Annotated in this window: 78 protein-coding genes, 1 tRNA gene and 3 pseudogenes (1 of these 82 cut by a window edge); 8 read left to right on the top strand and 74 right to left on the bottom strand. The window is 41.9% G+C overall.

Annotation, left to right across the window (positions count from 1 at the left end):
• The 31 genes and pseudogenes from RUMTOR_RS06185 to RUMTOR_RS13015 form a co-directional block, all read right to left on the bottom strand.
• Positions 1-51 carry the 5' portion of a hypothetical protein gene (locus tag RUMTOR_RS06185; RefSeq protein ID WP_004846321.1) on the bottom strand. 927 nt of this gene lie to the left of the window's left edge, so only the first 51 of its 978 coding nucleotides appear in the window; its start codon is at positions 49-51; its stop codon lies beyond the left edge, outside the window.
• A gap of 89 nt (positions 52-140) precedes the next feature.
• Complete coding sequence (locus tag RUMTOR_RS06180) at positions 141-746, bottom strand: Gp15 family bacteriophage protein (RefSeq protein ID WP_004846319.1); 606 nt, start codon at positions 744-746, stop codon at positions 141-143.
• Positions 743-919 (bottom strand): DUF6673 family protein, encoded by a 177-nt coding sequence (locus tag RUMTOR_RS13020; RefSeq protein WP_330360034.1) that lies wholly within the window; start codon positions 917-919, stop codon positions 743-745. Before RUMTOR_RS13020 ends, RUMTOR_RS06180 begins: the two co-directional genes overlap by 4 nt.
• Positions 916-1509: a hypothetical protein gene (locus tag RUMTOR_RS06175; RefSeq protein WP_004846317.1), complete on the bottom strand. Its 594-nt coding sequence runs from the start codon at positions 1507-1509 to the stop codon at positions 916-918. The genes RUMTOR_RS13020 and RUMTOR_RS06175 overlap by 4 nt, the downstream gene beginning before the upstream one ends.
• A 33-nt stretch (positions 1510-1542) precedes the next feature.
• Positions 1543-2094, bottom strand: a complete 552-nt coding sequence (locus tag RUMTOR_RS06170) for a phage scaffolding protein (protein WP_004846316.1) — start codon at positions 2092-2094, stop codon at positions 1543-1545.
• 195 nt (positions 2095-2289) lie between these two features.
• A complete protein-coding gene (locus RUMTOR_RS06165; RefSeq protein ID WP_004846315.1) occupies positions 2290-2550 on the bottom strand; it encodes a hypothetical protein in 261 nt (86 codons plus the stop codon).
• A gap of 11 nt (positions 2551-2561) precedes the next feature.
• On the bottom strand, positions 2562-3512 hold the full coding sequence (locus RUMTOR_RS13430) for a phage minor capsid protein (RefSeq protein WP_082241027.1): 951 nt from the start codon (positions 3510-3512) through the stop codon (positions 2562-2564).
• Positions 3493-4818, bottom strand: a complete 1326-nt coding sequence (locus RUMTOR_RS06155; protein ID WP_004846313.1) for a PBSX family phage terminase large subunit — start codon at positions 4816-4818, stop codon at positions 3493-3495. The genes RUMTOR_RS13430 and RUMTOR_RS06155 overlap by 20 nt, the downstream gene beginning before the upstream one ends.
• On the bottom strand, positions 4793-5260 hold the full coding sequence (locus RUMTOR_RS06150; RefSeq protein WP_044998042.1) for a hypothetical protein: 468 nt from the start codon (positions 5258-5260) through the stop codon (positions 4793-4795). Before RUMTOR_RS06150 ends, RUMTOR_RS06155 begins: the two co-directional genes overlap by 26 nt.
• 56 nt (positions 5261-5316) lie before the next feature.
• Positions 5317-5463: a hypothetical protein gene (locus RUMTOR_RS13135; RefSeq protein ID WP_004846311.1), complete on the bottom strand. Its 147-nt coding sequence runs from the start codon at positions 5461-5463 to the stop codon at positions 5317-5319.
• A gap of 96 nt (positions 5464-5559) precedes the next feature.
• A complete protein-coding gene (locus tag RUMTOR_RS06145; RefSeq protein WP_044998040.1) occupies positions 5560-5970 on the bottom strand; it encodes a type II toxin-antitoxin system HicB family antitoxin in 411 nt (136 codons plus the stop codon).
• Positions 5971-6032: 62 nt separating this feature from the next.
• Positions 6033-6206, bottom strand: coding sequence for a type II toxin-antitoxin system HicA family toxin (locus RUMTOR_RS06140; protein WP_004846309.1), 174 nt, complete (start codon positions 6204-6206; stop codon positions 6033-6035).
• 212 nt (positions 6207-6418) lie between these two features.
• Positions 6419-6826, bottom strand: a complete 408-nt coding sequence (locus tag RUMTOR_RS06135; protein ID WP_004846308.1) for a hypothetical protein — start codon at positions 6824-6826, stop codon at positions 6419-6421.
• Positions 6780-6938 carry a hypothetical protein gene (locus RUMTOR_RS13130; RefSeq protein WP_004846307.1) on the bottom strand — a complete coding sequence of 53 codons (159 nt, stop codon included), beginning with the start codon at positions 6936-6938 and terminating at the stop codon, positions 6780-6782. Before RUMTOR_RS13130 ends, RUMTOR_RS06135 begins: the two co-directional genes overlap by 47 nt.
• A complete protein-coding gene (locus tag RUMTOR_RS06130; RefSeq protein WP_004846306.1) occupies positions 6935-7153 on the bottom strand; it encodes a hypothetical protein in 219 nt (72 codons plus the stop codon). The genes RUMTOR_RS13130 and RUMTOR_RS06130 overlap by 4 nt, the downstream gene beginning before the upstream one ends.
• Positions 7154-7177: 24 nt before the next feature.
• Positions 7178-7333: a hypothetical protein gene (locus RUMTOR_RS13125; RefSeq protein WP_167528106.1), complete on the bottom strand. Its 156-nt coding sequence runs from the start codon at positions 7331-7333 to the stop codon at positions 7178-7180.
• A gap of 33 nt (positions 7334-7366) precedes the next feature.
• Positions 7367-8687: pseudogene (locus RUMTOR_RS06125) on the bottom strand (DNA cytosine methyltransferase).
• A gap of 122 nt (positions 8688-8809) precedes the next feature.
• On the bottom strand, positions 8810-9403 hold the full coding sequence (locus tag RUMTOR_RS06120; RefSeq protein WP_004846302.1) for a hypothetical protein: 594 nt from the start codon (positions 9401-9403) through the stop codon (positions 8810-8812).
• Positions 9391-9714: a hypothetical protein gene (locus RUMTOR_RS06115; protein WP_004846301.1), complete on the bottom strand. Its 324-nt coding sequence runs from the start codon at positions 9712-9714 to the stop codon at positions 9391-9393. Before RUMTOR_RS06115 ends, RUMTOR_RS06120 begins: the two co-directional genes overlap by 13 nt.
• Complete coding sequence (locus RUMTOR_RS06110; RefSeq protein ID WP_004846300.1) at positions 9695-9919, bottom strand: hypothetical protein; 225 nt, start codon at positions 9917-9919, stop codon at positions 9695-9697. The genes RUMTOR_RS06115 and RUMTOR_RS06110 overlap by 20 nt, the downstream gene beginning before the upstream one ends.
• Before the next feature lie 141 nt (positions 9920-10060).
• Positions 10061-10285, bottom strand: coding sequence for a hypothetical protein (locus RUMTOR_RS06105; protein WP_044998037.1), 225 nt, complete (start codon positions 10283-10285; stop codon positions 10061-10063).
• A gap of 230 nt (positions 10286-10515) precedes the next feature.
• Complete coding sequence (locus RUMTOR_RS06100; protein WP_004846298.1) at positions 10516-12372, bottom strand: DUF927 domain-containing protein; 1857 nt, start codon at positions 12370-12372, stop codon at positions 10516-10518.
• An 11-nt stretch (positions 12373-12383) separates the two neighbouring features.
• Positions 12384-12869: a CHC2 zinc finger domain-containing protein gene (locus RUMTOR_RS06095; RefSeq protein ID WP_004846297.1), complete on the bottom strand. Its 486-nt coding sequence runs from the start codon at positions 12867-12869 to the stop codon at positions 12384-12386.
• Entirely contained in the window at positions 12866-13366 is a 501-nt protein-coding gene (locus RUMTOR_RS06090; RefSeq protein ID WP_004846296.1) for an ERCC4 domain-containing protein, read from the bottom strand. The genes RUMTOR_RS06095 and RUMTOR_RS06090 overlap by 4 nt, the downstream gene beginning before the upstream one ends.
• Before the next feature lie 10 nt (positions 13367-13376).
• A complete protein-coding gene (locus RUMTOR_RS06085; protein WP_044998055.1) occupies positions 13377-13805 on the bottom strand; it encodes a single-stranded DNA-binding protein in 429 nt (142 codons plus the stop codon).
• A complete protein-coding gene (locus RUMTOR_RS12520) occupies positions 13798-14598 on the bottom strand; it encodes an ERF family protein (protein ID WP_004846294.1) in 801 nt (266 codons plus the stop codon). The genes RUMTOR_RS06085 and RUMTOR_RS12520 overlap by 8 nt, the downstream gene beginning before the upstream one ends.
• Positions 14598-15557, bottom strand: coding sequence for a DUF1351 domain-containing protein (locus tag RUMTOR_RS06075; RefSeq protein WP_004846293.1), 960 nt, complete (start codon positions 15555-15557; stop codon positions 14598-14600). The genes RUMTOR_RS12520 and RUMTOR_RS06075 overlap by 1 nt, the downstream gene beginning before the upstream one ends.
• A 17-nt stretch (positions 15558-15574) precedes the next feature.
• Positions 15575-15934, bottom strand: coding sequence for a DUF3846 domain-containing protein (locus RUMTOR_RS06070; RefSeq protein ID WP_004846292.1), 360 nt, complete (start codon positions 15932-15934; stop codon positions 15575-15577).
• An 88-nt stretch (positions 15935-16022) separates the two neighbouring features.
• Positions 16023-16205, bottom strand: coding sequence for a hypothetical protein (locus RUMTOR_RS06065; protein ID WP_004846291.1), 183 nt, complete (start codon positions 16203-16205; stop codon positions 16023-16025).
• Positions 16206-16219: 14 nt separating this feature from the next.
• The gene (locus RUMTOR_RS06060) at positions 16220-16444 is read right to left on the bottom strand and encodes a hypothetical protein (RefSeq protein WP_004846290.1); all 225 of its coding nucleotides are present in this window, start codon (positions 16442-16444) and stop codon (positions 16220-16222) included.
• A 22-nt stretch (positions 16445-16466) separates the two neighbouring features.
• Positions 16467-16604, bottom strand: coding sequence for a hypothetical protein (locus RUMTOR_RS13015; protein ID WP_004846289.1), 138 nt, complete (start codon positions 16602-16604; stop codon positions 16467-16469).
• 120 nt (positions 16605-16724) lie between these two features.
• Between RUMTOR_RS13015 and RUMTOR_RS12515 the strand changes: the two genes are divergently transcribed.
• A complete protein-coding gene (locus RUMTOR_RS12515; protein ID WP_004846287.1) occupies positions 16725-17096 on the top strand; it encodes a DUF2513 domain-containing protein in 372 nt (123 codons plus the stop codon).
• Here the strand turns inward: RUMTOR_RS12515 and RUMTOR_RS13010 are convergent.
• Together RUMTOR_RS13010 and RUMTOR_RS13900 are read right to left on the bottom strand one after the other, a co-directional pair.
• Positions 17046-17246 carry a hypothetical protein gene (locus tag RUMTOR_RS13010; protein WP_004846286.1) on the bottom strand — a complete coding sequence of 67 codons (201 nt, stop codon included), beginning with the start codon at positions 17244-17246 and terminating at the stop codon, positions 17046-17048. The two genes, RUMTOR_RS12515 and RUMTOR_RS13010, sit on opposite strands and share 51 nt — an antisense overlap.
• Positions 17247-17310: 64 nt before the next feature.
• Positions 17311-17496: a helix-turn-helix domain-containing protein gene (locus RUMTOR_RS13900; protein ID WP_004846285.1), complete on the bottom strand. Its 186-nt coding sequence runs from the start codon at positions 17494-17496 to the stop codon at positions 17311-17313.
• Between the two features lie 213 nt (positions 17497-17709).
• Here RUMTOR_RS13900 and RUMTOR_RS06045 point away from each other — a divergent pair, with 213 nt between their 5' ends.
• The 4 genes from RUMTOR_RS06045 (at position 17710) to RUMTOR_RS06030 (ending at position 21528) form a co-directional block, all read left to right on the top strand.
• Positions 17710-18126 (top strand): helix-turn-helix domain-containing protein, encoded by a 417-nt coding sequence (locus RUMTOR_RS06045; RefSeq protein WP_044998036.1) that lies wholly within the window; start codon positions 17710-17712, stop codon positions 18124-18126.
• Positions 18127-18130: 4 nt separating this feature from the next.
• The gene (locus RUMTOR_RS06040) at positions 18131-18562 is read left to right on the top strand and encodes an ImmA/IrrE family metallo-endopeptidase (protein ID WP_004846283.1); all 432 of its coding nucleotides are present in this window, start codon (positions 18131-18133) and stop codon (positions 18560-18562) included.
• Between the two features lie 32 nt (positions 18563-18594).
• Positions 18595-19533, top strand: a complete 939-nt coding sequence (locus RUMTOR_RS06035; RefSeq protein ID WP_044998034.1) for a hypothetical protein — start codon at positions 18595-18597, stop codon at positions 19531-19533.
• Positions 19534-20046: 513 nt separating this feature from the next.
• Positions 20047-21528 carry a recombinase family protein gene (locus tag RUMTOR_RS06030; RefSeq protein ID WP_004846281.1) on the top strand — a complete coding sequence of 494 codons (1482 nt, stop codon included), beginning with the start codon at positions 20047-20049 and terminating at the stop codon, positions 21526-21528.
• Between the two features lie 39 nt (positions 21529-21567).
• Here the strand turns inward: RUMTOR_RS06030 and RUMTOR_RS06025 are convergent.
• The 10 genes and pseudogenes from RUMTOR_RS06025 to RUMTOR_RS05980 form a co-directional block, all read right to left on the bottom strand.
• Positions 21568-22503, bottom strand: a pseudogene (locus RUMTOR_RS06025) (carboxypeptidase-like regulatory domain-containing protein); the annotation flags it as partial.
• A 100-nt stretch (positions 22504-22603) separates the two neighbouring features.
• Positions 22604-23635 carry an RIP metalloprotease RseP gene (gene rseP, locus RUMTOR_RS06020; RefSeq protein WP_004846279.1) on the bottom strand — a complete coding sequence of 344 codons (1032 nt, stop codon included), beginning with the start codon at positions 23633-23635 and terminating at the stop codon, positions 22604-22606.
• 3 nt (positions 23636-23638) lie between these two features.
• A complete protein-coding gene (dxr, locus tag RUMTOR_RS06015; protein WP_004846278.1) occupies positions 23639-24781 on the bottom strand; it encodes a 1-deoxy-D-xylulose-5-phosphate reductoisomerase in 1143 nt (380 codons plus the stop codon).
• Positions 24782-24862: 81 nt separating this feature from the next.
• Positions 24863-25675 carry a phosphatidate cytidylyltransferase gene (locus RUMTOR_RS06010; RefSeq protein WP_004846277.1) on the bottom strand — a complete coding sequence of 271 codons (813 nt, stop codon included), beginning with the start codon at positions 25673-25675 and terminating at the stop codon, positions 24863-24865.
• Between the two features lie 3 nt (positions 25676-25678).
• Positions 25679-26422, bottom strand: a complete 744-nt coding sequence (locus RUMTOR_RS06005) for an isoprenyl transferase (RefSeq protein WP_256125589.1) — start codon at positions 26420-26422, stop codon at positions 25679-25681.
• Positions 26423-26460: 38 nt separating this feature from the next.
• Positions 26461-27012 (bottom strand): ribosome recycling factor, encoded by a 552-nt coding sequence (frr, locus tag RUMTOR_RS06000; protein WP_004846275.1) that lies wholly within the window; start codon positions 27010-27012, stop codon positions 26461-26463.
• Positions 27013-27044: 32 nt separating this feature from the next.
• On the bottom strand, positions 27045-27740 hold the full coding sequence (gene pyrH, locus RUMTOR_RS05995; RefSeq protein ID WP_004846274.1) for a UMP kinase: 696 nt from the start codon (positions 27738-27740) through the stop codon (positions 27045-27047).
• 52 nt (positions 27741-27792) lie between these two features.
• On the bottom strand, positions 27793-29361 hold the full coding sequence (locus RUMTOR_RS05990) for a ClC family H(+)/Cl(-) exchange transporter (protein WP_004846273.1): 1569 nt from the start codon (positions 29359-29361) through the stop codon (positions 27793-27795).
• 83 nt (positions 29362-29444) lie between these two features.
• Entirely contained in the window at positions 29445-30125 is a 681-nt protein-coding gene (locus tag RUMTOR_RS05985; protein ID WP_004846272.1) for an LrgB family protein, read from the bottom strand.
• Positions 30122-30511 (bottom strand): CidA/LrgA family protein, encoded by a 390-nt coding sequence (locus RUMTOR_RS05980; RefSeq protein WP_004846271.1) that lies wholly within the window; start codon positions 30509-30511, stop codon positions 30122-30124. The genes RUMTOR_RS05985 and RUMTOR_RS05980 overlap by 4 nt, the downstream gene beginning before the upstream one ends.
• Before the next feature lie 315 nt (positions 30512-30826).
• Here RUMTOR_RS05980 and aroF point away from each other — a divergent pair, with 315 nt between their 5' ends.
• Complete coding sequence (gene aroF / locus RUMTOR_RS05975; RefSeq protein ID WP_004846270.1) at positions 30827-31840, top strand: 3-deoxy-7-phosphoheptulonate synthase; 1014 nt, start codon at positions 30827-30829, stop codon at positions 31838-31840.
• 11 nt (positions 31841-31851) lie between these two features.
• Positions 31852-32913 (top strand): 3-dehydroquinate synthase, encoded by a 1062-nt coding sequence (aroB, locus tag RUMTOR_RS05970; RefSeq protein ID WP_004846269.1) that lies wholly within the window; start codon positions 31852-31854, stop codon positions 32911-32913.
• A gap of 190 nt (positions 32914-33103) precedes the next feature.
• Here the strand turns inward: aroB and RUMTOR_RS05965 are convergent, their stop codons facing one another.
• The 3 genes from RUMTOR_RS05965 to RUMTOR_RS05955 all read right to left on the bottom strand — a co-directional run bounded on the left by RUMTOR_RS05965 (position 33104) and on the right by RUMTOR_RS05955 (position 36728).
• Positions 33104-35383, bottom strand: coding sequence for a xanthine dehydrogenase family protein molybdopterin-binding subunit (locus RUMTOR_RS05965; protein WP_044998050.1), 2280 nt, complete (start codon positions 35381-35383; stop codon positions 33104-33106).
• A gap of 62 nt (positions 35384-35445) precedes the next feature.
• Positions 35446-35925, bottom strand: coding sequence for a (2Fe-2S)-binding protein (locus tag RUMTOR_RS05960; protein WP_004846267.1), 480 nt, complete (start codon positions 35923-35925; stop codon positions 35446-35448).
• Entirely contained in the window at positions 35925-36728 is an 804-nt protein-coding gene (locus tag RUMTOR_RS05955; protein WP_044998049.1) for an FAD binding domain-containing protein, read from the bottom strand. Before RUMTOR_RS05955 ends, RUMTOR_RS05960 begins: the two co-directional genes overlap by 1 nt.
• Positions 36729-36897: 169 nt before the next feature.
• On the opposite strand from RUMTOR_RS05955, the pseudogene RUMTOR_RS05950 reads away from it, so the two are divergent.
• Positions 36898-38284 (top strand): annotated as a pseudogene (locus RUMTOR_RS05950) (transposase).
• Between the two features lie 207 nt (positions 38285-38491).
• Here RUMTOR_RS05950 and RUMTOR_RS05945 read toward each other — a convergent pair.
• The 28 genes from RUMTOR_RS05945 to RUMTOR_RS05815 form a co-directional block, all read right to left on the bottom strand.
• On the bottom strand, positions 38492-42556 hold the full coding sequence (locus tag RUMTOR_RS05945; protein WP_004846264.1) for a DUF5906 domain-containing protein: 4065 nt from the start codon (positions 42554-42556) through the stop codon (positions 38492-38494).
• An 8-nt stretch (positions 42557-42564) separates the two neighbouring features.
• Complete coding sequence (locus RUMTOR_RS05940; protein WP_004846263.1) at positions 42565-42798, bottom strand: hypothetical protein; 234 nt, start codon at positions 42796-42798, stop codon at positions 42565-42567.
• Position 42799: 1 nt separating this feature from the next.
• On the bottom strand, positions 42800-43012 hold the full coding sequence (locus tag RUMTOR_RS05935) for a hypothetical protein (protein WP_009320540.1): 213 nt from the start codon (positions 43010-43012) through the stop codon (positions 42800-42802).
• Positions 43013-43022: 10 nt separating this feature from the next.
• Positions 43023-43574 (bottom strand): hypothetical protein, encoded by a 552-nt coding sequence (locus tag RUMTOR_RS05930; RefSeq protein WP_004846261.1) that lies wholly within the window; start codon positions 43572-43574, stop codon positions 43023-43025.
• The gene (locus RUMTOR_RS05925; protein WP_004846260.1) at positions 43571-44170 is read right to left on the bottom strand and encodes a hypothetical protein; all 600 of its coding nucleotides are present in this window, start codon (positions 44168-44170) and stop codon (positions 43571-43573) included. Before RUMTOR_RS05925 ends, RUMTOR_RS05930 begins: the two co-directional genes overlap by 4 nt.
• Entirely contained in the window at positions 44160-44324 is a 165-nt protein-coding gene (locus tag RUMTOR_RS05920) for a hypothetical protein (RefSeq protein ID WP_004846259.1), read from the bottom strand. The genes RUMTOR_RS05925 and RUMTOR_RS05920 overlap by 11 nt, the downstream gene beginning before the upstream one ends.
• 119 nt (positions 44325-44443) lie before the next feature.
• Positions 44444-45016, bottom strand: coding sequence for a cell wall hydrolase (locus RUMTOR_RS05915; protein WP_044998028.1), 573 nt, complete (start codon positions 45014-45016; stop codon positions 44444-44446).
• 66 nt (positions 45017-45082) lie between these two features.
• Positions 45083-46042 carry a DUF6353 family protein gene (locus RUMTOR_RS05910; protein ID WP_004846257.1) on the bottom strand — a complete coding sequence of 320 codons (960 nt, stop codon included), beginning with the start codon at positions 46040-46042 and terminating at the stop codon, positions 45083-45085.
• A 2-nt stretch (positions 46043-46044) separates the two neighbouring features.
• Positions 46045-46296 carry a DUF3310 domain-containing protein gene (locus RUMTOR_RS05905; protein WP_004846256.1) on the bottom strand — a complete coding sequence of 84 codons (252 nt, stop codon included), beginning with the start codon at positions 46294-46296 and terminating at the stop codon, positions 46045-46047.
• Positions 46297-46311: 15 nt separating this feature from the next.
• The gene (locus RUMTOR_RS05900) at positions 46312-46914 is read right to left on the bottom strand and encodes a hypothetical protein (protein WP_004846255.1); all 603 of its coding nucleotides are present in this window, start codon (positions 46912-46914) and stop codon (positions 46312-46314) included.
• Entirely contained in the window at positions 46914-47120 is a 207-nt protein-coding gene (locus RUMTOR_RS05895) for a hypothetical protein (protein WP_004846254.1), read from the bottom strand. The genes RUMTOR_RS05900 and RUMTOR_RS05895 overlap by 1 nt, the downstream gene beginning before the upstream one ends.
• Before the next feature lie 82 nt (positions 47121-47202).
• Positions 47203-47469 (bottom strand): hypothetical protein, encoded by a 267-nt coding sequence (locus RUMTOR_RS05890; protein ID WP_004846253.1) that lies wholly within the window; start codon positions 47467-47469, stop codon positions 47203-47205.
• Positions 47470-47540: 71 nt separating this feature from the next.
• Positions 47541-48311, bottom strand: a complete 771-nt coding sequence (locus RUMTOR_RS05885; protein ID WP_004846252.1) for a DUF6353 family protein — start codon at positions 48309-48311, stop codon at positions 47541-47543.
• The gene (locus RUMTOR_RS05880; RefSeq protein ID WP_004846251.1) at positions 48311-49162 is read right to left on the bottom strand and encodes a DUF6273 domain-containing protein; all 852 of its coding nucleotides are present in this window, start codon (positions 49160-49162) and stop codon (positions 48311-48313) included. The genes RUMTOR_RS05885 and RUMTOR_RS05880 overlap by 1 nt, the downstream gene beginning before the upstream one ends.
• Before the next feature lie 34 nt (positions 49163-49196).
• Positions 49197-49487, bottom strand: a complete 291-nt coding sequence (locus tag RUMTOR_RS05875; RefSeq protein ID WP_004846250.1) for a hypothetical protein — start codon at positions 49485-49487, stop codon at positions 49197-49199.
• A 36-nt stretch (positions 49488-49523) separates the two neighbouring features.
• Complete coding sequence (locus RUMTOR_RS13120; protein WP_004846249.1) at positions 49524-49694, bottom strand: hypothetical protein; 171 nt, start codon at positions 49692-49694, stop codon at positions 49524-49526.
• Positions 49695-49739: 45 nt separating this feature from the next.
• Complete coding sequence (locus tag RUMTOR_RS05870; RefSeq protein WP_004846248.1) at positions 49740-50519, bottom strand: DUF6353 family protein; 780 nt, start codon at positions 50517-50519, stop codon at positions 49740-49742.
• Positions 50520-50541: 22 nt separating this feature from the next.
• On the bottom strand, positions 50542-50871 hold the full coding sequence (locus RUMTOR_RS05865) for a hypothetical protein (protein ID WP_009320520.1): 330 nt from the start codon (positions 50869-50871) through the stop codon (positions 50542-50544).
• A gap of 43 nt (positions 50872-50914) precedes the next feature.
• Positions 50915-50985 (bottom strand) — tRNA-OTHER (locus RUMTOR_RS05860).
• 63 nt (positions 50986-51048) lie between these two features.
• Positions 51049-51267 carry a hypothetical protein gene (locus RUMTOR_RS05855; RefSeq protein ID WP_004846246.1) on the bottom strand — a complete coding sequence of 73 codons (219 nt, stop codon included), beginning with the start codon at positions 51265-51267 and terminating at the stop codon, positions 51049-51051.
• Positions 51268-51328: 61 nt separating this feature from the next.
• The gene (locus tag RUMTOR_RS05850; protein ID WP_004846245.1) at positions 51329-51649 is read right to left on the bottom strand and encodes a hypothetical protein; all 321 of its coding nucleotides are present in this window, start codon (positions 51647-51649) and stop codon (positions 51329-51331) included.
• A 100-nt stretch (positions 51650-51749) separates the two neighbouring features.
• Complete coding sequence (locus RUMTOR_RS05845) at positions 51750-52064, bottom strand: hypothetical protein (RefSeq protein WP_004846243.1); 315 nt, start codon at positions 52062-52064, stop codon at positions 51750-51752.
• 180 nt (positions 52065-52244) lie between these two features.
• Positions 52245-52712: a hypothetical protein gene (locus tag RUMTOR_RS05840; protein WP_004846242.1), complete on the bottom strand. Its 468-nt coding sequence runs from the start codon at positions 52710-52712 to the stop codon at positions 52245-52247.
• Positions 52713-52760: 48 nt separating this feature from the next.
• On the bottom strand, positions 52761-52985 hold the full coding sequence (locus RUMTOR_RS05835; RefSeq protein WP_009320506.1) for a hypothetical protein: 225 nt from the start codon (positions 52983-52985) through the stop codon (positions 52761-52763).
• A 179-nt stretch (positions 52986-53164) separates the two neighbouring features.
• Positions 53165-53392 carry a hypothetical protein gene (locus RUMTOR_RS05830; protein ID WP_004846240.1) on the bottom strand — a complete coding sequence of 76 codons (228 nt, stop codon included), beginning with the start codon at positions 53390-53392 and terminating at the stop codon, positions 53165-53167.
• A gap of 33 nt (positions 53393-53425) precedes the next feature.
• Positions 53426-53632, bottom strand: a complete 207-nt coding sequence (locus RUMTOR_RS05825) for a hypothetical protein (protein ID WP_004846239.1) — start codon at positions 53630-53632, stop codon at positions 53426-53428.
• A 1-nt stretch (position 53633) separates the two neighbouring features.
• Complete coding sequence (locus RUMTOR_RS05820; protein ID WP_330360031.1) at positions 53634-54077, bottom strand: hypothetical protein; 444 nt, start codon at positions 54075-54077, stop codon at positions 53634-53636.
• The gene (locus tag RUMTOR_RS05815; RefSeq protein WP_004845176.1) at positions 54056-54307 is read right to left on the bottom strand and encodes a hypothetical protein; all 252 of its coding nucleotides are present in this window, start codon (positions 54305-54307) and stop codon (positions 54056-54058) included. Before RUMTOR_RS05815 ends, RUMTOR_RS05820 begins: the two co-directional genes overlap by 22 nt.
• Between the last annotated feature and the right edge of the window lie 115 nt (positions 54308-54422).

Raw genomic sequence — 54422 nt, 5'->3', positions numbered from 1 at the left:
CATTCCGCAGCACAAGCATGCCGCCAGAAGCACGCTCAAAAATTTTTTCATTTACTTTTTCCTCCATTTCTCATTCCTTCCACACCACGCTTTGATTATACCAGTGCTCACAATGAAAGACAAGGAATCTCATTTGTTTTCTACAGCAATTTGCTCACATCTCCTCCGTGAATCAGCGCTTCTTCAATCAATCTTTCCTTTTCGCTCATCGGTGGAAGTTTTTGTTCTAATCCATAATATCTCTGCATCGCTCGGTAAAATTCCTGTTCGGTTTTGGATAGATTCTTATTCCCTGTGTCGATCGTCCGGTACTCCATCACCTTTTGCAACCTCGTACCGTTTCCAAGGTTTTCTAGAAGAATCATGAATTTCCACCAGTGCATATCGGATTCCTGTAGATCGATTCCGTATTGCTGCATAAATCCCGCATAAATCAGATCTGCATCTTCTTCAAAATCAAATGGCTGCTTATCATTCAATCCTGCAATCTTACTTGGGAACTTCCGCTTAGACGGTTCTCGACCACAGGAGAAGAACCAAAACATTTGATCCACATGCTCCTCGGAGAAAATTTTCTGTTTTTGATAAAATAAGAGCAGGATTTGCAGAAGTTCCTCTTGAGAAAGTTCTGTTTTCCCGCTCTGTATTTCATAGCATTTCAAAATTGTGCGAAAATCAGAGGACACCGGACAGTCTACCCCATTTACCCACACACTTTTCGGAAACGCTTCCGTCAGCACGCTCATCGTTTTTTCAAGGCTTCTATCTTATCCATTTCTTTATCAAAAGCCTCATTCTGTCGGATCTGTTCCTCTACAAGCAAATTGAACGCCGCAATATATTTCAGCAGGTTATTTCCTGACCCACAAACCTTTTCGCCAGTTCCTTCTCCAAACACATCATCAAAAAACTGCTTTATTGTACCACACAGATATTTGTTTTTTTCCTGCTCTGATCCTTTCGGACTATTTTCTTTGATATGTCCCCTTTAAGCTGTGCGGAAATGTACAAATAACAAGTTTCCGGCTTTGCTTCCGCATTTTTAATAGCGGTTTTGCCTTTTCTAATCGCTGCAATTCCAGCTTTCGCGTCTGCGATCGCTTCCGCAACCTTATTTTCAGATGGTGCATATCCTGCATAAGATGAAAGTCTCCAAGCATCAAGTTCCGGAACGACCTGTGTCCTCAAAAATTCTCCGGAAAGACGCCCGAAGGCAACACCTGCAGATTCAATGTTGTCCATCGCATCTACAGTAAACATACGGCCACGATCATAAGTACACTTCTTAGTCTCGTACTCAAGCGTGACGTCACCTGCAACATATCCTGTCTGCTTATTGTAATTTGCAAGACCGGACATCGTCATTTTCGGAATCAAAATTTCATTTGCGTTCGCACCCTCTTTTACAAGTTCGTTCGGTCCGTCCAAAACGGCTGTAAGAGATGCCAGTTTATAAACTTCATCAAGCATAGTAGCATACGCTTTTCTTAATGCAATCGTATTTGCCATATCTTTTTACCTCTCTCTTTCTAAAAATAAAAATTATTTGTTTGTCGGAAGTCCCATAGCTGCTCTGATTGCTGACAGATTATCTCCGCCAACATCAGCACTGCCTCCGGTTGCTCCGACTGCGTTCATAAATGGTTCGTCAGAACCAAACAAATAAGCATCGGACTCCTTCACGGTTTCCAATGCCTTCTTAATGTCCTCAGACTGGTTTTTTGATGCTTTCAATGCTTCCATATCAAGCATAGCCATGACTGCTTTTTCATTTCTTCCACCGGCTGACTTGATAGCCTCTTTGACGGTATCGGAGAAAATGCGGTCTGCTTCTTTTGCAGCGTATTCTTCATCCTTATCCTTCAACTGCTTGTTCAAATTTTCAATTTCACTCTGCATGGCTGCCGGATCTACATCCTTGAACTTTTCCAAAGATTCTGTTGCAGTTGCAAGCTGGTCTTTGTAATTGTCACGCTCTCCCTCGGCTTTTGTAGTCTTTGCCTGTTCCGCAGCAACGTCCTTTCCATTTTCTGCCATGATTTTGTCAACAACATCCTGTTCCAATCCAAGTCCTTTTAAAAATTCTGCCTTCATATTACACTCTCCTTTCTTCCGTTCTTTTACGTCTGCCGGAAAAAGACAATAAAATAAGACGCGTCACCCTGCGTCTCAACGGGAGATAACTGGATCACCATTCCTTTCCTACATCCTGTTCAAAAAGTTTCATGACAATCCTCCTTTCTTAAAAATGGGTATAAAAATACCACTCACTCCGAAGAATGAATGGTATTAATTACTAGAATGTCTCTGATGAAGAATTTCATCATACAGTCTATACAACTTCTTACCTAAATTATTAACAGTTTCTTGATGATCTAAACCTCTATATACAATTTCATCGTTTACTAAAAGTTGCAGTTCTTTTATATCGGACACTTCTAACTCTTTTGCATCAGAATCTATTTTCCTTTGGCTTAAAATCAAAGATTGTGCATCTTCAACTTCTTCTAAGAGAAGTTTCGACATCTCATTATTTAATTTTATGATCATATCATCGCCTCCTACTGCGGATTACACTGAATTAAAATTCCTGTATTGGGATTTACCGATACAATGCACCTATCTGTAACAAATTTAACACTGTCAGGATCTCTCTTTCTTGTTCTGACTCCCCCGTACAAAAGTGCATACCATATATCCTCAATATCAACTCCACTTCTTGGTCTCTCGGTCTTCGGGTCTTCTTTTGTACCTATGACACGTTCTATAAAATGTTTGCTCTGTCCTGAAATCTTTATCCCATTGGATGTCTTCATGCCAACAAGCTCTTTTTCTATTCTGTCATGCAATTTTTTGTAGTTTTTAAATCCGGATAATGGGGATATCATTCCGTTTGCAACAGAATTTTTATAATCTGTCAACAAATTAAACTCTTTAGGTTCATTATACTTCATCTGCCGGAAATCAGCAAGGCTGCCGACATCATCTCCAAGTATATTTCTGTACCGGTAATACTGCTTTGAATCTCTATCTGCATTTCGAATCATGTCAGCTGTATACCGCGCATTCTGTTTCTTTGAATTTGTGGCTACTCTTCCGCGCATATCGTAATAGATACGCTCTCTTTCTTCTGTCAGCCCCATCTTCTTACAGAACCGGCTATACTCATTCAACTGCCCTTGATACTTGGCTCTTGCAATCATCACATCATCCGGATCAGCGTCACCCTTCTTCAATAGCTCAACCTTTTCACGCTGCGCCCGCATACAGGTCTCCATCTGTCTCTGACGTTGCTTTGCTTCATACAGAGTATATTCTTTGCCGTTAAAGCTCTTCGGCGTGTTTTCCTTGCGATTCTGCTCTTCCAGCCATTCATCCGTCCAGTTCCGAACAGAAATGCCGGGAACAAAAGGATAATACATATGATAACAATTCGCACCGAGTAGCCCGGTCACAGTTCCAAGACCACACACCGTCGTAAGTTCTTCTTTGCTATATACTCTGCCCTTCAATCAGGTATTTCATATCACGCTCGATCGTGTATTCAAACGCATCCAAACTGTCGATATCTGTGCTGCCATCATCCAGGCGATCATCCTTATCTTTCACATCCTTATTCCAAACTGCATCCGAAAATGCCGTATTCAAGCTTTCGCAGTCTTTTGTAATAAAAAACCGCCCTGCTCCCATGAGCTTGACGGTACATCTGATTCTGTCATTTATCGTTGCTTTTTTTGCCTTACGAACCGATATCCAAGGATACTGTTTCTCCACTGCGTTCCGAATAGAATTTCCAAGAACCGTCTCCGCATTATCATAATAAACGGTTTCCACATTGCAATATTCCACATAATCTCCGTGTCGGATAACAACCCCATATTCTTCAATCACTTCTCCAACAAAGTCGCAAAACATCTTGTCCAGCATATTGCTGTCTATATCCTCATTTTCATCCTTTGCCATGATTCTACGGGATTTTAGTGCAATTACATCTCTGTAATTGTCTGTATATCCTCTGGCAACAAAAGAATGACCGGACTGATTTCCACCGAAGTCTAAACCAATCTCTATTGATGTGATATCTTCCTTCCTGAACTGCTTCACTTCTGCATCCGGATTCAGCTCTTCCACAACTTCACATCGGTATGCATCCGGATTATCCGCAAAACGCTTATAGATTGCCCCCTCTGCACGTTTCCACATTCCTAGTATAAGCCGATCATAATAGATTGTACCCTCGTATTCTTTGCAGAGCTGCTGCACAAATTCTTCTGGCAAGAAAGGATTGTCAAAAATGGTGTATCTCTGCAAATAAATATCCAGCTCTATGTTATCCAGAAACTCTTTTAGCCAGTGTGTAGGATGCTCCGGGTTACATGATCCATCAAAACAGGAATATGGTTTATCAAGACGAGATTTCAACATTTGGAACACTTCCTTGTTCCACTTTGCCACCTCGTCTCCGTAGCAGTACTTAATGGATGCCCCTTGAATCTTTGCCACCTGACTAATTTTCTCTGCTCCTAGACAGTAAACATCCTCTCCACAGATCCGCGCTACATTCCGGTTGTTAATCGTTCCGATCAACTTGTCTGTGTAAATCTCTCGCATCGGCTGCAAAACATTTCGTTCGATAGACTCTTTCGATACGCCAAGAATCACATTTAATCCTGGCTTGCCTGCACGCTCTCTGATCCGGAAAGGAATCACAAACGCAGTGTCGACATAAGACTTTCCGGATCGCACAGCTCCGGATTTAATATTCCAACGATGCGTCGCATTCACAATATACTCATTCTGTTTCTTGCTTAACTGCATTATCACGCACCTCTTTTAGTATCTGATCCAGTTTATCAAGAGCCTCTTCCGTTTCATTTTCACCAGTAACCGCCTGCTTGCGTGCTTTCTTAAGCTCTGTATCTGCTTCACGGTTCAACCGGTTCTCGTCAGGTTCAGAAGACTGGCCAGAGTATTTTGCAACAAAGGTGGCTGCCTTCGTATCTCCAGCCAACGCCTCTTTAATCTGCGCCATCAAAAGAGCTGACTCTAAAGTACACTCAACACCAAGTGCCTCTAGAACCGGCTTCCATTCTTCACTATCTATTTCAGCAGTAAGCAGCATATTCAGCGTCTTCCGGAAATCTGCTTTCCGACGCCTCGCTTCTCCGCTTGCTTTACCTCCTTTTGATGTAATAATCCGTAGTTCGTCCGTTGTTCGATGATCAAATCCTTTATCTTTTATGTTTTCATAATTCGCCACGTCACCACCTTCCTCTACTTAAAATTTTGCATTAGAAAAGCACCCTTTCGGATGCCTTATACCTGTCTGTTCTTCGGCTCCACCGCTTCAGACCGGACATTGTGTGTCTGGTTCTGATTCTCCGGTTTTACCTTTTCCGTTATGCTGTTGAACTTATTCAAGTTCTTCTGTCTGTTTTCCTGCTCCTGCTGCTTTTTGTTCATACCATCACCTCGGGGATAGTATGTGCACAGGAAATGGAATTATGTATGAGAAAAGCACCCCGAAGGGTGCTATTCACAATTTATATAACTAGAGAATTAGTTAGCACTTTTTGTTATTCCAAGAACGCTCATAATCGCATCCTGAAGCAATTTTGAATAGTTGATTCCAGCTTTTTCTGCTTCTACATTCATCCAGTATGGAATCGTACAATTTTTCTTTACCGCTTTGTTATCCACCTTTCTTCTGTATTCCACAAAATCAACATCAACTAATGTTACAATATCTTCTTTTGCCGCATTAATTCCTGCAATATTGGGTTCCGGAAGTACTTTTCCTTCATCCATCAAGTCTATTCCCATGAGACCGATTGCATCCCTTGCCATTTCCATTGCGTCTGCAATATCCATTCCCTGTGTCGCAATATCAAAATCCGGGATCTCCACATAGAAAAATCCATCATCTTCTTTCGATATTACAACAGGATATGCCCTTCTTCCTTCTTTCATTGTGATTCCTCCTCCACACATATAAACGCGTTCTCACTTAATAAAACTTCAAGAAAGTGGGACTATTTCAGTCCCAACTTCTTAATAATGTTTCTTGCAAGTCTCTCGTTGATATCTGGATGTCTCGGAATGGGTTCGCTCCTATGACCATCCGTATATATGTCATGGTTTCCACCATTTCTCTTTATATACCACCCGTTATCTTCAAGCAACTTAACTAATTCTCTACGTTTCATTAAGCAAGCTCCTTTCTCTTTATACGTATATTATACGCATAAATATATCCATTGTCAATAGTAAATACGCATTTTATACGCATTTCTTTAAATCAAAAAACGCCCCGCAAATGCAGGACGTCTTTACTTGGTTTATGCAAGAGTAGGGGGAAGAGCCGCAGGCGCTTTGCCTTTTGGCTCTAGTATTATTATACATATGCTTTTTATGCGTGCTATGCGTTTTCTAAATAATCATCAATTCTTCTGCTCACACGGCTCTGATCTAAATGTACCGCTTTCGCAACCGCCTTCTGTTTTCTCCCCTCGACGAAGCACATCCTGAAGATCCGCCTTGTAATGCTATCAGTTATCGCTTCCACCCATTCCTCTATCTCCACACATTCCTGCTCCAGCTGCTCCTTCCGTCGCTGATCCCGGTCCTGAAGGCGATCATGCTTCTCCTTGTCGAATCCTACCACACCCTGTGGCATGGGATATCCCTTGCTGTAATCAAAGATTACGTCATTCCCTATCAACCCCTCATCTCTCCATCGGTTTTTGAGTATGTAATCCAGCTCCAGGATCTCATCCTTTTTACTCCGGTATCCCTGGAGCAGCTCCTTTGTTATCTCCACCCGCATCACCCCTTAATCCACATCGTCTCTGTAAATATTCCCACGCTGTCTCCCGCCGGATCTGCTGCCCCTGCGCCCGGATCAGCGCGGCAGCGCTAGGTTCGTTTGTATTGCTCAATGTATCAGCTCCTTTTTCGGTCTGCCACGTTTCCGCATCCCTTTTAATCCATACGCTTTCACTCCAGCTATAACCGTTGCTACTGATATGTCTAACAAATATGCTATTTCTACGTTCGACTTTCCTTCATTCACGTATTTTTTCAGTTTCTCTACGTCGTAACACTTTCTGTACATTCGTTTCCGTGATTCGTCTTTTCCCGCATCGCTTTCCATTTTTACCTCTCCATTAAAATCAACTTAATTCAACCGATCTAACGGACATTCGCCGCTCTCTCGTTGCACATCACACTCACCGTAGTCGTCTATCGTATTTCTGTACTCACAGTAGTTTTCGCAAACGTCCTCACAAACCTCTTCAATGATCGTTACTATGCTTTTTGTTTCATTTTTCATCTCCACTCTCCTTTCGATCAACTCGTGAATGACTTAAGCAAACCTAATCTGCCCACTCCCTTCTTCCTCTGTTCGGAAGTTCGGCAACCGTTCTCCAACCTTCAGATACGGGCAATTTGCTTCTACCAGTTTCTGTGCCATAATCGGCACAACACTGTTCCCAATCCGTGCCACCTGTTTTGTAATCGGATATGATTTCCACCTGTAATCCCGGTCAATGATGTAATCCTTCGGAAAGCCCTGCATCAGTTTCAGTTCTTCCGGTTTTAGCATCCTGAGGAAGATGTCATTCAGGATATACTTTTCCCCCTCAATATCCAACACTACATTCACCAGTCCGAAATGCCCCGGCGATGTTGTAATGGTGTGTAACGGTTCATCGCATCCCTGTACGATCCCGCTTTTATAGAACTTTGTAATAAATGCGGTTACGAGTCCGTACCGATTGCTGGTATCTATGGTCTTTATTGGCTCCGTCAGAAGTTGCCCACGGGACTCTCCTGCCTTTGTCTCTCCGTGGTATTGGATCAAAAATGCAGTTACAAGTCGGTTATGATCCACAGTTGTTATAGTACTACACGGATTACTCAAGTCGCTCCCACAGCCTGCATAATTTCCGCCATATGCCTTGTCCAAATATGAAACAAACAGTTTTCCCCCATCCTTTACAATATATGGTGCAGGATTTTCAATGATATATTTTCGAATTCCGTTTGCAATTCGCTTCATAGTCGCATCTGCCAGTGGCTTCGGTCTATCAAATATAGACCGTCCCAAATCAGACCAGTCTATGTAATCTCCGCATGCCTTCCAGTGTGGTTCTCTATCCTTGAAATGTGTCGGTGCCGGCCAGACAATCTCCCGACCATCCCTCCGGAATATTGCGTACCAACGTTTCCGTGTTGTAGGCGCTCCATAGTCTGCTGCCACAAGCTCCCGGCAGTCAAATACATATCCGAGAGACTTCATGGCTGTTATGAACTTCTGATAATCCTCTCCGCGGCGCTCCTTGATCGGATGTCCGTCTGCGTCAAGCGGGCCCCACTGTTGAATCTCTTCCACGTTTTCCATCAGGATTATATCCGGTAGGATAGCCTTCGTATGCTTATACACGGCCCACGGAAGGATCCTTAGACCTCTCTCACGGGGTTTCCCCCCCTTTCGCCTTGCTATGGCTCGTACAGTCCGGCGATGCCCACATAAGAGCCACATGCCGGCCTTTCACATATTTTTTCAGATCCACCCTAAAAATATCTTCTGTCAGATGTAATGTATTCGGATGGTTCGTTTTATGCATCAGAATTGCATCCGGATCGTGATTGATTGCAATATCGACCGATCGCCCCAGCGCCATCTCAATTCCTACGCTTGCCCCACCTCCACCGGCAAAGCAGTCTATTATCAAATCTCTCTTCATCTCTCGCAAGAAGCCCGGTATACCATTGCCCCGGCCGGAGGCTGACTCCTTTCTTTTTTTTACTCAGATAAAAACCACCATATCTTTTGATTTTTACCGTATCCTGTCTGTGCTGTGTCTACACCGATATCTCTCTTTGCTTTATTGAGATCCGCTCTCTTGATCCCTGTAGCATCTGCCATCCTCAATACTTCCGCGCCATCGATCCGACCGCCTGCCAATGTCTCTTTCAAAAAACGAACTGCTTTGTCGTAATCGGTCATCTTTAGCACCTGTGCACATTCCTTAACATCTTCCTTTACTTTCTCAAGCTGAAGGGTATTTGCATGAACTTTACTCCAAATTTTCTCGATAAGCTCCCCGTACTCTATAATAGCCTGATGGATTTCTCGCATTTCTTTGTGCAGGTTTTCCAGTATCTTGATTTCTCCCTGTGATCCAGTTGCTTCCTCCTGCTTGATCAGACTCCCCTGTTCCAATCCGAGCAGCAGACACATAAGCCATTCTACCTCCGCTGGCTGATCCGGATTCTTTTCCATCAAGCCGACGAAGTTCTTGTTCTTCGTCATGTCCCTAGATAAATCTGCTTTTGTCTTACCCTGTTTTTCCAACTCTAGGCAGAGACGATTATAATCAATCGTTACTTTCTCCATTCTTTTGCTGTACCTCCATTCTCTCTCATGAGACGGTCTATAAGATTCACCGTAGCTGACACAATCTCTGTGGCGAACTGCGTCTTATCTGATCTCTCATATATATCCTGCGCCCGCTCGTGCACTTTGAAGCACTCAACGGGCGTCCCTGTCGCATCGCAGAACTCCCGAATTAGCTTCCAGGACTCTGCGATCGGAAAATAAATCTTCCTAAGCTGATCAGCATGTTGTCCTTCTGGATCTGCGTCATTCGTGCCAACGCTGGGTTCATGCCTTTCTTCTTTATCACGCCTATTCCTCCCAGTATTCAATCACATATTCCATCTGCTGCGTCTTTCCGGATGCTTTTCCTGGAATCGGCTGTCTGTTCAGTTTTACCGCATACCCAGCCTTTAAAAGCAATGTTGCAACTTTAAGCCGGTCTTCTTCGCTCCACTGAACAGAGCCTTTCCGGATACTCCGGATTACATTTCTTTTAGTTTCTCTTGTCTCGTCCATCATTTTCCCTTTCTGCATTTCATGCCTTTGTGGAAATACATCTCTGTCCGACGTTTTGTACGAACATATTCATAATCTCCGACAATCAGCTCACCGCACAGGTAGCAGATCTTTGCATCGTCTGCCTTTACCTGCTTTGCATCCTCTTTCTTTTTTTCATCACGACCACTCCTTAATCTGCTCTACTGGTCCCGACCATGATGCTTTTTGGTACCAAATAAACTGCATGATCACTGGATCGTCTTGATATTTCTTTTCTAAATCAGAGGCGGCATCATTGATATATCGCACATACCCATCTTCAAGATATTTTTTATACGCTACCCACATGGTGTTATACACATCTGTGATCTTCTCATGCAGGTCTTTCACTTTTTTATCCATAAATACCTCCAAAAGTAACAAGAACATTGTTTTGTAACACGATATTTCAAAAAGTAACAAATGCATTTGTTACCACGCAAACCCGCGTATTTACTAGGTTTATCAGCACTTTTCCGAGCGGTAACATTAGTAACACCTCTTTTCCCTTATAGGGTGCGGAACGATATATATACATATATTTCAGATATATATAGGCGTTTTCGAATGTTACCCCTGTTACTTTGTTACCGTTATTTAAACGGGAGCTCTTCCTGCGATACATCCGTCGGCTCGAATCCGTCCTTGTCTTGGAATTCGTTCAGCTGCAAGAATACGCAGCGAACCGGCTTGCCGTCGATCTTCTTCAGCTTTGTCTGGTTCTTGCCGTCTGTCTGGATAATTCCCTGCTTATCCGCCCAGTTGAGGAATGCCTTGTAGGAATAATCTCCCTGCCGGCACAGCTCCTTCACAGCCTGAGGGTACATGATTGCATATCCTTCGCTAATAATCCCCCATTGCTCCGTCGTTGCCGCGGCATCAAAACGCTGCCGGTTCATGTTAATCTTGTCAAGCAGATAGTGGTAACAACGCTCATGCTCTGACACCTCACTCTTATCCACAAGGACGCTTTCAGCTTCCTGTACACTGATATATTCTCCATCATAAAAGATATGATCCGTTGCTATCCGATCAGCCAGCAACAGGACCGACATGGCTATGCTCTGTTTCTGCATTTTATCAACGCTGAATAGCTCCTTTTGAAGCTTTTGCTGTATCTCCCTGAGTTCTTCCGCGCCCATCTTCTTTATGACCTGCACAAACCGTTTCCCGGCAAATCCATAGTTCTTTTTGAGCAGCTCCGCTGTATATTGTGGGTCCTGATATACCTTTTCACCACATTCAATCTCAAGAATACGGTTAATCGCGCCACCCTGCGACACATAGGACGTCAATGGGCGCTCCCCGTTTGTAAGGATCGTATTCTTCCATCGATTCTCCCGGCGGATTCCAAGTTCTTTATTGGATCGACTCTTGCCCTTCCCAGAACACAAATCATACACGACGCCCTCGAAATTATCTCTGATCCGACTGCTAGTCTTGCTGGTATCATCCAGCATCAAAGGAAGATGGTTCAGTAAGTCCGCGCGAATCTCCAACTGTGTGTCCGTTGTCTTGAAATCGCCTATGTACTGGTTATTGTCCGGATTCGCCCAAATCGAAGCCGCAAGCATCATGGAGACAGATTTTCCCCCTTCCGTCTCGCCCCAAAGATCAACAATAAACGGAAGAGCACCTAAACGGTTGACTAGAATACTTGCAAAGGATGCTGCTAGAGAAAATTTGATCTCCAACCGCCCTGTCCTGCGTAATGCCTTCACATGCTCCAGCCACTCCTGCCAGCTTCCATGCTCTCGGATACTCTCGTATACTTGTCCGAATGCCATATCCCCATCAAAAATAATCTCCGTATCATACGGCAGAAAACCATCTCCGATCCAGCCTAGTTTTGCGCTCGATCTTTGAATTGGGATCTCGTCATCGTTCATATTTTCTACGTCCGACAGATATTTCACCAACAATTTTGCATTTTCGGATGTGACTGCTACACCGAGCTTGGACAACGAGACAATCTTGCTTGCCGAAGATATAATATCTTTTGGGACGGCAATCTCTGTCCAGCGGTGATTACGTTTATACGCCAGCCGGATCTGTTCTTCCCCTGTCTCCAGGTTCCGCATCCTTCCGATCGGCATGATTGGATGGTAACAGACGATCACCTCGTTGGAATAATCCTTATTGAATGTCCGTATACCATTGTCTGCGGCAAGCCAGGATCCGCACTTCATAGAGTCGTACTTCCCAGTAAAATTCGTCCAGTTTTCAATGAGTGTCTGACTCTGCCGCTGTTTCTGCTGAGTTTCCTTCTCAGCTTTTTCGAATGCTTTCACCATTGTGTCAAACTGCCCTTTTACTCCGAGCTCCTTTGCACGATCCTGAAAGGAAAGGAGCATCTGTGCCCGTCTTATAGCATCCTCCTGCTCAAAGATTTCCACAAAGACTTCCTCTGCCAGGATTCCTTTTTTATCGTAACTGTTTAAAGGTTTCATATCGCTCCTTATCACCTCGGTTCATTTAAAACTTCGTGTAAATACAGTTGATACTGCAGCTTGTTATAGCTTTCCGTCCAGAGATCAGAAAGCGGCACTGTAAGTATCAGACAGTCTCGATATATGTCGATCAGCTCGCTATTGACTTTCCGCCGCTCTTCCAGATTCTCTTTCTGCCTTTGCTGCATCTCCCACTCTTTCCGGGCGTGATACCGCGACATTCGTTCTCCGAACGTCTCTTTTTTCTGCTCGTATGTTCCGCCCAGATTGAAAAATGCTTCCCGGAATGTGATATCTTCCATTTGGCTTACAAAGTCAAAAATATCCCCATGAGCCCCGCATCCGAAGCAGTAATAGCTGTCCTGGTAGATCTTCATGGATGCGGTTTTCTCTTTATGGAACGGGCAGCAGATGAAGCCAGCTCTGTTCGGTTGCATCCCATACCGCCCTAAAATATCTCGCATGCTATAAGTTTTCTTAATTTCTTCACTGTTCATAGTCCATCCATCAAAATCCGAATAATCTCTTTTCCCGTCTCGTCCTTATCACAGAAAAGGAATCGGCAACCATACTTCTGTTCCTGAGTACAGAGAATTTTATACAATACATCGCCTGTCATAGCCTTTGTTTCGACATCCTCCCACTTTCCAGTGACCCGATTTCGCTGTCTCTTCCATCTGCGGGGATTATCCCACCATGCCACGTCCTGCAGGCAGGTAATCCCCTTCCCGTGCTCCACCAGGATCACTAGCTGGATCTCATTTTTCTGTGCAAGGATCAGCTCCCTTCGGAACCGGTCATGATCGTTGCAGACGTTATTGCACAGCTCTGACAGGTTCTGCTTTCTGTCGATAATCAGCCGGGGATTATCATAGTTCATGTAATCCCCGACCATCAGCTTTGATACCGGATGCGTAATATTCTGTCGGTCAAACTCCGCCACGATCTTCGTGATCGCCCGCGCCTTTTCCCTGCTGTCAATCTGTATAATCATTCACATCACCTCAATTAAACGGCAGTTTTTCGTCAATCCCGTCTGGGATATTCATAAATCCGTCTCCATCTTCTTGTCCGAAGCCTCCGCCATACTCCATATGGGCTCCACAATCCTGCGACGAACTCTTGCTCTCCCCGAATCCGACCTGCTCCGCGATCACATCCGTTGTATATACTTTTACACCGTCCTTGTTTGTATAAGATCCAGACTGAATCCTGCCAGTCAGCTCCAGCTTCATGCCCTGGCGGAAATACCGCTCAATAAATTCCGCTGTCTTTCCAAAAGCGACACAGCTGGGGAAGTCTGCCGTTGGTCCGCCGTCCTGTTTAAAGCGGCGGTCTACCGCAAGGGTAAACCGCGCAATGCTTGTCCCGCCATCCGTGTACCGCACATCCGGATCCCTGGTGAGACGGCCTGTTAAATTCACACTATTTATGCTCATCTGATGCCTCCCGCTTTAAATTCTTTGTTACTTCAAAAATCTTCATGGCTTGCTTAAATTCCTCTACAGTCATTTCTTCGATGCTCTTTGCCTTTGAATGCAACCGATCAAGGATCATTTTATCCGACACACCAGTCCGCTTCTGTTCAGCGCGGATCGTATTCACCATCACCTCAGTTACCTTCCTGTCTTCGCTTTCCTGCGCAGCACCTCTCTTCTGCTCCGGATTGCCCTCTTTATTTTCGGCCGGCTGAGCTTTTGCCGATTCTTGCTTCTTTGCAGCGGGTGCTGATGTCTTACCTTTTCCAGCATTCTTTTCCTGGGTCGTCTTCCCATCCATGTCATGGATCTCCGCATCCGGATCCGCCATATCCTCAACCGGAATGCAGAAGAGCTGGAAGCACAGATACTTATATGCGATCGCCATGGCTTTGTTAATAGCCTTATCCCCTGTATCCATAGCCTCACCTTTGAGGACGGTCTCAACATGGGATCCATCTTCCGCGTATACCGTATATTTCATTTTAAGAATGACAGAAGTGACCCTGCCTCCGCTTTTGCTCGTTCCAATCTCCCGGATCTCGTCCAAAATCTCCGGAAGAATAAATACTTTGTTCTTTGCCAGAGCGGGATTCAGGACGCTATAAACGTCGTCCACACTCCTGTACTTAAAGCCCTGCTGCTTATTAACCTTATCCTTGGACACCACGCCGATGTCATTGATCACGCCTGCAATAGCCGCGTAAATCTTCGGTGCTCCTGGAAGCATTGCCTGTCCTTCCTGCATTATCCGTCCCTCCGTTCGTAATAAACTCCAATGCTATCCAGTGCCATATCAATAGCCTGGATATCTTCATCGGATGCCACCACATGATAAAACACAGTCCGGGTGTCCGGCTGCACAAACGGCATCACATCATCACCACCAGACTTTTCGGTCTCAAGCGGGGCAACTGCCGCTTCCTGTCTTGCGGCCTGGGATTCTCTTGCTTCTGCTTCCTGACGCGCCTGCTCCCGAATCCTCGCTTCTCGCTCAATAGCTTCTCTTTCTGCTACACGGATCCGTTTTTCCTCAGCAAGACGCCTCCTTTCTTCCTCTTGACGTCTGCGCTCCTCTTCCCTGCGCATGATCTCAGCTTTCTGCTGTTCATAATTGTTTATGTAGGCAACTGCCTTAGCCATATCCTGAGAATCCTTATAAATCTCAAGCGCTTTTTCCACAGCATCTGACTGCATCCCGGAAATAGTGCTTACTGCAATTCTGGCACTCTCTACAGCAGTAGCTATGCTCTCCCTGATAGATCTCATGGTTGTAGTGGCATTCTCCCATTTTGTGTCGTAAATTCTTCCAAGGTCACAGTACTCTTCCATGTCACCAATGATTTCCTGATAGATTTCCTTGATCTTCTCACGCCGTTCCTCTCTTCTCTTCCGTTCAAAGTCCTTCAGCTGAGAATCAATCAGGCAGATGGGTTCATCAATCTTCTCAGTCAAGTTCTTCATCTTCGCCTCGAAGTCCTCATAGGGTTTCATCCATTCTTTCTTTACGCCCTTCCGCGCATCTTCAAAGTCCTTTTTCAGCTTTCTGAGGTTGGCTACCTCTGATTTTGCGATGCTCTTGCTTTCCTCGGTAAATACCGCACCTTTATACTCCGCCAGTTTCGCATCCAGAGCTTTTTCGATCTCATCAAAATTCAACTCGATAACCCCTGGATTCTGCTTCACATTTAATGTCAACTCGTTCATATTAATCTCCTCTCACTTCATACCCTTTTTAATCCGATAAATGTACCAATCAGCCTCTCTATCATTGCTTCTGGATTTTCCGGACCGACAATGTCTTCTCCCACCACAATACCAAAAATCAAGTCCCCAACAATAGGATAACCATGCCTTGCCGTTCCATACAATGCGCACCCTAATGCATTCTCCGAAAGTCCTTTAACAAGCCCCTCTTCATCGACTAGCATAATCACGGACGGATTTTTGAAATAATCCGCCATGAGTTGAGTATGGACCGTCTCAAAAGAACCACCAATTGCTTGCTGAATGCTCTTGAAATCAGAGAAATCCACATCAATAATGGACACTTTATTGTCAGTTGTTACCTTTACAGTTTTCATTTCTTTACAAATCCCTCTTTTTCGTCTAAAATAAAGTTGATCTTTTAACTATGCGCCCAGAGGTTGCCGCCTCATTTATGGGCGCATTTTATTTTGCCATTACCTGCCTTGTGGCCGGATCATAAACAACGATCATGCAATCTCCTGTTTTATCCTTTATAAATGCCTCGTTTCCGTGCATTTCCGTGATGTGTACGCAGTCACAATAAAAGTTCTGGTTGATCCACTTGCGGATCGCATACTCTGCGATCGTCTTCGCTCCTTTGATCATCTTCGCTCACCTCCTTAGATCGGTCCTGCCTGCAAGATATAAATAATCACAGCCATCACCGCATTTAACATCATGCTTGCGACTGTTACCGCGATCAGTCCTCTTGCAGCGCTGTCTCTTTCTTTTCTTTTGCTCCGGATCTTTCGGCTCTCCTGCTTGTGATCCGCTTCCGGCAAGCTTCTCCGTTCGATCGGGATCAGTGCCAGCTCCGGCACTGCCAGTAATTTCATTTTTTCCATGCTTGTCCTTCCTTTCTACCGCTTACGCGGTTTTCTCTATTATGTAGTTTCTGTCAAAAAGAACCCTCTGGTTAACACTTTCTGCAAATGCCTCTTTGTCTTCCAGTTCCTTAACCTCTACTTCTTTTCCGTCAATTACTACAATGCTTTTTATGATCATTTACACCACCTCTCTAAAGCTTATGAATCACTGTTTGTACTTGTTGCGTCGTCCAATGAAATCCCCTATACTTTAATTACCGAGTACCAGTCGGAATAATTATGAAAGGAGTATAATATCATGAAACTAAATTTAAATTGCATACGCGACATTCTCTTAACTCTGTCCGAAAAACTGATTCCCGATGAAAGTGGATATATTGTTCCGCTATCTCCTTCTGAGTTTTCTGAATCTGAACTATCACAATACGAAAAGAATGAAGTGATGTACTGGATTCGTAAACTTATGGATGAAGGTATCATCATAAAAGGGAAAAAATATGTTGATTCTCCACTTCCACTGATTAAAGATATTTCTATGGCAGGATATCAGTTTATCGAAGCCACCGAAAAACCTTCTGCTTGGAATACAATAAAACCAAAACTTTCCGAAATAGCGATATCATCTGTCACAACGCTCATCAATGCTGTTATCAGCTTGACTGTCTCCTAAAATTGTGACATCCATTTCAATTGTCAGAGTTGCTTGGTTGTCTCCTTCCTTTTGGACAACCGAGTATTTTCTGATGCCATAAATTCTTTTTTCATCTAAGAAAATACCGTTATCTACTTTTAATTTGTGCAATCCAGCTATTTCTTTCACACCTCCTCACTCTCCTTTCTCTTCTGCTTCAAAGTCATGCTTATCGAACACCTTTCCTGTTACACTACTCTAGGAAGAACTCAATAGATACCCCGAAGTAGTCGGCGAGAATTTTGAGTTTGTCAGTTTTTACGTTACTCCGTCCGCGTTTCCAATCAGATAAAACTGATTGAGATATTCCTGTATCTTTTGATACCTGATACGCTGTCTTGTTGGTTTTATCCAATAATTCAGCAAATTTTTCGTACACTTTTGCACCGCCTTTCCGTATATAAACAGTTGTAATTACTACGGAAATGTGATAGTATTTACTTGTCAGATAAATTCAACATTTCCGTAGTATGCATTTGGATTATCGGTTTTCCTTTGCATACTCATACTATACTATGTATTTTCGATAATGTCAATTAAATACTATCGGTTTTTCATAGTATCACCCATGTTTGTGAAAGGTGGACAAAAAATGTATGAGATTTTTGAGCAATTACTACAAAAGTATGGTGTTAGTGCATACAAAGTAGCAAAGGCGACAGGAGTGACACAGTCCACTCTAAGCGACTGGAAACGCGGAAGGAGTACGCCCAAATCAGAAAATATGAAAAAACTTGCAGATTACTTCGGCGTTTCGATTGACTATCTTATGACAGGAAAGGAGGAAACTGAAAAAGAGCCAAAGCTTAAACCTAAAGACGAAAAAGACATAAAAGAGATTCTTGCCAACACTGAGCAACTTCTTAAGCAGGATGGGCTCATGTTTGACGGTGATCCGGCATCACCAGAGGCGATTGAGTCTATTCTGTCAGCTATGCAGATTGGCATGGAAATGGCGAAGAAAAAGAACAAGGAGAAATACACTCCGAAAAAGTATAAAAAGGATTGATGTTATGAATATTAAACGGCTGGTGGATTCTCTGGTCAGAAAGTACAAATCACGGAATCCCTTTGAGATAATCGAGCATCTCAATGTAATAGTTGTCTTTTATCCCTTACACGGGGTAAAAGGATTTTATCAGTACTTTCAGCGTAACAATATCATCTATATTGATGAAACATTATCCGATCAAGAGAAACTGTTTGTCTGTGGACATGAGTTGGGTCACATGCTCCTACATAAGAAATCGAATGCGATTTTCATGGACTCCCGGACTCAACTCAATACTACTAAGTACGAGATAGAGGCTAACCGATTTGCGATGAATCTATTGCTATCTGATGAGGAAATAGAGGAGCATTTAGATTTTTCTACAACACAGTTCTCACGACTATTCGGATACAATAAGAAGCTAATAGAATTACGGCTGAAGGATTTTAATTAATGTGGTGTTTTTCGGAGAAAGAGAGAGAACGCATGAAACTATTTGATAAATTTTTTAAAAATTCACCTGAAATACCCGAACAAAATTATAAACATAATGTCTATGAAAAGGAGACTTCTCAATATTCCCCCTTGCCTAGGTTTTATTATATAAAAGGCGAAAAATATGATATTGATTCACCGAACAGCGTTTCGAGCATTCCTATTTGTGAAACCCACTTTAAAATTAACGATGAAGATTGGGGAATAGATACCATTCTGCGAGAGCATGTAAACAGATATTACACTCACATCCCGGAAGATTTAAAAACAGTGTGCTATTCCAAAATTTCCGAAATAAAATGGGAAGGTCTAGAAAAATTATCTCATTCAGAAAAGCTGGCATTAGAAAAACAAAAAGAAGAGCAACTTCGAGAAAAAGCTCAACTTAATGCTATTTCGCGTTCAGATATGGAGCAGTTCCATTTTGAGAATTATAAAATGGAAGAACCTTTTTATGATAATAACAAATGTATTATGTTGATTTCCGATGAAAATAAAAACCAAATTGCACATGATTTGTCATTGCTTGATACCTATATAGAACCATATCGTAAGTCTTTGTGTATTGAGAATAATTTATATATAAATCCTAGCGAATTAAAATTTGACACCTTAAAACATGATAAGACAAATACTACTTTATATTTTACTTATTTTGAGTGCAAGCCGTATACTAAAACAGAAAAAAAATCGAAGTTTCCGCTCATACTTCATTATGCAACTCCAGCATATCATGAATTTAATCCGCCAACAGATTTTTTTGGGAATATATATTATTTGCAAGATGGAAATATTGGAAAAGCCCGACTGACATATTGGATTAGTCATACAATGTATTCTTTTGAATTAGGGCTAACAGGACAAACATTAGAAGTAAAAAAAGTAGAAAAAGCTGTCAATGGTAACAAAAGTCTATTGTATAAACGATGAACAAAATCCCTCCCTGCCCCACAGTGTGCAGGGGAAAAACTAAATACTGTATTTACCCGGGTAGCCGGAGGACGAGCTCCCACCCATTCCGAGAATCCTGTGGAGGGGGTGGTAATTATGAGTACATATGAAGAACTCAGTTTAATCGTAAGCATTGCGCTTTTGGTTGTAGCCATTCTGAATTATACGCATAAAAAATAGCCGTCCTGCCCTGACAAAGCTGACGACTATTTCTTATAGTTTTTAAGTTGCGCCGGAGCGGGTGAGGTGCAGTCACCTTCCAGCTATCCTGTTAAGTACATTATAGCAAATGTACCATAAATGTCAAGAACCGCCCCTGCGCCAACAGGAACGGCTCTGGAATATATCCGAAGATATACACCTAATCAACGAAAATATTGTATCATCTTCGGTCAGCTATCGCAATCAGAACATTTGTTTCTTGATAGCTGTTATTTTTATACTCATTTTTCTGCTCTGTCAGGAATAGAATGAATCAACCGAGGTGATGTCATGAAAACTAAATATTGTTATGGTTATGTTAGGGTATCCACATCTGGCCAAGAAGAGCTCTCTCCGGACTCACAAGCAAAGCTATTAAAAGACTTCGCGAAAAAGAATGATATGATCATCTTACAAATTTTTTACGAACTCGGCATCTCCGGCCGCAAAGCTGATAAACGTCCGGAATTTCAAAAAATGATTGCTCTTGCCAAATCAGACAAACATCCTGTCGATTGTATCATCGTATGGAAATTCAGCCGTTTTGCCAGAAACCAGGAAGAATCTATCGTTTATAAGTCCCTTCTTAAAAAAAAGCATAATGTGGACGTTTTAAGCGTTTCCGAGCCTCTTGTAGATGGTCCGTTCGGCTCTTTGATCGAGCGCATCATTGAATGGATGGACGAGTACTATTCCGTCCGTCTTTCCGGCGAAGTGACACGAGGTATGACAGAAAAGGCAAAACGCGGCGGCTATCAGGCGCGTCCTCCGCTTGGATACAAAATCCAAGAACGCGGAAAACCTCCTGTTATTGTACCGGAAGAAGCTGAAATAATTAAAATCATATTTGATAAATATGTAAATGAACATACCGGAATATTCGACATAGCACGCTATCTAAATTTGTGTGGGTTTAAAACATCTCACAACAAACCGTTTGAACGCAGATCTATTGAATACATCTTACAGAACCCAACTTACTGCGGTATGATCCGGTGGAACCGTACCGTAAGCGAAACAAACGAAATCCGGCCGGAATCAGAATGGATTGTCTCTGATGGTCAGCAACCTGCTATTATATCTAAAGAATTATTTGACAAAGCACAGATCCGTTACAAAAGCGAATACAAACCATCCGGCGCCAGACCTTCCTCTACATACAAACATTGGCTTTCAGGTCTTATGAAGTGCCCTGTATGTGGAAGAACCATGATTGCCAAAACAGTAAATAACCAAAAATCATACTGCTATTTTACATGCTATGGATACTCAAAAGGAAAATGCCTTGCAAAAACATCTGTAAGCTCGTTAAGGTTAGAACCGGCGGTACTTGCATCCATAAAAGAAGTTCTGGACACTGGCAACATCATCTACAGGCACGTTGAACCGGTGCAGGAAACTTCTGTGGATCTAAACGTCATTATTACGGAGCAGTTAAGAAAGAATGCGGAAAAATTTGACCGCATCAGAGAAGCGTACCGTAATGGAGTAGATACACTTGACGAATATAAAGAAAATAAGCGCATGGTTCAGGAAGAAAAAGAGATGCTGGAAAAGCAGCTTGCAGACATAAAACCAGCAGAACCTACTATTGATACTTCTAAAATCGCTATGTTGGAAAAAGTAAGAAATGTATATGAAATCATAGAATCTGACTCTGTGGACCCCGTAACCAAAAATGAAATCCTAAAGAGCGTGATAGAAAAGATTATATATGATCGCTCAAAAGATGAGCTGAAAGTTTATTACTACTATGCGCCGGAATCCCAGTAAAATCAAGGGTTTTCGCAGTTTTGTAGGTTATAACAAAAAGGTCATCCAATTCGGACAGCTCACCATTTTCCCGTCACAATACTGTGTCAATATCGGCTGCCGCACGTTCGGTCTTGAAAGATAATTTGCAAACAATTCATCTACGATCACGGAAATGCTTTCATATACATTTCTTTCCGGTATCCACTTATGATCGAATGCTGTAGATGAAGTGATCGTAAAATCATACCCTTTGTTTCTATACCATTCGGTATAAACGCGATTGAGCGTAAAAGACATAATCGCAAGAACGTTTGCCCGAATCGTATTTGCGGGCCAGGTGGCATAAATTTCGCTGGACGCCACATTTTTGATATAATCTTTATACTTCACATAATAGTTTTTTGCAGTCGAATCTCTCGGAGAACCGTCATGAACAACAATGTATTCAGGAACAACAACACGGCTTAAAACGATCTCTCCGCTTTCATTTACAGGCTTGATCTCATCTTCCGCTATTTTAGGAGGATATTCTGCATATAAAGTATGAGCAGGGATGACGAAAATTTCTTCCTCTTCCCTGCCCGTATCTGTCGGTCTCATCCTGATATTTTGAATTGCTTTTGTATTTGCCAGAATTTCTGTTCCCGCAATGCTCACAGGCTCAAACCCCGGAGCGCTTACATTCAATGTATATTCCGAATAAGGCTGCCGTTCGTTTTCAGGGTCCAGACTCCACTCTTCCGGCGGCGCATCCAGCTCAATCATATCCGTCTGCCCCGAGGAATCAGTCACCAACTGTTCTAATGTATTTTCCGGAACACCGGTATACGAAATCGAAATGCGAGCTTCCGAAATCGGATATGAATTCACCGATGAAGTTACATTCACCTGTAATGATCCTTTATCTGCCGCCTCCTGCTGCATTTTCACATTCTGCATCCCGACTCCTTGCATTGCAGCTTTATACCTCTTATTGTTTTCTGTTTCCCGCATACGTTCTCCTTCATCAGATTTATTCTCTCTAAATATATATGCGGAAGCTTTCGTTTAGAACAACTTTCGTATTCGGAGTCTCTGCAAGAGCATATGATAATCAAAACAACTTCATGATATCGTTATACATCACAACGGCCATCAGTACCATAAGCAATGCGAATCCCGCAAAATGTACCATTCCTTCTTTTTCCGACGGAACACGTTTTTTACGGATCGCTTCTATTATAAGAAAAACAAGTCGTCCTCCGTCCAATGCAGGGAGCGGAAGCAGATTTAAAATTCCGAGATTTGTTGTCAGCAGAACACCGAAGTTCATCATACTGAGCATCACAACGCCGAACCCTGCCGGAGCTGCTTCCTGATACATGTCGTCTACGGCATTTACAATTCCTACCGGACCTGAAAGATCTTTAAGTCCTGCCTGACCTGTCACAAGCATGCGCAAACTGTCTACTGTATAATTCATCCAGTACTTTACTTTGTAAATACTGTATTCAACAGATTTGAAAATCCCCGGTTTTACTATATCTCCGCTTGTCACCCCAAGCAGCGGTGCGGCATCGCCTTCCAACTGTCGAGGCTCCAGTTTTGCCGTATATTTCTTGCCGTCACGTTCATACTCTACTTTGAAAGGCGCTTCATCGGCATGTGTCATTGTATACAGACTGACATCATCCCATATATGCACGTTCCGCCCGTTGATCTCTGTGATAACGTCTCCGGCTTGAAGTCCCTCTTCCTGCGCGGAATAGCCGTCCAGCACTCCTGTTATTTCCGGACTTCTGTAACCGGTTATCATAATCAATATAAAACAGAAAACACACGCAAGAATGAGATTGAAGATCGGTCCCGCCGCAACAACTGACATTCTCGCCCACACGGATTTACTGTTGAAACTTCCTTCCGACAGATCGTCGGCATCATCTTCGCCCATCATACACGCGCCGCCGAAAGGAAGCAGTTTCAGAGAAAATTTTGTCTCTCCGATCTGTTTTCCTAATAACGTAGGTCCAAGTCCTAAAGAAAATTCATCTACCCGAATTCCGTTTTTCTTTGCAAGAAGAAAATGTCCCAATTCATGAAAGATGATAATAAAACTAAATAATAAAACTGCAATAATGATTCCCATTCGCTACCACCTGTTTTTTATAAATTCATATGTTTCCCGCTCAGTCTTTAGTATCTCTTCCACTGTCGGATCTGCAATATTTTTATGATTTTCCATACACGCCGAAATAATCTCCGGAATCTCAAGATATGCGATCTGTCTTCCGAGAAACATTGCAACAGCACGCTCGTTTGCCGCATTAAACACAGTCGGAAGAGAACCGCCTTTTCTCCCGGCTTCATACGCAAGCTTCAGTCCGTAAAACGTCTCCATATCCGGCTTCTCAAAAGTAATCTGCGAAAGTGTGGAAAAATCAAGACGATCTCCCGGAAGATACCTTCTCTCCGGATAATAAAGCGCATATTGGATCGGCAGTTTCATGTCCGGTGTTCCAAGTTGAGCGATCACCGCACCGTCCTCATATTCTACCATAGAATGAATAATGCTTTGAGGCTGTACGACAACTTGGATCTGATCGACCGAAACGTCAAAAAGCCATTTGGCTTCTATCACTTCAAGACCTTTATTCACCATTGTAGAAGAATCGATCGTAATCTTCTGTCCCATCTCCCAGTTTGGATGTTTCAAAGCATCTTCAACTTGTATACCGGTAAGTTCTTCTCTTTTTTTCCCGCGGAACGGTCCGCCCGAAGCAGTCAATAATATTTTATGGAGAGCTTTGCGCTGTCCCCCCTGAAGCGACTGAAAAATCGCGCTGTGTTCACTGTCTACAGGAAGGATCGACACTTTATATTGTTCCGCCAGCGGCATGATAATATGCCCTGCCGTCACAAGTGTTTCTTTATTTGCCAGCGCAATATCCTTTCCGGCTTTGATCGCCTCGATCGTCGGCAGGATTCCGATCATACCTACAATCGCAGTTACAACAATCTGTGAATCTTTCCAAGATGCAGCGGCAAGCAATCCGTCCATCCCGGATAAGATCTCCACATCCAGATCCGCAGTCTTTATTTTCAGCTCTGCGGCTTTTTCCTCATTCCACACTGCGGCAATCGACGGTTTGAATTCCCGGATCTGTTTTTCCAGAAGTTCAATGTTATTTCCCGCAGCAAGCGCCGTGATTTTTATATCTTTGTTTGTTCTTACAATTTCAAGCGTCTGGGTTCCGATCGAGCCGGTAGACCCTAAGACAGCGATTCTTTTCATATCTTTGTACCTCACTTCTGCATCTGTCCTGTAACATATCGCCCGTAAACTTATCTTCCGGCTTCATAATGCCCTTATGTCTTACAATAAAACCGCAAGATAATATATGATCGGAGCAGTAAAAATGACACTGTCAAAACGATCCAGAATTCCTCCATGACCCGGAATCAGTTTCCCGTAATCTTTAATATTATGATAACGTTTGATCGCCGATGCCGCCAGATCGCCGATCTGGGAAATTGCGCCGCCGACTGCACCGATCACTGCATAAGAAACGATACTCGCCCCTGCATTTCCCCAGTGGTTCACAGCTAATGCATAAAGCACACCAATCAGGGCTGCGCCTGCAATTCCTCCTATCCCGCCTTCTACGGATTTTTTCGGACTCAGAACCGGAGCCATCTTATGCTTTCCGATGAGCATGCCTACACAGTATGCACATGTATCGCATCCCCACGAACAGATAAACACAAGCCATACGGTAAACACTCCTCCCGGAAGCATTCTTGTAAGGTAAATGTAAGACAGCATTACCGCTACATAAAATACTCCGAAAAATGCCGCCATGATCTGCTGTGTATTATATTTCGGATAAGAAAATACAAGCACTGCCATCTGGCAGATCAAATACGCCATAAAAAGCAGCATAAACCATGTATGTTTTTCTCCCGGGAGATATTCTTCCATATAAATAAGCGCATAATACCCGAAAGCAAAAATATAACCGACAATTCCCGGCGCTTTTTTCTCAATGCCAAACACTTTATAAAGTTCTGACATTCCGATCAGGCTGATCGCGAAAAGAACCGTAAATAAAACTTGCCCTCCGGCAATCACTGTCGTCAATGCAATGATCATCAGCATAATGCCGCTCAACAACCGTGTTTTAAACATAGATTACGCCTCCTCAACTTTGCCGAATCTTCTGTGTCTGTGGTTATATTCTTCGATTGCTTTTACAAGTTCTTCTTTTGTAAAATCCGGCCAGGGCACATCCGTAAAATAAAATTCCGAATATGCAAGCTGCCAAAGAAGATAATTCGACAATCTCTGCTCCCCACTCGTTCGGATCATCATATCTGGATCCGGAATCCCATGAGTATCTAAATATGTCTCAAACACCGATTCATCAATCTCTTCTGCTTTTATCTTTCCTTCTGCACAGTCTTTCGCCATTTTTTGCGCTGCCCGTGTCAGCTCATCTCTGCTTCCGTAATTCAAGGCAATCGTAAAATTCAGACCGCCGTTGTCTGTGGTAGCAGCTTCTAGCTCGCGAATCCTGCTTTTGATATCGTCATCCAACGGCTCAATATCTCCGATCACACGGATCTTCATATCATTCTTGGCCGCTGTTTTCAAGCATGTTTTCATATAATTACGAAGCAGTTTCATAAGAGCCGCAACTTCATTTTCCGGGCGGCTCCAATTTTCTGTTGAAAATGCATAAACCGTCAGATATTTAATTCCCATACGCCATGCCTCTTCACAGATTTTCTCCACATTTTTGCTTCCCTGTGCGTGTCCGTAGTTTCGCGGCATCCCCTTTGCTTTCGCCCATCTGCCATTTCCGTCTAAAATAATTGCTATATGCTGCGGTACGTTCATCTTTTCTTCCTCTCTATACGAAAGGGGGCTTACAATCAAAGCCCCCAGTTTTTGTAACGGCGTTAAGAATCCGATTACACAGTCATAATCTCTTTTGTCTTTACCTCGACCATCTTATCAATCTTTTCGATATATTTATCCGTAATCTTCTGAAGATCGTCTTCCAGATCTTTGATCTCATCTTCCGAAACTTCCGTTCCTTTTAACTTCTTAAACGCTACATTTCCGTCACGACGGATATTTCTGACAGCCACTTTCGCAGCCTCTCCTTTTTTCTTCACATCTTTTGCCAGTTCTTTTCTCCGATCCTCCGTAAGTTCAGGGAATACGAGGCGAACCGTCGAACCGTCATTAGTCGGATTGATGCCGAGATCTGACATAAGGATCGCTTTCTCAATCTCTTTGAGCATGCTCTTTTCCCACGGCTGGATCTGAATCATCCTTGCTTCCGGGACAGATACGTTTGCCACCTGTTGGATCGGTGTCGGCGATCCGTAATAATCAACTGTCAATTTATCAAGAACATGTGGATTTGCGCGACCGGCTCTGATCGTAGCTAATTCTCCGTCAAGATTATTGATCGTTTTTGTCATCTTTGAATCATATGTCGTCAATCTTTCATTCATATTTATATCCTCCTGCAAATTTTTTATAACGCTTATACAGTCACTTTCGTTCCCGTAAAGTTTCCGCTCATCGTTTCCACAATACTGTTTTCCTCGTTCAAACCGAATACAAGCATCGGCATCTTATTTTCAAGGCAGAGAATCGATGCTGTAAGATCCACCGCGGCAAGTTTCTGATCGATCACTTCCTGTATGGATATCTCGTCATATTTGACCGCTTCCGGATTCACTTTCGGATCGCTGTCATAAATACCGTCTATCGCCTTTGCAAGCAGCATCGCGTCCGCTTCAATCTCGATCGCTCTTAATACCGCCCCTGTATCTGTTGAAAAATACGGATGTCCCGTTCCTCCTGCGAAAAAGATCACTTTTCCTTCTTCCAGCGCCGCTACTGCCGCATCTTTTGAGAATAATGACGTAAACGAACCGCATACAAACGGCGTAAACACTTCTGTTTTCATCCCGACATAACGGAAAATATCAGATACATAAATACAGTTCATCACCGTTGCCAGCATTCCGATCTGATCTGCTTTTGTCCGGTCGATCGTCTCGCTCGTCCTTCCCCTCCAGAAGTTGCCTCCTCCGGTCACGATCGCCACCTGAATGCCATCCTCAGTCAGTTTCTTTACCTGCTCTGCAACTTTAATACAGGTTGCCTCGTCAAAACCTGTTTTTTTATCTCCCGCGAGCGCTTCTCCGCTCAGCTTTAACAGTACTCTTTTCATATCGTACTCTCCTTTGTTTTCTTCACATTAACTATTTAAAATCAATGCTGACCTAAAATGAAGTATAACATAAGTTTTTCATTTTGTCATGTACATATCCCGCATCTCGTTCATCTGCCATAACCGTCAGTTTATCGCCTGCCATAAGGCATGTTTTTCCTTTCGGAATAAACTCTTTTCCGCCTCTGTCTACCGCGACAAGAAGGCAGTTGTCCGGCAGATCTATTTCCATGACGGTGCGGTTTTCAAGAGCAGAACCTCCCATGATCACAAACTCGCTCAGCACTTTCTGCCCGCCCGCATAAACCGGCTGTTCTTCCTCTTTTTCTCTTCGCAGCAGATTTGCCAGAAGGCTTTCATAAATCGGTTCAGATCTTACCAAAGTTGCAGTGACATATGCAGTCACCGAAACAAGTGCAAGAGAAAGCATCTGACTTACCGAGCCGGACATCTCAAACAGAAGTATGATCCCTGTGATCGGCGCACGAACGATCGCCGTGAAAAATCCGGCCATTGCCAGTAAAACGAAATTATTCATATACATCGGATCTAAACCGAAGATTTCCGTTCCTGTCATAGAGAAGATTCCGCCGACCATTGCGCCTAATATCAGAAGCGGAAAAAAAATTCCGCCAGGAGCGCCGGATCCGAAACTGACTGCCGAAAACAGAAATTTCACAAGAAACGTAATGATCGCAACTTTCAACACCATCTCTTTATCCGTCAAAGCAACGATCAGATCCCCTCCGCTTCCAAGTACCGAAGGCATGCAAAGTCCAAGCACTCCCGCCGCCGAAAACGCGATCATAAGACGAGTCGTCTCGTTTAAAAATTTCGGTCTTTTATAAAGTTCCTGCGCTTTTAGCATTACCTTATTATAGAGCGCTCCCATCAGACCTAAAATCACTCCCAACACAAGGATCATCCAATAATAATTCTGGGGAAGCGTCTGTTCCAACTGAAATCGGAACACCGGATCAAGCCCCATAATATGAGACGATATATAATCTGCCGTAACCGAAGCTGTCATAACCGAAATAAGCAGACTTGTCGAAAACCCTTTGTGCAGTTCTTCCAACGCAAACATAACGCCTGCCAAAGGAGCGTGAAATGCCGCAGCCAGTCCGGCGCTCGCCCCACACGTCATCAAATACCGTTCTTCTGTTTTCCCTCTGCTTAAAATCCGTGATATTCCCTGTCCGCTCATCACTCCAAGCTGTATAGACGGACCTTCCCTGCCAAGAGACAGTCCGCCGAACAGACAAAGAAATCCTCCCGCAAACTTAGCGGGCAGAACTTTAAGCCAGTTTTGATTCAATTTTCCAAGTATTTCACCTTCAACCTGCGGTATTCCGCTCCCCGATATCATCGGTTCCCATTTTATCAGTTTCCCGACAAGCACTGCAAGCAGCATCAAAACAGCAAACCATCCCGCAATCCGCAGTGGATTTCCTTTTATAAACGCCAGCGCTTCACCAAGCCATTTTCCCGCACAAGTAAGCGCGATTCTGTAAAGGAGCACGATCAACCCTCCGACAGCTCCTACGAGAAGTCCTTCCCCGATCAATATAACAGGAAAACGCTGCGCTCTTTTTATTGTATGCGATGTATTTCTTTTCATTTTATCCTCATTTCTTCCATTCCTTTTTTCTACAGTTCCGACAAAAAGCCGTAAAGATCATCGAAGATCTTCCCGAAAATATTTCACACCAGAAATATAGACACAATCACAGTGACAATACCGCATATACCGATTGCAAGTCCGCTCATCGCGCCTTCCACTTCCCCGATCTCAATCGCTTTCGATGTTCCTACCGCATGGCTGGATGCCCCTATGGCAAGTCCTGCCGCAACCGGATCAGATACCTTAAATAATTTTATAAGAAGGGGCGCAAATATCCCCCCTAGTATTCCTGTTCCGATAACGGCGGCAACCGTAATCGGAACGACGCCGCCTGCCGGTTCTGATATGCTCACGGCAATCGGGGTTGTTACGGATTTCGGCAGCAAAGAAACTGTCAGACTTTTATCCAGTCCGAATAACCGGCACAGTCCGTAAACACTTCCCATAGATGCCAAAGATCCGGCCGTGCAGCCGACAAGAATCGGAAGCCAGTACTGTTTGAGTATCTGTATTTTTGTATAGATTGCCACTGCAAGGCAGGCAGTTGCCGGAGCGAGGAACATATTAATAATCTTTCCTCCCGCATTATAATCTTCATAGGGTATTTTAAAAATAAGAAGAACCCCGACAATAAGAACAATGGCAATCACCAATGGATTACAGACAGGTGTTTTTAACTTTTCATTTAATTTCACCCCGATTCCGAAGGCTAGAACGCTTAGCGCAATTCCAAAATACGGTGAAGAACACAATTCTCTCATTTTTCTCCGCCTCCTGACTGTAGATTTTCTGGTTTCCTGCTTTTCATCAAACGGAGTGTCAATTTCACGCTCCATGCAGTCACTGCAAATGTAATAATTGTAGAAATAATACAAACAAAAACTAACTGTACAATCGAATGTTTCAGCACATCAAAATAATTCATAATACTTACGCCCGCAGGAACAAAAAAGAACGCCATATTTCCGAGAAGAAAATCCGCCTTTTCCTGAATATGTTCTATCTTTAAAACTCCGGTAAACAGGCATAAAAAAAGAAGTATCATTCCGATCACACTTGCCGGAAAGGTAAAAGGAAGCAGTTTCTCTATCACAAGGCTAAGCCAGCATACTGTAAAAATGATCCCGATCTGTCTAATGATTTTCATTGCATCAACTCCTTAATTGTTCTTGATCGCCTATCATTAACTCTACTAAAATACCACTGTCTTTGCAAGACTGTCAATGTCGGGCGCTATTCTTTAAATCTGTTCATATATCATTTATCTGCACATTAAAAGGCGAAAAAAGAGATAGAAATAAAAGAAATATGCAAAAAAAATCATTGACATTCTTTTTTTTGTATTCTATGATACTATTAGTTTCGCACTTTAAACAGTTAAAATTTTGCAGTATGAAGTTGAACGCTTTTGTTCTTCCCTTCGCTGCCGAAAATATTTTTCATAATACAGGGAGGCATTTTTATGATTATCGTACTGAAACCACATTCAACAGAAGAAACTATTACACGTGTAGAAAATATGGTCAAAAACCGGGGACTCGACACACACATCGTCCGCGGTACAGAGATGACGATCATCGGATGTATCGGAGATACAACGCTGATCGACCCACGACTCTTTGAAGTTGACAGTTCCGTAGATAAAGTTATGCATGTTCAGGAACCTTACAAACTTGCCAACCGCGCGTTTCATCCCGAAGACTCCGTGATCGACGTCTCAGGAGTCAAAATCGGCGGAGGACATATGGGATTGATCGCAGGTCCTTGTTCTGTAGAATCTTTTGATCAAGTGCTCGAGATCGCAAAAGCCGCAAAAGCCGCCGGAGCTAATCTTCTGCGCGGAGGAGCATTTAAACCGAGAACAAGCCCGTACTCATTTCAAGGGTTAGGTCTTGACGGACTGGAGATTCTCTGTCAGGTCAAACAAGAAGTCGGTCTTCCGATCGTAACAGAGCTGATGTCTCCTGAATACCTCGATGTTTTCAATGAGAAAGTAGATCTTATTCAGATCGGAGCCCGCAATATGCAGAATTTTGATTTATTAAAACAGCTCGGTCAGGTAGACCGTCCGATCTTATTAAAACGCGGTTTGAACGCTACCTACGAAGAATGGATCATGTCAGCCGAATATATTATGGCTTCAGGAAATGAAAACGTTATCCTGTGCGAGCGTGGTATCCGTACATTTGAAACATATACAAGAAACACTCTTGACTTACAGAGCATTCCTGTACTTCGCAAAAAGACACATCTTCCTGTTGTAATCGATCCTAGTCATGCAGGAGGAAAATGGTGGCTTGTAGAACCGATGGCAAAAGCTGCCGTAGCGGCAGGCGCAGACGGTCTGATGATCGAAGTTCACAATAATCCGGAGTGTGCTCTTTGCGACGGAGCACAGTCACTGAAACCGGAAAAATATGACACACTTCTCAAAGAAATAAAACTAATTGCCGAGGTTGTCGGAAAACAGCTATAAAAGGAGATTCTATGAAACTAACAGTCAATCTGAAGGAAAACTCTTATCCGATCTATATTGAAAACGGGATTTTAAATCGCGCGGGAGAATACATCGCCGATCTGTTTCACGGACAGCGTATTATGATCGTCTCCGATGACAATGTATTTCCACTGTACGGAAAACAATTATGCGATTCCCTTTCTGGCTACGAGTGTCATTCTCTCGTCCTCCCTCATGGAGAACCGACAAAAAGTTTCGACACACTTCCGAAAGTCTACTCCGCAATGCTTGACGCAAAACTGACCCGAAGCGATCTTGTGATCGCTCTCGGAGGCGGAGTGATCGGGGATCTGACCGGATTTGCGGCATCTACCTACTTGCGAGGAATCAAATGTGTGCAAATACCGACTTCTCTTTTGGCACAGGTAGACTCATCCGTCGGCGGCAAAACCGCCGTAGACCTTCCTCAGGGGAAAAATCTTGTAGGCGCGTTCTTCCACCCGAAAATGGTGCTGATCGATCCTCTTGTACTGAACACACTGCCTGATCATTTCATCCATGACGGCATGGGCGAAGTGATCAAATATGGCTGCATCAAAGACTCCGGGTTGTTTGATCTTCTCCTTTCTCATTCTTCATTTGAAGATCTCAAACCGGATCTGCCAAAGATCATTGCCAGATGTGTTGATATCAAACGGATCGTTGTAGAAGCAGACCAGTTTGATACCGGAGAGCGGATGCTTTTAAATTTCGGTCATACACTGGCCCATACGATTGAACAATATTATCAATATGAGCGGGAAAGCCATGGAGAAGCCGTCGGAATCGGCATGTATCAGCTTACGAAAATGTCAGAAAAACGCGGCCTTACCGCAAAGGGATGCGCTGAAAAGATTCGGAAAGCTTTAGATATCTACAATCTTCCGACAAGCTGCAAATTGACTGTTTCCGAACTGATCAAAGCGATCTCCCTTGATAAGAAAAACTTAAACGGACACTTAAACCTCGTCCTTTTAAAAGAAATCGGCGACAGTTATATTTATCCTACAAAAATCGGTTTTTTTGAAAACGAGTTGAACACATTTATGTGAGAATGTTGTACCTATAGTCTTCATAAACGAATAAACTTTTACATAACGACAAAAATAAAGCAGGAGATGCCGCAAATCAACAGCGCATCTCCTCTATTTTTATATCTTTTATATCTTTATTTTTTATATCTTTGTTTTTAATATTTTTTTAATATCTCCATTTTATATACTTGCTTTTACATACTTGCTTTTATTCTTTTTCCGCCATTCCTTTATACACTTTCTCCGCCGTGATCGGAAGCTCCCTCACAATTACTCCGACTGCATTTTGAACTGCATTTGAAATTGCAGGAGACGGAGTATTGATAACGATCTCTCCAATGGATTTTGCGCCGAAAGGTCCTGTCGGTTCATAACTGCTCTCGAATTCCACACGGATCTCTCCGACATCAAGACGGCTCGGTATTTTATACTGCATAAAGGAATTACTGTAGTTCTTTCCTTTTTCGCTGTAAATGATATCCTCATAAAGCGCCATTCCGATTCCCTGGGCGATTCCCCCTTCAGTCTGCACTCTTGCAAGATTCGGATTAACGACCGTTCCGCAGTCTACAACAGCGGCATAATCGATTGGTTCAACAACTCCCGTCTCTTTATCGATCTCCACTTCTGCAATACCGACCATGAACGGCGGCGGAGATACAGGAGAAGAAAAGGCTTCTGTTGCGGACAGCGGCGCGTTGCTGCTGCACATTACTTTGTTTCCTATTTCTTTTCTCGTTATCTCTTCTTTTGTTTTCAGATTGACAACTTTTTCTCCGTCAAACTCCACATCATCAGGACTGCATCCGAGATATTCCGCCCCTCTTTCGCATATCTTTTTCCGAAGTGTCTCACACGTTTTCACAACTGCCATTCCCGTAACATATGTCGTACTGGATGCGTAAGATCCGCAGTCATACGGGGAATTATCTGTATCTACTCCATGCACGACAATATCTTCCATCTCACACTCAAGACATTCTGCAGCCATCTGTGTCAGTATCGTATCGCAGCCCGTTCCCATATCGGTCGCCCCGATCATTAAACTGTAAAATCCGTCATCGTTTACTTTAATTTCAACCGCGCCTGTATCTACTCCCGAAATTCCCGATCCCTGCATCGCCATAGCAACGCCGACACCGCGGACTTTTCCGTTTCCACAGTCATAACAGGGATATTTTTCATCCCATCCTATCATTTCTTTCGCACGTTCAAGACATCTGTCGAGAGCACAGCTTCTCGTCGTCTCCCCATAGTAGGCAGGCATCATCTGACCTTCCCGCACCATATTTTTCGCTCTGAGAACGGTCGGATCCATATGAAGTGTCTGTGCCAGTTCATTTACCGCAGACTCTAAGGCAAAAATACCTTGTGTCGCCCCATATCCCCTATAAGCTCCCGCAGACATAACATTTGTATACACTACGTCATAACTGAACCGAAACGCTTCTGCGCTTCCGTAAAGAGGAATCGATTTATGCCCGGATAACCCGACCGTTGTGGGGCCGTGTTCACCGAACGCGCCTGTATTTGACAATGTATACAGATCAATCCCTTTGATATTTCCCTCTTTATCCGCTCCTAAACGAACATGGATTTCCATTTCGTGGCGAGGTGACGAAGCGATCAGAGACTCTTCTCTTGTGTAAATAATCTTTGCCGGTTTTCCTGTTTTCCATGTAACAAGCGCCGGATAAATCTCCGAAACCGACGTCTGTTTTGCCCCGAATCCGCCGCCAATACGCGGCTTTATAACACGGATTTTATGCTTCGGAATATCAAGCGCATTTCCGAGAATGCGGCGGACATGGAAAGGCACTTGGGTAGAAGATACAATATTCAGCCTTCCGTATGCATCCATATATGTATATGTACGAAATGTTTCCATCATCGCCTGCTGATTTGCTTTTGTATGGTATACCCGATCGATCACATGGTCGCAAGATGCAAGGACTGCATCTACATCTCCGCTCTCACTTACGTCATGAGCACACAAATTACGTTTGTTATCCGCTCCGACAGGACAAAGACTTCTCCAGTTTTCTTCCGGATGAACGAGGATCGGATGATCTTTTGCCGTTCTGAAATCTAAAACCGGCTCCAATACTTCGTATTTTACTTTGATCAGCCTCATAGCCTGCTTTACAACCGCTTCCGAAGTTCCAGCGACGATTGCGACCGCATCTCCTACGAACCGGATTCTCTGATCAAGAATAAGCCGGTCGTACGGACTTGGCTCAGGATATGTCTGACCTGCCAGCGTGAAACGTTTATTCGGACAGTCTTTATATGTAAGCACACATTCAATTCCCGGGAGCGCCTCCGCACGTGTAGTATTAATCTCTTTGATCAGCGCATGAGCATGAGGGCTTCTTACAAGCTTTACGATTAAGCTGTCTGAAGATGCGATATCATTTGTATATACGGCGCGTCCTGTCACGAGCGCTTTTGCGTCAACTTTCCGGATTCCTTTATTTACAACACGCATCTGCCGCATCGTTTCTCTTATTTCCTTGTTCTCACTGCACACATTCTGTCCTTCTGCCATGTCTACTCCTCCTTTCCGCCTTTTTTCTCTGCATTTTTTACTTCTATATATTTTTTAATCGCGCGAAGCTGTCCCATATATCCCGTGCAGCGGCAAAGATTTCCCGCAAGGTATTCTTTGATCTCGTCCAATGTCGGGTTCTGAAGTTCTCTTGCCATTGCGAGCACGTTCATAATAAATCCCGGAGAACAGAAACCGCACTGCTCCGCTCCTTCATCTGCCAAAAATTCTCCGAACTGCGCAGCCTCTTTTTCAACGCCTTCCAAAGTCGTAACGCTCTCTCCCTCGATACTTGCGGCAAGAACCGAGCAGGAAAGGCGGGATTTTCCGTTGATCCAGACTGTACACAATCCACAGTTTGTCGTCTCGCAGCCGCACTTTACGCTCTTACATCCGAGATCTCTCAACACATTTAACAAAATCGTATCTGCGCCAACTTCTGCTTTTACCTGTTTGTCATTTAAAACGAACTGTATCTCCATTATATTTCCTCCGATAAAATCGACATTATTTCTCTCTTGATAAGGACCTTTGCCAAATGCTGTCTGTACCCGGCGCTTCCGCGCATATTTGTACCGTACTTAAATTCTGCCGCTGCCAAAGCCGCATATTCCTCGATTTTCTCTAAAGACGCATCTTTTGCGACAGACCATTTCTTTTCGATCATATCTGCCTTCATCGGTCTTGCGCCTACCGCAAAATACCATGTCTCCTGCCCGTTCGCTTTCTCTCTTGACACTGAACAGGCGATCACAGGGAAATCCGTCTTCGTCTGACGGATGGAATCATAACGGAACTGTCTTTTCTTCTTCTTAACAACTATGAAAAGAAGCAGATCATTATCCGGTTTTTTCTTTGCAAATTCAGCTAAGCAGATTCTTCCTCCGTCATAAAGTTCTACATATGTATCCAGTGCCAAAAATGCAGTTAATACGTCTGAAAAACCGAATCTTCCGTAAATGCTTCCTCCAACCGTCGCCTGATTCCGAAATTGAACTCCGACAATGTGACGCACAGCCTCCTCTATTCCGTCTCCGCATAATTTTTTAACTGCTTCGCTTTGCTCGATCTGACGCAGCGTACACATTGCTCCGATTCGTATCTCATCTTCCGTTTCTTCTATTTGATCCAATCCTAAACCTGAAATATCGATCAATGTTTTCACTCTTGCATTTGAAAGGCGCATCCACATCATTCCGCCCATGATCCTGCTGCTGCGCGCCTGATTTAATTCATATGCTTCTTCCGGCGTTTTCGCCTTTACATAATTTCCAATCGTAAGCACAATCGTTCTCCTTTCCTGATACATACATAATAGGTGTTTGCGAAACGCCACAAGCCGCATAAATACGGCATTTTAACTTTTATAAAACAAAACATCTCCTCAACGGATTGTGGTAAAATAGAGTTGCCTAGAAACTATAAACCAACCACCCGAAAGGAGATGTACCTATATGATACCATATAAGCAGCTCACTTTGGCAGAAGTTTTTGAAGATTGCCAAAATAAATTCGATAATGACAAATATCAGTTTCTTTCTCTACTTGACCAAACCATTAATCTTGATGAAATTGTTCCTGTTTCTTTTGTTACTCATTTTCACGCTTCTACAGGAAGACCTCGTAAGCATCCACTTTATCCTATGATTAAGGCTCTCCTTATTCAGCGCATTTTCTCAATCCCGACAGATACTCTTCTGATTATATTTTTAAAATATTCTCAGGAACTACGGGATTTCTGTGGCTTCCGTGTTGTTCCTGATGCCTCAAAATTTACCCGCTTTAAACAGGACTTTCTTATGGACTTACAATCGATGTTCGATCACTTAGTTGATATCACTGAACCGATCTGCCAACGTATTGATTCTAACCTTGCTTCCATGAGTATCTTTGATACTTCTGGAATTGAGGCATGGGTAACAGAAAATAATCCGAAATACGCAAACCGTATCATAAAACAGTTAAAGGCCTTTGCAAAGGCTCACAACTTTGATAAAAACTTTGATCCTTACAAAGCTGCTTACGGCTCAATGCCTGCACACGCTACTGCTAACCCAGCTATCCAACAGATGTACATCAACGGACATTTCTGCTATGCCTATAAGTTTGGTATTGTCACTAATGGTCTTGGTATTGTTCGCGATATTACCTTCTACAATAAAGATTTCCTAAATGCTCATCCTAATATCATTGTTGAAAAGAAATCCGATTCACCAGATGAAGATAAATCACTTGCGGACTCTAAGGCACTGCTCCCTGTTTTGATTGATTTCTTTCAGAAGCATCCTTTGATCAACCCTAAAACTTTTCTAGGCGATGCCGCTTTTGATACCATTGAAATCTACAAAGCCCTTTTGGATGATCTTGGCTTTGAAAAAGCATTTATTCCACTCCGGACAAAACTATCAATGGAAGAAAATGGCTACACCTTCAACGAAAATGGTGTTCCTTGCTGTCCGCATGATTCCACACTTCCTATGAAACGGGAAGGGAGTAAATCTCATCTGAGAAGCAAACTTCCCAGCATGAAGTTTGTATGCCCTAAAATGAAATGGGAATACAACCGTGAAACCAAAACGAAACGCCGTGTCTGCCGCTGTGAGAACCCCTGTACCACATCTTCCTGTGGAAGAATGATTTACATTTACCCCGAAAAGAATCTGCGTGCCTATCCCGGTGTGGAACGTGGTTCCGTAGAATGGGATGAGACCTATAAAATCCGTGTAAACGTTGAAAAATCAATCAACCATTTTAAAGACAGTTTCTGTATTGCCGGTCGTAAAACCCAAAATGAGAAAACACTACATGCAGATTTGTTGCTTGCAGGAATTTCTCAGTTAATAACTGTCATGGTTGCTGATAAAATTCACCAGCATCAATACATACGAAGTTTAAAACCACTCATAGCATAGGACTTACCAACTTCATAAGCCCATGAGGTTTATTTGTTGTGCCAAGAAATGAACGATTTTCACTTCCTATCCCAAGAATCCTGCATGACAGGAGCCTTCGCCTGTTTTCAGTCAGGATTGCGGACTTGTTTCGCAATTACCTATAATTAAATGGTATTTCTTCATCTGCATCTTCTGGAATGTTCATAAAATCCTCAAGTTTTGGCTTTGCAATGTAAGGATCTTCTGAAACAAACCATTCAAAATCGCCATATTTAGATATGGTCTTTACTGCATCATCGACAAGTTTGTCATAATAAGAACGGTCGATAGAATCTTCTTTAGATAATTCTCTAACCATCTCTGATTCCAGCCATCGATACCCTTTTGAGCCTGTAGCAGCATAATACTTTCCGTCTTTTTCTCTCATCAATAAACCGCCGCCAGCCCCCGGCTTAATCGGGCAGAATTGACCAACTCGCCCAATGAAAATATAATTGTGTCCTTCTTCGATACGTTCGAGCAGTTCCCCACAAAGATTCTCGAGAGTTGTATCTGAGAGTAGCCCTTTCTTGTATTGATCTTCCAATTTTGCAAATTCCTTTTCAGAAGAAGATACATCGGGAAGCCCCTCATTCATATCCAAATATAATGCACTGCTTACTGATTTTGTTTCACACATATCTTCAAAGACAATCTCTTCTTTACTAAAAAGTTTCTTAAAGACATATGGAATCTGGAATTGTGTACCGGTTGCGGTCCATTTTCCGTCTTTATACTTGGCGATATAAACAGCATCGTTTACCAAACACATTCTGTCATATGTAGCCTCATGTTCAAAGGTGTAGCCATACCGTTTTCCATAATCCATAACAAACTGGATAATCTCAGGAGTTGCGTCCGGAATCTTAATAGAATCTGTCTTAATATGAGCAACAGTAAAGCCCCGTTCCTGTACCTCGTGTTTGAGGTTAATCATGAACAGAGCTCCTCGTTTGGCTACAATATTATCTTTGTTTCTAGGATCGCGGAATGGATTATCGAAATTTGCAGAAGTAAGACCGTAAACAGAATTGATCGCAGTCTTCAAAGCGTTCGCCAAATCCTTCGCCGTCATTTCTCCATCAATTACTTTCTGAATATACGGTGTCAGCTTTCCATCCAGCATATGATTGACCTCATTCCATGCCTCATGTTTAATGCTGACTCGTCCTTCTACGATATCACGGAATGCTTTGGTAAATTTAACTCCGAACAATACCTCCGCAATCGCACTATGCGGATGCATGGAAGAAATATCTAACAGAGCTACATCTCCATACATTCCTGGTTCTGCATAAACATAACCGCCCTCTCCAACTTCTTCTCCTAGATAAGTAGACTTTCCGTTTTCGTACTTATATCCTGGAAAATATGGCAAAAGACTTCCTTCTTCCCCATGCGTTTGAGACATCATTTCCGGACATGCTTCCGCTAAGAACGAATATGTTTCATCATCAAGATCATGTACTGGCTCTGCTAAGTTACGATAATGAAACTGGTCTTGCGGTTTTCGCTCATTCCCAAATATAATTTTCTGAGTAAGAGTGTTAGTGGTATCATTGACAGTCATTCCAGCTAAATCCGCCAGAATCTGTCTAGCAGTCCAATCCGCTTTCAGATAACGAAACGCTGCTTCCGTAGCAATCACATCGTTATCACAATACTCAGCAACTTTTGTCCACATTTCTTCCGGTACTGGTTGATCCCATGGAAGTCCTAATTCTTGATGATGGATTCCCATTTCAATTTCCAACTTTTTCAAGCTTTTTTTGTTTCCAGCAGATGCAAAATCATATACATCCGTATAAGAAACATTATAGGCTTCTCCAAAGAAACAATTTGGACTTCCACTGATAATCTTTTGCGAAAGATTGTATAATTGCTCATTTGTATAACCCATAAGTCTTGCATAGAGAATGTGATTGTCATATCTCCTACAGTTAAATCCAACCAATCGGAATCGCATCAATTCTTCAATTTCCGTTGGTGTTGGATTGATCATTCGCACAACTGGTTTCCCTTCCCCCTCCATCTTCCAATTTACAAGGAATAAATTTGGAAATACTTCAATATCATAGAACACCAGTTTTGCCTCTTCATTTTTCCCCGCTGTGGAAGGGTCTGCCGATTTGAATTGCATCTTGTTTACCAATTTAATACAATAATCGGCTTGATGTGTACTGTTTGCTGCAAATGCCAATACCGCATTACGCATATCCGTCACATCATAACTTAAATCACTGGAGTAAGCATCTTCCAGTATTTTGTAGATAAAATCGATACTAGGCTTAGTACCTGGATGAATTTCTTTATTCAAATTTCGTTTAATCAGTGTTCTAAGCCCTTTCTCGCTTTTTATCGCTTCAAAATTTACCATTTTATTTTCTCCTTTCATCGGTAAACCAGAGCTAATAGCTGCGATAGGCAAGTCATTACACTTCGTAAGCTTTCTCCGTAATGAGCTTTTGCCTGTGAACACTTTTACTTCAATATGGTCGTCATAAACACGACTTAATTTGTTCACATCTCCCGTATAGATATAATGAAGGTGAACTCCCTTTCCGCTTTTGCTTAACTCTGCATATGTTGCCGGCCACTTACTTGCTTCTTCTACATTCCGCTCAAACGATTTATTTCCGTCTTTATCCGGAATATCAAAATCAATCACAATGTGATTCTCCGGGACTTTAACATAATGGATTTGAGAAGTATTCAAGTCTGACAGTTTGGTTTTTACATTATCCCACTTCATTGACGGAGTTTCTTTTTCCGTTGCATACTGAGCCGGACAATCAGAACACTCTCTATCAAATACAGACTCTATGCTGTCAAAGTGTAACAACGAATGCTTTTCTTCCTGTTTCTCTACAATAGTTTCCTCTTCAAACTTTTCTGTCCGAAATCTAATGTAATAACTTCTTACCCTTGAGCCATCTTCCATATTGAATCGTTCTTTGTAGTCTCGAAAATAGTTTTTCAGTTCTTCCTTAAAAACTCTCTGTGAAAATGGATATCCGACTTTTGCTTCGTCACAATAAGTTTTATACATTTCCCAAGCAGCTTTCAAAGTTGTACCGTTTTCTCTCTTAAAGACATGGTACGAATCGACAATGAAATTATAAAAATCGTTCGAAGCTCCTAACATCGCGATAGGAATATAATCATCATACATTCCAGGATTCTTCAAATAGATTTCTTGGCAGTGATATGCAATTGCTCCAAGCTCAAATTCAATCTGTTTCATAATTGTCTTGTATTCTTTGGGTCCTAATTTATTTCCGGAAGGAGATACATCCACTAATCGTCGTATTAGACCTGATTTTGCGTCCGTTATCTTTACCGGTTTATTTGTACCCATGAATAAAAAGCATTTAAAACGGTTTGAATAAGTAGATTTGAATTTCTCATTTACCGTCATCAGCTCGTGTGACACCAGACTATTCAATCTAGTATTATCTTCAATCCTTGACAAATCCCCATCATGTTGAATAGCCACGAGAGGATTGTTCTTGAATGCTTCCAATGCAAAAGAATTGCTAGATGAACCCAGAGCTTTGGCATCAAAAACGGAATAGTATCCCTCAAAAAGCTGCTGAATAATATTGAGAACCGTAGATTTACCTGTTCCGGCAGCTCCATACAAAACCATAAATTTTTGCAATTTCTTTGATTCTCCGCACACAATGGAACCGATAGCCCATTCAATTTTCTGCCTCTCTGTCTCGGAGTACAAAGTGGACATCAACTTGTTATAAGCAGACAAATCGCCAGCTTCAAGCGGATATTTCAGCTTTTTACTGGCGTAATCTTTTTTGTCAGTCTTGGTGTTGGAGAATATCAATTTATCATCCAGTGTGTGAAAAGAATCCCGCATCTGTTTCTGACAATATTTGTGCCAGGAATCAATCATTCCAGATTCAGCATCCCACATGTGAAGGACTTTAATATCAGAGTCAAAGCGTTGGCGGCTTTCTTCTGCGTATCTATCCAGCTCACGGTCAATCAACTGCAAAGCATCTTGTTCGTCCGTAGACCATAAGCCTCGTTCTTCAATCCAGATAGCGTAGAAGTCACCACCTCGAATCATCAGATCGGAGCTTTTTTTAATAATGAACTTTGGATAGATTTCAATTGCACCACGCTTTGTACTACGTGTGGAAATCATCAAAAAGTCGATCATCTCATTTTTTACTCTCCTTTGTCACGCTTTAATTCTTCGATTTTGCTTTCAAGCTTTTTAATTTTTGCTGCCTGCTCCTGTCTTTCAATCTCACCAATAAAAAAATTCATCGTAACCAGAACAGAAAAAACCGCAACACCGTTGTTGAATTTTTGCTGTTTTCTGATAGTTCTTGAGATAACATCTAACCTTCTGTCCGAATTATGTAAACTCCTAAAAATATAATTCATAATCTCACACATTTTACTTCTTTCCTCCCTTCATTCCATTCAAAAAACTGGTAATCGTTTCTAATTTCCATTCTTTTTGACTGTGGTAAGTGAATATAAATTCCTGACCATTTTTCTGGCGTATCCGAATACTATTTCTTCCATTTGGAAAGAATACATCTATTCGTTCACCCGCATAATCTGGAAAATAATATTCAAACCATTTCATTACTTCACTATGGCTCATAGCGTTCCTCCTAAACATTTTCGTCTAAGTACCAGCACATCTGATACCAGATTTCAATAGTTCTCAAATCGTATCTACTATGGTTTACTGTAAACAGTCCTCCTGCACCATTTCGACTATATTTTCGTTCCAGAAATCTTTGCACAATTTCTTCAATATAGGCTCTGTCAAATTTAGAATCGTTCATAGATCCTAATCCAAGATTTACGATCATATTCCAAAACCACTGTCCAGTTCGGTTTCCCACATCAGGATCGTCCATGATATGCTCTTCACACCGAATAGCAAGTGCGATCATCATTTCCAGAACGCTGCACGTCTTATTGTCTAAATAAGCGGAAATCATGGAGCTACTGTATCCATTCTCATATCCAAACCGATACCTCAAATCAATACCATCTTCCGCACGATTTCCATCCATCGGAATACTGTAAGTAAACTCAATTTTATGCAGAACCTTCAAAAGTCTTCGATACGATAATTTCTTCGAATATCTGCCATCAAACACAAGCTGACACATCCAATTAAAATATGCATCATTAAGCTCGTTCTTCGTCATCATTCCTCCACTCGATGTGGCATCGTCTTTGTAACATCAGAATAGTTCCTCTGGTCAAGCAGAATTTCGTAATCACACTTTAACCGATCGTTTCGGACAAATACGGAATCGTCCTCATACTCCCCAAAGTGTGTCAAAGATTCCTCTCCAACAATTTCTTCCACATCGTCTACCTCTTCGTTGTTTTCATCCGTCAAGACTTGATCCGCATAATAGGTAAGACTTATTTTTTCATATTCCTCAAATTCACCAAATTCCTCTGGCGAAATAACATACGGCTTTTCCACGAACGGATCTCCTTTCTTTTCCTCCACACTGCGAGAATAATTTGTATAGCCTTCTTTCTGAATGATGGATTTATATTTTTTTAAATCTTCGTTTTCTTGAGCTTCATTTTTCTTCAGACCGTCTTGTAAGCCTTCTAACAAACTCTTCCCTGCTTTTTCTACATTTTCTCTTGCGGCATAAGCCGCTTTTACAGAATCAATCTCTTCCTGGGCAATTTGCTCGTATTTTCGCTTGAGTAGTTGCCATGTACATGCAGAGCCTATCCCTGCTCCAGCAATAAAAGCAAGAAGAACCCACCTTTTACTGTTCATACTCATCCTCCTCATTTTTGATTGTCATTACAGTTATTGCTAATCCTCCAAAAAGAAAGGAAACACTCAACAAAATGCCTCCTGTAATATGTCTTTTTCTTTTAGTATCCAGAACATAGTCCAGTACCGATATTATATTCTCCAGACCATCCATATTAGTGCCCCTTTCCTGCTGACAGAATGGCGATTCCACCAGCAAAACAAATACCAGACATAGCTGCCAATGTATAAGACACAACTGCTAAAAAATTACGCATAATAATTCTCCTTTCCTTACTCGTATCTTGAAAAATAATGGTTTTCAACCTGAAACATAGGAACACCGTATGCACTGTACTCACCAGCAGTAAAGAACATAACGTCATAATTTGTTCTTGATTCTAATTCTTCATAAACGAGCCCGCAAATATCTTCTCGAACCTCACATCGATCAACTCGTCCATTCCACATAGATGAAAATTGATTTGGCTGATAGATAACCTCGTAAACGGTATCTGGAAAATGTTCAGAATCAACTCTATTTAGTATAGTGTCGATTACAAGTCGTTTTCCCTCTTCACACTCGCCCTCTGCTTCAGCCATCGTAACAAGAGCAATTAACTCCACATCTTCTTTCGACATTTCTTCTATAATTTCTGTTAGTTCCTCCGTTTCCTCGATAGCAATCGGAACAGCTTCCTTTTCCTCCTGCCAAACCGCAATAGCTGGCTCCGTCTTTCTAACATCAATTGCTCTGGGGACTGAAACTTCTTCTCCATTTGAGCGGAAGTCCACCATGAAAAACAATATACATAGAATAATGCAACATAAGACTGGAACGGCTATTACTTTGATTAACTTACGCATAAAATCCTCCTAAAAAACCACCCCGAAGAATTGGTCAACTCTTAGGGATGGTTGTAAAATTTTTTCTTACATCAAATCCCAAATATTTCCGTCCACGTTGAAATCGAGAAGGATTGCCTGATCAAATCCATTGACATAATCAGAATAACTCAAATTGTCTGCATACAGCCCAAAGTCAATGTAATTATCTCCCTTCGGGCTCTCAGGATCATAGACCCAACCTACAATCTGACCAGCTTTTGTTCTTGGAAGACCTAGCATCTCATAAACATCATTCAGAAATACTCGCTTTTTAGCCTTCAGAAGATCGTTAGCATAACGCTCCTGTGCCTTAATAAACATTAAATTGTACTCATTATTGCTTTCCCAATGAGGATTCAAAATAGAATTTCCGTCTTCATCCTGCGTATATTTCTCAAAGAAACGAGCATATCCGCTGATATCTGCCGGACTCACAACAAAGCCATTTTTCTTAACCTTTTTTTCTTTTCCAGTTTCCTCATCTACAACAGTTTCTTCAAACTTTTTGGCTTTGAGATTATATTTCAGTTCACGATCAACCTCTTCACCGAATCTTTCAATTACTCGATTTCGATATTCTTTAAATCCTTTATCAATAGCTGCATAAGCCGCACCCAAAGCGACATTCCTCTTACGAAGAATATTATTAGATGCAAGAATACTGGTAATTGACAATGCTCCCAGCACAACAGACGGACCGTATAACTTTGCAAACTTTACGCCCGTCTGAGCATATACAATCGTTAAATCTTTCTTTGCATCTTCGCTGGAATACTGCTCTTTCATAGATTCATCTTCTTCGCATTTATGAATTGCCTCAACATCTTCTTTAGTCTTGTCCAGAATCTCGTTGACTTTCGTTGTCGCTTTACATGCCATTACCGCACTTGTGACTACGCCGATAACCCCCGCTACAACAAGAATCTCCGGACTATGCTTCTTTAACTGAAAACTTGTTTTGCTAAACAAACCGTTCACACTCTTAACAATCTCTGCTTTTTTCATGGTTACTTATTCTCCTCTTCTATATTTTTTAAATGATCAATTAAATGCTGCGTGTACCAAAGGATTTTCTCCAAATCCTGAATACCGTTTTTCTTCTTCCAACGGCAGGCATATTTAATGATATTTCCGGTATCAGTCGCCTCAACACCTTTTAATTCGTCGGTAAACGCTTCAATGACGTCAATGACTTCCATACCTGTCTTGGACATATAATGCTCCGGATGAGATACCATTTTATCTTCTGATTCATACATAATCTATTTTCTCCTTTACAATGGTGTAGGTTTAGGTAATTTCAAGATATAGCCATCTTTTACACGAACTGCTCTGCATCCAGCAATATCCGTCCAGCCATATTTATTTGCAGCATAGTTGTCGTTGGACACATTCGCCAAATCATAAAGGTCTGCGACACTGACAACCTCGTACTGAGCAATAATTTCATTCATAGCATCCAGAACGGATTCTGCATCTCCGCGAGTTTCAAATAAGAGTTCATTATATTCATAACTTGTCCGACTTTTCGGTACGGCATAATCCTTTTTTCCGCCATCATAATATTTCTGATAGGATACTTTGGACGCTGTAGAATTCTTTTTTGATTTCCCAGCTTCTCCGTACAAAATCATATCAATACCGTTGGTAACTATATCGGAAATTGCCTTTTTAATTGCCGGCACAAGAACATCCATCACAATATACGATTTCACATTGTTGACATCCTCAGAAATGAATACGTCCGCAAACTTCTGCATTTCTGACTTCTTCTTGGGCTTCACCGTTCCGGAAATTACTTTCTCTACATGTTTTTCTGGAATAGATTCTTTTCGTTCCTCCTTTGACCTATGGGAATTTGGCTTATATTCCTCCATTAAGTTGTCTCCTTTCCACTCACTAGACTAATTTTTCCAGGTAATATAATCTTTGTACCCGGAAGTCGATTGTTTTTCTTTTTAAATTGATATGTAAGATTCGATCGTGCTTTCTTTTCAGAAACCGCTCGTGTAGAAGCAGTCCAACGATTAGCAACACAGTTATCGAACTCCATCACCGGTCCATCATATAAATATAAATTCATAAAATTCACCTCCGGATAAAAGAAAAAAGGGAAAGTACCTTGTTACAGATACTCTCCCTCGTGTTGAAACACAGTTTTCTCTTTAGATTTCTTCGGATTCCTCTTTCTCACTCTCGATGTTCGGTTCATCTGAATCTTCCCACTCAGCATTGATAATCTGCTGTTCCTTCTGAGCTTTGATTTTGGCAATCATCGGTTTACCCACATACTTGTAGATTACAACACCTGCAAGTACAGCTAAACCAACACCGGCCGCAACCTTAAACCCTTTACCGGAACTCGCTTTAACGATTTCCTCAGTAGTTGTCTCCATAACCTCTTCATTGTTCATGATCTCATTAGTTTCCATAAATATTCTCCTTTCATTTTTTGAAAATGTGTGATTCTTCTTCCATTAAAGCAATTGTTTTTTTCGCGCGGTTATCTCAAATTACGAAAGTCGTATCTCGGCGCAATTGTGTAATCAATCACCAGACAAGGTGTTCCATCACTGGCTAATTGCGAACTGAAGGATAAGTCGATATATCCGTCATCAATATTCCAACCAAGTTCATCCCCCAGCTTAATATTATCCAAACCAATTTCATAGTAAAAATCATTCAGGGATATGTACATTTCATCCCTCATCTGTCGATTCAGCTCACATTCAGCTTTCTTAATTTTCTCGATATCTCCCTTGAAATACCTCCCAGACACCGCATCATAGCAAAGTGTATTTCCTTTTTCTGTAATGATTACTTCTCGTGTAACCACCGGATTTTTCTCAACTTTGTCTTTTGCAATAGCATCCTTTACAGCTTCGTTTTTCTTCTCTCCAAACATCTCTATTACTTTTTCCTGATAGTCTTTGAGAGCCGATTCTGATAAGGTGTAGGCTGTTGCGAGTGCTGCGTTTCGACGAACGTTTACCGAACTAGCGCCGATTAAACATGCGATGGAAAGTGTCCCCGTAAGTGCTGCCGGAACATAACACATCCATGTTGTCTTTATCAAATCTACGGCTTCGAGCTGATTAACGCCGATTTCCTCTTTTCTTTCTTCGATAAGAATAAGAGCCTTTGGTGTTGCACGAACCGCCATAACAGTTGTCGTAATCATGCCGGCAATACCAATGCCTGTAAGAATTTCTGGACTATGTTTTTTAATCGATGTTTTAAGCAATAAAAAGCTTTTTGATAATTCTTTTTTCATTATCTTCCTCCTCCGAGAATCGTTTTTGATAGCTCCATTACCATCTGAAACGCCTCGTCTTTCGTAAATCCGGCCTGAATATAACTATCCATCACTTTTTTCGTTTCACGAGCCGCCTGTTCCATAGCCTCTTTCTCTTCCAGATTTTTGATTTCCTGTTTGAGAAGCTTGATCTCGTTCTCTTTTTCAAAAACCTCCTCCTGTAAGGATTCTTTTGTTACCTCTTTTGAGTTCCTTCCCCCACAGTAATTTCTATAAGAAACCTTGCTTTCACGGGGCACAGGGCCCCTGGATTCCTGCTTAACCAACCAGAATTCCGGACGAACCCCAAAAGAGTACGAAGCGCCGTGGAAGAACGTATCGCCACCGTAGTCCACATCAGCGAAATGAGCCGAAGAAACTTCTTCTTTTGTTGCATTTCTCAGCCAGCCCCATGATGAATCATTTTTAAAATAAGCAACCCTGTTCTTTCGTTCCTTCATCAACGGAAGCTGCTCGTCAGTATCGGGTTCTAAATTGTTATTATTCCATTCGTCTTCATGCCCCACAATCTGTCCAACAGTAGGAAGCGTAAGACCATAAATCTTATCACGCAGTTCCTCCGGGAATGCCATAAGCAGAACCGTATCCATCCACTTTTTCAGTTCAGACTTTTCAAAGCCGCCTTTGTTTGTATTTTTGCTATTCATCGGACGACGAATAATATACTCATCAAATATAAACATGATTCCTTCATCCGTAACCTTGTGAGCAGTTGCGCTAAACTCGCCAATCTCTGCTAATGGAATAATTACCTGATCTCCTACCTGAATGTTAGCTGTTTCAATTTCCTGTTTTCTTAATACCTTCATGATGTTTCTCCTTTCGAAAATATAAAATTTGTGGTTATAAAATAAGACCAAGAAGTGCCTCAGCCGTATTTTCTGCAACTTGAAATATAAGATTATTTGCCTGATTTCCCGACATATGAAGAAAAAATTCCATTTTTAAAATAAATCCTTCTATCACAAAGTCGGCTTCGGTCAATGGATGATCCATAATAGTTAAAAGAATCTCATCAACTGCCCATCTTTCATATGAGCGTTCCATAATGGCTTGTTTAGACCAATTTGACCTCGGTTCGAATAAATATTCGTTTGCATAGCTTATAATTTTTTGAATCGCTTCATCGTTCATATGCACCTACTCCAAACTAAAAAGAAAGAGCCCTTGTTAGGACTCCTCTTCGTTTTCGCTATCTCGTTTGGCAAGTGCCTCATTTACTTTCTCTTCGATTCTCTCATCCATTTTCTTTTCGTTCACCCAATCGGTAAGGATATTCACTCCAAACCCAATTACGGTAACCGCAATACCAATAGTTTTGATAATTTTTCCATTCGTCATAAAGCATTAGCCTCCTTTCATAATACGGTTTGTAATTTTTGCGAATCACTCAAATTTGCTCAATGCCATCGTATCAATGATGATACATTCCAGCCCATCTTCCAAAGTCGTTTTATAATTATCAAAATCCAACCAGTAACAATCCATTTCTTCAATCATATAACATATATCCCAACCAATTACATCACCTCCGTCCACCTCATCCAGACCAAGAAAGGACAAATATTCATTCAACGGACAAACCCCTCTTACTGAAAGATTACGATTTACATGGTATTGAGCATTTAATACAGCAGCCATCGTTGTTCTAAAATATTTCTTTGAAGCAAGATCGTAGAAAAGTAACCTCTCGCTATCGGAATCCATATCCATGTTGTAAACCTGATATCCCCAGTCATATGTCGATACCATCGCGTCTTTCGCCATTTCCGCATGGATTTTATCATCCGCATCCTCCCCATAAACTGTCTTGGCTGCCTTTCGATATTGCTTATAAGATTCGTTAAGCATGGCATAGGCACTCATCAAAGATGCTTGTTTCTTTTGATTTAATGCGTTTGCCCCAAAGATACATGCGATGGTTGAAACTCCCAGTAGAACAGAAGGAATATAAATCGGTCCAGCCGCTCGAATAATTTCTAATTTGCTTAAATCTTCCCCTTTCTCTAACTCCGCTTCTTTCAATATTTTTATTGCCTTTGGTGTTGCTCGAACAGCCATAATAGTTGTTGTAACAACTCCAACGGAAGCCACTACAGTTAATATGGTCGGCGAAGAGCGATACAATTGCCTCCCAACTCTTTTTGAGATTTTAACTTTTTGCATGATATTCTCCTTTCGTTTTGTCTTACTCCATAGCGTGTAGTAAATCTTGAATACTTTCTCCGATCAGTTTTGCAGTCATGAAAATGGAACTATTCTTTTTGTTCATAGATGCAAACATTTCCATCTTTTTTGCAAATGTACAAGCCATCTCTCTCAGATTTTTTATCGAAGTTTGAGTTTCTGGATAAATCTGTTTTGATACATAATTTCGAAATTCCCCAATAGCCCATAAACCATTACTGACCCGTTCAAACTCTTTCTTTTCAAAGATAGGATTTGGAAGTTGTTCATCCATTTCATACCAATCGCATAAAATTAACTCCAAATCACCCAGACTTAAATTTTTGACCACATTCTTAAAAATCTCCTTTCCTAAGATTGATAAAAAATAAAAGAGAACCAGTATCGGACTCGAACCGATTACCTCCACAAAAGCGTGGCGCTCTACCAATGAGCTAACTGTTTCTCCATAATAGGAATTGTAAATTTTGCGGAGTAAAAAGAAAGAGCCATTGCTGGCTCAATCCCTCTAATTCAAACCGACTTTTTTCAGAATTTTCATGAGTTCTTCTTTACTCATATCCGCGTCAATACTTACATGCACATGTGCTTTCTCATCTGAAATCGAAGCATTTAACTCGTTTAACTGGATATCTATGTCGTATCCAAGTTTTTTATGTAATACTCCTTTTGCTAATTTTGAAAGTAACATCCGTGTAAATTTTGAGCTGATTTTCATTTCGTCCATCACCCTTAAACTCCTTTCACTTTTATCAGTTTTCCATAACAGGAGTTGTGATTTTTGCGGATTAAATATCCCGTCTGTCAAAGACAGTTTCCCATCGTTCTTTCTTAATCGGTTTCATTTTTAAAGCCCACATAATCTGACGAATCGTTACGGTCGGATAAAGTCCGTTCGTAGCCATTCCAGAACGCATATCAAAGTATCCTTTAAAGCAAGGATGCAAATATAAATCATCTGTAATCCATGGGTCCACTTCTCCCCACCAGGTACTCTTCGTTTTCTCATCAAATCGCTGCTGAATAATCGCCAGTCCCTTTTCTCCGATTTGAAATAGCGTGCAGCAATGATAGACCGGATGATCGCAAAAATATACTTTCCCATACATTGATAAATAGATCTCTGGTTTTTCATAATGGTATCGCATCGTTTATTCTCCAAAAAGAAAAAGCCTATGCCGAAGCATAGACCTTCCCTCAATAATATTTTTAGTCATCAAATAGCTTACATGACGTTTTGCAATACGGATATGGTCCTCCACAGGCTCTACATCCGGCTGGAGGAATATCTCCTTGTTCCATATCGAGCATTTCTTCCGTCCACTCTACTTCTTCATCGGACTCATACTCGTAATCCTCTTCGTCCATCTTTAATCCGCACGATGGACAGATATAAATTCCGCATCCAGTCTTCGGATCTTCTGTTTGCCTCATGACGGCTCCACACCGATTGCAAATCACATATCCGTTATTCAGGTACTCAATCAATTCAATACCTTCTGGTTTGATAATTTTGTGGCTCATAAATATTATCTCCTTTCATTTTCGAAAGAACCGCTATTATTGTACGGTTTCTTCCGGTTTATAGTCAAGAGACAAAGAGCTCTTTATAGCATCTCCTTTCCATAATAGCGTCTGTAAAAATCACGCAAAAACGAAGAGGACATGTATAAATCACGCCCTCCTCATTTTCTGACCGGTTAATTATTTCTTTGTCGGTCTAAAACGATTGAACAATCCTCTGAATGTTGTTGAGGTATAAGTTCCAGTTTCCTCAAACTTAAATCCTTTCCGCATCCAGATACCATAGAACATCAACGGTATAAGCAGTTCTGCCGCAGCAATACCCACTTTGAAATATCGATCTTTCATTTGCTCGTTGAGCTGGCAGGACTTAAATTGCTCATCTTGTACATCTGCTTTGATTTGTTCATCCAATTGAGACTGTTTTATCTCATGTTCTCGGATACTTGCCTCACTTTCCAATGTACGGCGACTTCGCTTATCTTCCGCGTCTAACTCATTTTTACTTTCCTCGATTCTCAAACGGTACAGCTTCGCTAAATCCTCTATAGCCTTTGATTTCTTTTCGCTACCTGAATCCAGAGAAGATATCGCCTGAATCTCTGCCGCTATCTCCTCGTTCAACAATTCTTTGATGTTTTCACCCATTTTAGTTCTCCTTTCGTGAATTCATTAACTGTTCCATAAAAGGACTTGTTATTCGTGCGAAATATAATCTTGGATGTTGACTTTTAGGACAACATATTTTTTCTTATATATCGCATCTACCCCTTCATGAGACAGCTCCAAAAACAAATAAGGTCCGCTATCCGGATCTGATTGATCAACTCGCAGCGAACCCACGACATCGCTTCGAAACACTCGTCGTCCGAAGACAATTCCGATAATGATGCCAACAATAATACAAATAATCAGTTCCATATTTTGTCCCCACCTTTCAAAAAACCTTTTTCCAAATTTCCCACCCGGGATTTTTTCAAATATCAACATAACATGTCTTTCAGATACCTCGGTACTGCATTTTAATCTAGGATAAAAAGAAAGAGCCATTGCTGGCTCAGTCTTTAAATCTGTTATTAAATGACGTTTGTCTTTGACCGTTAATTAGTAAACAAATCAAGCGATTCCAATGTTTCATACTCCGCCGTTTCAAAAGCCTTTGCTCCATTTTTAAACGTTGATAATGCTAGATAGGTAATACCTACCATCACAATACCTCCACCTATTAAAATGTCTTTAAGACTTTCTTTTGACAAAGCATTTATAACAATGTCTTTGCTCATACCTGTTTTAGGATTTGTTATCGGTCCAAATTTTGATTTAATCATTTAAACGACCTCCTTTCACAATAGGAGATGTAATTATTGCGTATTCTCACCCTCATACACGATTTTCTTTCTCATGTCAGACCAAGCAATGTACCGCTCTTTCCGGCACACAGGGCAGTGGAATTTACACACCTTTCCTCCGATATCTACCACTTCTTTGCTGTCGGCTTCCAGACGACTCTGACAATTCGGACAGTTGAAACGATAGACCTTCTTGACTGCTATGTCTATAATTTTCATTTCAATCCCTCGCTTTGTTCAATAACCAGAAGAATCGTCTGTATAAGTTGTAATAAACATCCTTGCAGCATGGAATATTTAACCTAGCTTTCAAGATGTCATAAGACCATCCTTCGGTTACTCCTTTTAGAATATAGCTGGATAACTCCGCATCCGTTGCAATCGCTACCTGCTCAACAGTCTTCATACGCTCAATATAATAGGATCGAGCTTCTACACACCGAACAGTTGGATCGCTAATCTCTCCCTTTTTCGAAAAGACTTCTAAATCGGAAGGTCGACGGCTAAGCCCATCCAAGGCTGCATATGCTTTTTTCCAGATTGGATATTGAAGACAAAAATGCTTCAGCTCATAATAACGATGACGTTCAATCCAATATGGATTTTTCTCCGATAATTCCGGACGAATTGTTGTGCCCATTTTTAATTTTTCTCTCCTTTCCACAAATATCCCGTTTCCTCCCAAAGCCGTTTCGGAGAGATGTAAAAATTGATGCGTCCGTATCTTGAATTCATCTCCTCAATGTTGGTTATCAATTTACCATTTCTAGTAGCTTTTCCAATTGGTAGCCACCCGGATATAATACCGGCACGAACCCAAGAAGCATCTTTTCCATACACTCTGGCTACCACTACCACTGGAACAGACCCCGGTGTAAATGTAATTTCTTCCATTGGCTGTTACCTCCTTTCAACGGCTATTCTAGGATAGACTTGCGATTTGTTAAAACAACCTCAGTGGAAAACGATACACACAAAAAGAAGAGCCCTTGTAGACTCATTCTCTTGA

It is taken from the genome of [Ruminococcus] torques ATCC 27756, assembly GCF_000153925.1.
Taxonomy (GTDB): Bacteria; Bacillota; Clostridia; order Lachnospirales; family Lachnospiraceae; genus Mediterraneibacter; species Mediterraneibacter torques.
This window is presented reverse-complemented; position numbering and strand designations above follow the sequence as displayed.

Coding starts and splice junctions, on each gene's coding strand:
- RUMTOR_RS06110 (WP_004846300.1), bottom strand. CDS start 9,919: ATGCAGAAAGGGAAAATGATGGACGAGACAAGAGAAACTAAAAGAAAT.
- RUMTOR_RS05965 (WP_044998050.1), bottom strand. CDS start 35,383: ATGCGTGTTGTAAATAAAGGAATCCGGAAAGTTGACGCAAAAGCGCTC.
- RUMTOR_RS06075 (WP_004846293.1), bottom strand. CDS start 15,557: ATGAACGAGTTGACATTAAATGTGAAGCAGAATCCAGGGGTTATCGAG.
- RUMTOR_RS05945 (WP_004846264.1), bottom strand. CDS start 42,556: ATGATCGACTTTTTGATGATTTCCACACGTAGTACAAAGCGTGGTGCA.
- RUMTOR_RS06010 (WP_004846277.1), bottom strand. CDS start 25,675: ATGTTTAAAACACGGTTGTTGAGCGGCATTATGCTGATGATCATTGCA.
- RUMTOR_RS05885 (WP_004846252.1), bottom strand. CDS start 48,311: ATGAAAAAAGAATTATCAAAAAGCTTTTTATTGCTTAAAACATCGATT.
- RUMTOR_RS06135 (WP_004846308.1), bottom strand. CDS start 6,826: ATGCGGGTGGAGATAACAAAGGAGCTGCTCCAGGGATACCGGAGTAAA.
- RUMTOR_RS06140 (WP_004846309.1), bottom strand. CDS start 6,206: ATGAAACGTAGAGAATTAGTTAAGTTGCTTGAAGATAACGGGTGGTAT.
- RUMTOR_RS06090 (WP_004846296.1), bottom strand. CDS start 13,366: ATGATTATACAGATTGACAGCAGGGAAAAGGCGCGGGCGATCACGAAG.
- RUMTOR_RS06030 (WP_004846281.1), top strand. CDS start 20,047: ATGAAAACTAAATATTGTTATGGTTATGTTAGGGTATCCACATCTGGC.
- RUMTOR_RS06105 (WP_044998037.1), bottom strand. CDS start 10,285: ATGGATAAAAAAGTGAAAGACCTGCATGAGAAGATCACAGATGTGTAT.
- RUMTOR_RS06045 (WP_044998036.1), top strand. CDS start 17,710: ATGTATGAGATTTTTGAGCAATTACTACAAAAGTATGGTGTTAGTGCA.
- RUMTOR_RS06040 (WP_004846283.1), top strand. CDS start 18,131: ATGAATATTAAACGGCTGGTGGATTCTCTGGTCAGAAAGTACAAATCA.
- RUMTOR_RS05890 (WP_004846253.1), bottom strand. CDS start 47,469: ATGGAAACTAATGAGATCATGAACAATGAAGAGGTTATGGAGACAACT.
- RUMTOR_RS13015 (WP_004846289.1), bottom strand. CDS start 16,604: ATGATCATAAAAAGCATTGTAGTAATTGACGGAAAAGAAGTAGAGGTT.
- RUMTOR_RS06145 (WP_044998040.1), bottom strand. CDS start 5,970: ATGAAAGAAGGAAGAAGGGCATATCCTGTTGTAATATCGAAAGAAGAT.
- RUMTOR_RS12520 (WP_004846294.1), bottom strand. CDS start 14,598: ATGCAGGAAGGACAGGCAATGCTTCCAGGAGCACCGAAGATTTACGCG.
- RUMTOR_RS05895 (WP_004846254.1), bottom strand. CDS start 47,120: ATGAATTTATATTTATATGATGGACCGGTGATGGAGTTCGATAACTGT.
- RUMTOR_RS06120 (WP_004846302.1), bottom strand. CDS start 9,403: ATGGAGAAAGTAACGATTGATTATAATCGTCTCTGCCTAGAGTTGGAA.
- RUMTOR_RS05990 (WP_004846273.1), bottom strand. CDS start 29,361: ATGAAAAGAAATACATCGCATACAATAAAAAGAGCGCAGCGTTTTCCT.
- RUMTOR_RS05980 (WP_004846271.1), bottom strand. CDS start 30,511: ATGAAAATCATTAGACAGATCGGGATCATTTTTACAGTATGCTGGCTT.
- RUMTOR_RS05920 (WP_004846259.1), bottom strand. CDS start 44,324: ATGGATGGTCTGGAGAATATAATATCGGTACTGGACTATGTTCTGGAT.
- RUMTOR_RS06065 (WP_004846291.1), bottom strand. CDS start 16,205: ATGATCAAAGGAGCGAAGACGATCGCAGAGTATGCGATCCGCAAGTGG.
- RUMTOR_RS05830 (WP_004846240.1), bottom strand. CDS start 53,392: ATGATTAAATCAAAATTTGGACCGATAACAAATCCTAAAACAGGTATG.
- RUMTOR_RS05915 (WP_044998028.1), bottom strand. CDS start 45,016: ATGCGTAAGTTAATCAAAGTAATAGCCGTTCCAGTCTTATGTTGCATT.
- RUMTOR_RS05940 (WP_004846263.1), bottom strand. CDS start 42,798: ATGTGTGAGATTATGAATTATATTTTTAGGAGTTTACATAATTCGGAC.
- RUMTOR_RS06100 (WP_004846298.1), bottom strand. CDS start 12,372: ATGAAACCTTTAAACAGTTACGATAAAAAAGGAATCCTGGCAGAGGAA.
- RUMTOR_RS05910 (WP_004846257.1), bottom strand. CDS start 46,042: ATGAAAAAAGCAGAGATTGTTAAGAGTGTGAACGGTTTGTTTAGCAAA.
- RUMTOR_RS05925 (WP_004846260.1), bottom strand. CDS start 44,170: ATGAACAGTAAAAGGTGGGTTCTTCTTGCTTTTATTGCTGGAGCAGGG.
- RUMTOR_RS05855 (WP_004846246.1), bottom strand. CDS start 51,267: ATGGACGAAATGAAAATCAGCTCAAAATTTACACGGATGTTACTTTCA.
- RUMTOR_RS05835 (WP_009320506.1), bottom strand. CDS start 52,985: ATGGAACTGATTATTTGTATTATTGTTGGCATCATTATCGGAATTGTC.
- RUMTOR_RS12515 (WP_004846287.1), top strand. CDS start 16,725: ATGAAACTAAATTTAAATTGCATACGCGACATTCTCTTAACTCTGTCC.
- RUMTOR_RS05930 (WP_004846261.1), bottom strand. CDS start 43,574: ATGATGACGAAGAACGAGCTTAATGATGCATATTTTAATTGGATGTGT.
- RUMTOR_RS05905 (WP_004846256.1), bottom strand. CDS start 46,296: ATGTATGAATCAGAAGATAAAATGGTATCTCATCCGGAGCATTATATG.
- RUMTOR_RS06070 (WP_004846292.1), bottom strand. CDS start 15,934: ATGAAAACTGTAAAGGTAACAACTGACAATAAAGTGTCCATTATTGAT.
- RUMTOR_RS05880 (WP_004846251.1), bottom strand. CDS start 49,162: ATGAAGGTATTAAGAAAACAGGAAATTGAAACAGCTAACATTCAGGTA.
- RUMTOR_RS05840 (WP_004846242.1), bottom strand. CDS start 52,712: ATGGGTGAAAACATCAAAGAATTGTTGAACGAGGAGATAGCGGCAGAG.
- RUMTOR_RS13125 (WP_167528106.1), bottom strand. CDS start 7,333: ATGAAAAATGAAACAAAAAGCATAGTAACGATCATTGAAGAGGTTTGT.
- RUMTOR_RS13120 (WP_004846249.1), bottom strand. CDS start 49,694: ATGACGAATGGAAAAATTATCAAAACTATTGGTATTGCGGTTACCGTA.
- aroB (WP_004846269.1), top strand. CDS start 31,852: ATGAAACTAACAGTCAATCTGAAGGAAAACTCTTATCCGATCTATATT.
- RUMTOR_RS05815 (WP_004845176.1), bottom strand. CDS start 54,307: ATGGAAGAAATTACATTTACACCGGGGTCTGTTCCAGTGGTAGTGGTA.
- RUMTOR_RS06175 (WP_004846317.1), bottom strand. CDS start 1,509: ATGGCAAATACGATTGCATTAAGAAAAGCGTATGCTACTATGCTTGAT.
- RUMTOR_RS05935 (WP_009320540.1), bottom strand. CDS start 43,012: ATGAGCCATAGTGAAGTAATGAAATGGTTTGAATATTATTTTCCAGAT.
- RUMTOR_RS05870 (WP_004846248.1), bottom strand. CDS start 50,519: ATGCAAAAAGTTAAAATCTCAAAAAGAGTTGGGAGGCAATTGTATCGC.
- RUMTOR_RS05875 (WP_004846250.1), bottom strand. CDS start 49,487: ATGAACGATGAAGCGATTCAAAAAATTATAAGCTATGCAAACGAATAT.
- RUMTOR_RS05985 (WP_004846272.1), bottom strand. CDS start 30,125: ATGAGAGAATTGTGTTCTTCACCGTATTTTGGAATTGCGCTAAGCGTT.
- pyrH (WP_004846274.1), bottom strand. CDS start 27,740: ATGAAAAGAGTACTGTTAAAGCTGAGCGGAGAAGCGCTCGCGGGAGAT.
- RUMTOR_RS06180 (WP_004846319.1), bottom strand. CDS start 746: ATGAGCGTGCTGACGGAAGCGTTTCCGAAAAGTGTGTGGGTAAATGGG.
- RUMTOR_RS06130 (WP_004846306.1), bottom strand. CDS start 7,153: ATGGAAAGCGATGCGGGAAAAGACGAATCACGGAAACGAATGTACAGA.
- RUMTOR_RS06095 (WP_004846297.1), bottom strand. CDS start 12,869: ATGAACAGTGAAGAAATTAAGAAAACTTATAGCATGCGAGATATTTTA.
- RUMTOR_RS05900 (WP_004846255.1), bottom strand. CDS start 46,914: ATGGAGGAATATAAGCCAAATTCCCATAGGTCAAAGGAGGAACGAAAA.
- RUMTOR_RS06155 (WP_004846313.1), bottom strand. CDS start 4,818: ATGCAGTTAAGCAAGAAACAGAATGAGTATATTGTGAATGCGACGCAT.
- aroF (WP_004846270.1), top strand. CDS start 30,827: ATGATTATCGTACTGAAACCACATTCAACAGAAGAAACTATTACACGT.
- RUMTOR_RS05825 (WP_004846239.1), bottom strand. CDS start 53,632: ATGAAAATTATAGACATAGCAGTCAAGAAGGTCTATCGTTTCAACTGT.
- RUMTOR_RS05960 (WP_004846267.1), bottom strand. CDS start 35,925: ATGGAGATACAGTTCGTTTTAAATGACAAACAGGTAAAAGCAGAAGTT.
- dxr (WP_004846278.1), bottom strand. CDS start 24,781: ATGAAAAGAATCGCTGTCTTAGGGTCTACCGGCTCGATCGGAACCCAG.
- RUMTOR_RS06035 (WP_044998034.1), top strand. CDS start 18,595: ATGAAACTATTTGATAAATTTTTTAAAAATTCACCTGAAATACCCGAA.
- frr (WP_004846275.1), bottom strand. CDS start 27,012: ATGAATGAAAGATTGACGACATATGATTCAAAGATGACAAAAACGATC.
- RUMTOR_RS06170 (WP_004846316.1), bottom strand. CDS start 2,094: ATGAAGGCAGAATTTTTAAAAGGACTTGGATTGGAACAGGATGTTGTT.
- RUMTOR_RS06165 (WP_004846315.1), bottom strand. CDS start 2,550: ATGATCATAAAATTAAATAATGAGATGTCGAAACTTCTCTTAGAAGAA.
- rseP (WP_004846279.1), bottom strand. CDS start 23,635: ATGGGAATCATTATTGCAGTTTTATTATTTAGTTTTATTATCATCTTT.
- RUMTOR_RS06060 (WP_004846290.1), bottom strand. CDS start 16,444: ATGGAAAAAATGAAATTACTGGCAGTGCCGGAGCTGGCACTGATCCCG.
- RUMTOR_RS13135 (WP_004846311.1), bottom strand. CDS start 5,463: ATGAACAAAAAGCAGCAGGAGCAGGAAAACAGACAGAAGAACTTGAAT.
- RUMTOR_RS05845 (WP_004846243.1), bottom strand. CDS start 52,064: ATGAGCCACAAAATTATCAAACCAGAAGGTATTGAATTGATTGAGTAC.
- RUMTOR_RS05850 (WP_004846245.1), bottom strand. CDS start 51,649: ATGTATGGGAAAGTATATTTTTGCGATCATCCGGTCTATCATTGCTGC.